This window comes from Isoptericola sp. 178, assembly GCF_030586525.1.
In the GTDB taxonomy this organism is placed as follows: domain Bacteria; phylum Actinomycetota; class Actinomycetes; order Actinomycetales; family Cellulomonadaceae; genus Isoptericola; species Isoptericola sediminis.
Map to the genome: position 1 here is coordinate 815047 of NZ_JAUQYN010000001.1, position 54858 is coordinate 869904.

57 protein-coding genes, 1 tRNA gene and 2 riboswitches (2 of these 60 cut by a window edge) are annotated in these 54858 nt (G+C 73.7%); of the genes, 30 read left to right on the forward strand and 28 right to left on the reverse strand.

The window, feature by feature from the left end; translation table 11 throughout:
- Together hrpA and Q6349_RS03785 are read left to right on the forward strand one after the other, a co-directional pair.
- On the forward strand, positions 1-811 hold the end of the coding sequence (hrpA, locus tag Q6349_RS03780; RefSeq protein ID WP_370375596.1) for an ATP-dependent RNA helicase HrpA. Its footprint begins 3806 nt before the window's first position; 811 of the gene's 4617 nt are visible here — the last part of the coding sequence; its start codon lies beyond the left edge, outside the window; its stop codon occupies positions 809-811.
- A 75-nt stretch (positions 812-886) separates the two neighbouring features.
- Positions 887-1117, forward strand: coding sequence for a PspC domain-containing protein (locus Q6349_RS03785; RefSeq protein ID WP_171246750.1), 231 nt, complete (start codon positions 887-889; stop codon positions 1115-1117).
- A 51-nt stretch (positions 1118-1168) separates the two neighbouring features.
- Here Q6349_RS03785 and Q6349_RS03790 read toward each other — a convergent pair whose 3' ends face one another.
- A complete protein-coding gene (locus tag Q6349_RS03790) occupies positions 1169-2473 on the reverse strand; it encodes a DUF2254 domain-containing protein (protein ID WP_304602926.1) in 1305 nt (434 codons plus the stop codon).
- Positions 2474-2543: 70 nt separating this feature from the next.
- Here Q6349_RS03790 and Q6349_RS03795 point away from each other — a divergent pair, with 70 nt between their 5' ends.
- Together Q6349_RS03795 and Q6349_RS03800 are read left to right on the forward strand one after the other, a co-directional pair.
- Positions 2544-3065, forward strand: coding sequence for an O-acetyl-ADP-ribose deacetylase (locus tag Q6349_RS03795; protein ID WP_304602927.1), 522 nt, complete (start codon positions 2544-2546; stop codon positions 3063-3065).
- 38 nt (positions 3066-3103) lie between these two features.
- Positions 3104-3682, forward strand: a complete 579-nt coding sequence (locus tag Q6349_RS03800; RefSeq protein WP_304602928.1) for a DNA-3-methyladenine glycosylase I — start codon at positions 3104-3106, stop codon at positions 3680-3682.
- On the opposite strand, the gene Q6349_RS03805 is transcribed toward Q6349_RS03800, so the two are convergent.
- Both Q6349_RS03805 and Q6349_RS03810 read right to left on the reverse strand, forming a co-directional pair.
- The gene (locus tag Q6349_RS03805) at positions 3658-4128 is read right to left on the reverse strand and encodes a hypothetical protein (protein ID WP_304602929.1); all 471 of its coding nucleotides are present in this window, start codon (positions 4126-4128) and stop codon (positions 3658-3660) included. The two genes, Q6349_RS03800 and Q6349_RS03805, sit on opposite strands and share 25 nt — an antisense overlap.
- A 30-nt stretch (positions 4129-4158) precedes the next feature.
- On the reverse strand, positions 4159-4617 hold the full coding sequence (locus Q6349_RS03810; protein ID WP_304602930.1) for a hypothetical protein: 459 nt from the start codon (positions 4615-4617) through the stop codon (positions 4159-4161).
- A gap of 77 nt (positions 4618-4694) precedes the next feature.
- Here Q6349_RS03810 and Q6349_RS03815 point away from each other — a divergent pair, with 77 nt between their 5' ends.
- Entirely contained in the window at positions 4695-5816 is a 1122-nt protein-coding gene (locus Q6349_RS03815; RefSeq protein WP_304602931.1) for an App1 family protein, read from the forward strand.
- Positions 5817-5891: 75 nt separating this feature from the next.
- Here Q6349_RS03815 and Q6349_RS03820 read toward each other — a convergent pair whose 3' ends face one another.
- Together Q6349_RS03820 and Q6349_RS03825 are read right to left on the reverse strand one after the other, a co-directional pair.
- Positions 5892-6539: a 1-acyl-sn-glycerol-3-phosphate acyltransferase gene (locus Q6349_RS03820; RefSeq protein ID WP_304602932.1), complete on the reverse strand. Its 648-nt coding sequence runs from the start codon at positions 6537-6539 to the stop codon at positions 5892-5894.
- Between the two features lie 47 nt (positions 6540-6586).
- A complete protein-coding gene (locus tag Q6349_RS03825; RefSeq protein WP_304602933.1) occupies positions 6587-7771 on the reverse strand; it encodes an NYN domain-containing protein in 1185 nt (394 codons plus the stop codon).
- A 104-nt stretch (positions 7772-7875) separates the two neighbouring features.
- Between Q6349_RS03825 and Q6349_RS03830 the strand changes: the two genes are divergently transcribed.
- The 4 genes from Q6349_RS03830 (at position 7876) to Q6349_RS03845 (ending at position 13279) form a co-directional block, all read left to right on the forward strand.
- Positions 7876-8778 carry an NADP-dependent oxidoreductase gene (locus Q6349_RS03830; protein ID WP_304602934.1) on the forward strand — a complete coding sequence of 301 codons (903 nt, stop codon included), beginning with the start codon at positions 7876-7878 and terminating at the stop codon, positions 8776-8778.
- Between the two features lie 63 nt (positions 8779-8841).
- Positions 8842-8949, forward strand: a riboswitch (SAM riboswitch).
- Positions 8950-9017: 68 nt separating this feature from the next.
- Positions 9018-9983, forward strand: a complete 966-nt coding sequence (locus tag Q6349_RS03835; protein ID WP_370375359.1) for a methylenetetrahydrofolate reductase — start codon at positions 9018-9020, stop codon at positions 9981-9983.
- A gap of 89 nt (positions 9984-10072) precedes the next feature.
- Positions 10073-12514 carry a 5-methyltetrahydropteroyltriglutamate--homocysteine S-methyltransferase gene (metE, locus tag Q6349_RS03840; RefSeq protein WP_304602936.1) on the forward strand — a complete coding sequence of 814 codons (2442 nt, stop codon included), beginning with the start codon at positions 10073-10075 and terminating at the stop codon, positions 12512-12514.
- Positions 12515-12778: 264 nt separating this feature from the next.
- Positions 12779-13279, forward strand: coding sequence for an FBP domain-containing protein (locus Q6349_RS03845; protein ID WP_304602937.1), 501 nt, complete (start codon positions 12779-12781; stop codon positions 13277-13279).
- 90 nt (positions 13280-13369) lie between these two features.
- Here Q6349_RS03845 and Q6349_RS03850 read toward each other — a convergent pair whose 3' ends face one another.
- Both Q6349_RS03850 and Q6349_RS03855 read right to left on the reverse strand, forming a co-directional pair.
- Entirely contained in the window at positions 13370-13588 is a 219-nt protein-coding gene (locus Q6349_RS03850; RefSeq protein WP_171246728.1) for a hypothetical protein, read from the reverse strand.
- Positions 13589-13650: 62 nt separating this feature from the next.
- Positions 13651-14214, reverse strand: a complete 564-nt coding sequence (locus Q6349_RS03855) for an MOSC domain-containing protein (protein WP_304602938.1) — start codon at positions 14212-14214, stop codon at positions 13651-13653.
- A 50-nt stretch (positions 14215-14264) separates the two neighbouring features.
- Here Q6349_RS03855 and Q6349_RS03860 point away from each other — a divergent pair, with 50 nt between their 5' ends.
- The gene (locus tag Q6349_RS03860) at positions 14265-14861 is read left to right on the forward strand and encodes an AAA family ATPase (protein WP_304602939.1); all 597 of its coding nucleotides are present in this window, start codon (positions 14265-14267) and stop codon (positions 14859-14861) included.
- A gap of 13 nt (positions 14862-14874) precedes the next feature.
- On the opposite strand, the gene Q6349_RS03865 is transcribed toward Q6349_RS03860, so the two are convergent.
- The 7 genes from Q6349_RS03865 to Q6349_RS03895 all read right to left on the reverse strand — a co-directional run bounded on the left by Q6349_RS03865 (position 14875) and on the right by Q6349_RS03895 (position 22099).
- Positions 14875-15261 (reverse strand): glyoxalase/bleomycin resistance/extradiol dioxygenase family protein, encoded by a 387-nt coding sequence (locus Q6349_RS03865; protein ID WP_304602940.1) that lies wholly within the window; start codon positions 15259-15261, stop codon positions 14875-14877.
- 106 nt (positions 15262-15367) lie between these two features.
- Positions 15368-15781, reverse strand: a complete 414-nt coding sequence (locus Q6349_RS03870; RefSeq protein WP_171246724.1) for a (deoxy)nucleoside triphosphate pyrophosphohydrolase — start codon at positions 15779-15781, stop codon at positions 15368-15370.
- A 118-nt stretch (positions 15782-15899) separates the two neighbouring features.
- Positions 15900-16133, reverse strand: coding sequence for a LuxR C-terminal-related transcriptional regulator (locus Q6349_RS03875; RefSeq protein ID WP_304602941.1), 234 nt, complete (start codon positions 16131-16133; stop codon positions 15900-15902).
- Positions 16134-16403: 270 nt separating this feature from the next.
- On the reverse strand, positions 16404-16772 hold the full coding sequence (gene gcvH / locus Q6349_RS03880) for a glycine cleavage system protein GcvH (protein ID WP_171246722.1): 369 nt from the start codon (positions 16770-16772) through the stop codon (positions 16404-16406).
- A gap of 47 nt (positions 16773-16819) precedes the next feature.
- Positions 16820-17974, reverse strand: coding sequence for a glycine cleavage system aminomethyltransferase GcvT (gene gcvT / locus Q6349_RS03885; protein WP_304602942.1), 1155 nt, complete (start codon positions 17972-17974; stop codon positions 16820-16822).
- Positions 17975-17980: 6 nt separating this feature from the next.
- A complete protein-coding gene (gene gcvP, locus Q6349_RS03890) occupies positions 17981-20881 on the reverse strand; it encodes an aminomethyl-transferring glycine dehydrogenase (RefSeq protein ID WP_304602943.1) in 2901 nt (966 codons plus the stop codon).
- A 140-nt stretch (positions 20882-21021) separates the two neighbouring features.
- A riboswitch (glycine riboswitch) is annotated at positions 21022-21117 on the reverse strand.
- A gap of 73 nt (positions 21118-21190) precedes the next feature.
- A complete protein-coding gene (locus tag Q6349_RS03895) occupies positions 21191-22099 on the reverse strand; it encodes a LysR family transcriptional regulator (protein ID WP_304602944.1) in 909 nt (302 codons plus the stop codon).
- A gap of 177 nt (positions 22100-22276) precedes the next feature.
- Between Q6349_RS03895 and Q6349_RS03900 the strand changes: the two genes are divergently transcribed.
- Complete coding sequence (locus Q6349_RS03900; RefSeq protein ID WP_216077440.1) at positions 22277-22624, forward strand: hypothetical protein; 348 nt, start codon at positions 22277-22279, stop codon at positions 22622-22624.
- Between the two features lie 64 nt (positions 22625-22688).
- Here Q6349_RS03900 and Q6349_RS03905 read toward each other — a convergent pair whose 3' ends face one another.
- On the reverse strand, positions 22689-23867 hold the full coding sequence (locus Q6349_RS03905) for a pyridoxal phosphate-dependent aminotransferase (RefSeq protein ID WP_304602945.1): 1179 nt from the start codon (positions 23865-23867) through the stop codon (positions 22689-22691).
- A 60-nt stretch (positions 23868-23927) separates the two neighbouring features.
- Here Q6349_RS03905 and Q6349_RS03910 point away from each other — a divergent pair, with 60 nt between their 5' ends.
- Both Q6349_RS03910 and Q6349_RS03915 read left to right on the forward strand, forming a co-directional pair.
- Positions 23928-24506 (forward strand): DUF1992 domain-containing protein, encoded by a 579-nt coding sequence (locus Q6349_RS03910; protein ID WP_304602946.1) that lies wholly within the window; start codon positions 23928-23930, stop codon positions 24504-24506.
- 63 nt (positions 24507-24569) lie between these two features.
- Positions 24570-25715, forward strand: coding sequence for an alpha/beta hydrolase (locus tag Q6349_RS03915; protein ID WP_304602947.1), 1146 nt, complete (start codon positions 24570-24572; stop codon positions 25713-25715).
- Positions 25716-25768: 53 nt separating this feature from the next.
- Here the strand turns inward: Q6349_RS03915 and Q6349_RS03920 are convergent, their stop codons facing one another.
- The 3 genes from Q6349_RS03920 to Q6349_RS03930 all read right to left on the reverse strand — a co-directional run bounded on the left by Q6349_RS03920 (position 25769) and on the right by Q6349_RS03930 (position 27146).
- Positions 25769-26074: a transcriptional regulator gene (locus Q6349_RS03920; protein WP_304602948.1), complete on the reverse strand. Its 306-nt coding sequence runs from the start codon at positions 26072-26074 to the stop codon at positions 25769-25771.
- Positions 26067-26534, reverse strand: a complete 468-nt coding sequence (locus Q6349_RS03925; RefSeq protein WP_304602949.1) for a hypothetical protein — start codon at positions 26532-26534, stop codon at positions 26067-26069. Before Q6349_RS03925 ends, Q6349_RS03920 begins: the two co-directional genes overlap by 8 nt.
- Positions 26535-26651: 117 nt before the next feature.
- Positions 26652-27146 carry a low molecular weight protein-tyrosine-phosphatase gene (locus Q6349_RS03930; RefSeq protein ID WP_171246794.1) on the reverse strand — a complete coding sequence of 165 codons (495 nt, stop codon included), beginning with the start codon at positions 27144-27146 and terminating at the stop codon, positions 26652-26654.
- A gap of 120 nt (positions 27147-27266) precedes the next feature.
- On the opposite strand from Q6349_RS03930, the gene Q6349_RS03935 reads away from it, so the two are divergent.
- On the forward strand, positions 27267-28196 hold the full coding sequence (locus Q6349_RS03935) for an SDR family oxidoreductase (RefSeq protein WP_171246715.1): 930 nt from the start codon (positions 27267-27269) through the stop codon (positions 28194-28196).
- A gap of 186 nt (positions 28197-28382) precedes the next feature.
- On the opposite strand, the gene Q6349_RS03940 is transcribed toward Q6349_RS03935, so the two are convergent.
- A complete protein-coding gene (locus Q6349_RS03940) occupies positions 28383-29030 on the reverse strand; it encodes a hypothetical protein (RefSeq protein WP_304602950.1) in 648 nt (215 codons plus the stop codon).
- A 114-nt stretch (positions 29031-29144) separates the two neighbouring features.
- Entirely contained in the window at positions 29145-29633 is a 489-nt protein-coding gene (locus Q6349_RS03945; protein ID WP_304602951.1) for a DUF6328 family protein, read from the reverse strand.
- Between the two features lie 234 nt (positions 29634-29867).
- On the opposite strand from Q6349_RS03945, the gene Q6349_RS03950 reads away from it, so the two are divergent.
- From Q6349_RS03950 to Q6349_RS03960, 3 genes are all read left to right on the forward strand, one after another.
- Positions 29868-30266 (forward strand): hypothetical protein, encoded by a 399-nt coding sequence (locus Q6349_RS03950; protein WP_304602952.1) that lies wholly within the window; start codon positions 29868-29870, stop codon positions 30264-30266.
- 40 nt (positions 30267-30306) lie between these two features.
- Positions 30307-30696, forward strand: coding sequence for a DUF302 domain-containing protein (locus Q6349_RS03955; protein ID WP_304602953.1), 390 nt, complete (start codon positions 30307-30309; stop codon positions 30694-30696).
- Positions 30697-30777: 81 nt separating this feature from the next.
- Positions 30778-31380, forward strand: a complete 603-nt coding sequence (locus Q6349_RS03960; RefSeq protein WP_304602954.1) for a dihydrofolate reductase family protein — start codon at positions 30778-30780, stop codon at positions 31378-31380.
- 25 nt (positions 31381-31405) lie between these two features.
- On the opposite strand, the gene Q6349_RS03965 is transcribed toward Q6349_RS03960, so the two are convergent.
- The 3 genes from Q6349_RS03965 to Q6349_RS03975 all read right to left on the reverse strand — a co-directional run bounded on the left by Q6349_RS03965 (position 31406) and on the right by Q6349_RS03975 (position 35159).
- Positions 31406-32503 carry an NAD(P)/FAD-dependent oxidoreductase gene (locus Q6349_RS03965; protein WP_304602955.1) on the reverse strand — a complete coding sequence of 366 codons (1098 nt, stop codon included), beginning with the start codon at positions 32501-32503 and terminating at the stop codon, positions 31406-31408.
- A 185-nt stretch (positions 32504-32688) separates the two neighbouring features.
- Positions 32689-34284, reverse strand: coding sequence for an HD domain-containing phosphohydrolase (locus Q6349_RS03970; protein WP_304602956.1), 1596 nt, complete (start codon positions 34282-34284; stop codon positions 32689-32691).
- Positions 34285-34322: 38 nt separating this feature from the next.
- Complete coding sequence (locus Q6349_RS03975) at positions 34323-35159, reverse strand: alpha/beta fold hydrolase (protein ID WP_304602957.1); 837 nt, start codon at positions 35157-35159, stop codon at positions 34323-34325.
- A gap of 79 nt (positions 35160-35238) precedes the next feature.
- Here Q6349_RS03975 and Q6349_RS03980 point away from each other — a divergent pair, with 79 nt between their 5' ends.
- Complete coding sequence (locus Q6349_RS03980; RefSeq protein ID WP_171246706.1) at positions 35239-36504, forward strand: threonine/serine exporter ThrE family protein; 1266 nt, start codon at positions 35239-35241, stop codon at positions 36502-36504.
- A 20-nt stretch (positions 36505-36524) separates the two neighbouring features.
- On the opposite strand, the gene Q6349_RS03985 is transcribed toward Q6349_RS03980, so the two are convergent.
- The gene (locus tag Q6349_RS03985; RefSeq protein WP_304602958.1) at positions 36525-38195 is read right to left on the reverse strand and encodes an RNA-binding domain-containing protein; all 1671 of its coding nucleotides are present in this window, start codon (positions 38193-38195) and stop codon (positions 36525-36527) included.
- Between the two features lie 278 nt (positions 38196-38473).
- Between Q6349_RS03985 and helR the strand changes: the two genes are divergently transcribed.
- On the forward strand, positions 38474-40744 hold the full coding sequence (gene helR, locus Q6349_RS03990; RefSeq protein ID WP_304602959.1) for an RNA polymerase recycling motor ATPase HelR: 2271 nt from the start codon (positions 38474-38476) through the stop codon (positions 40742-40744).
- A 114-nt stretch (positions 40745-40858) separates the two neighbouring features.
- Positions 40859-41629 carry a SurA N-terminal domain-containing protein gene (locus tag Q6349_RS03995; RefSeq protein ID WP_304602960.1) on the forward strand — a complete coding sequence of 257 codons (771 nt, stop codon included), beginning with the start codon at positions 40859-40861 and terminating at the stop codon, positions 41627-41629.
- A 54-nt stretch (positions 41630-41683) separates the two neighbouring features.
- Here Q6349_RS03995 and Q6349_RS04000 read toward each other — a convergent pair whose 3' ends face one another.
- Positions 41684-42487, reverse strand: a complete 804-nt coding sequence (locus Q6349_RS04000) for an alpha/beta fold hydrolase (RefSeq protein ID WP_304602961.1) — start codon at positions 42485-42487, stop codon at positions 41684-41686.
- Positions 42488-42598: 111 nt separating this feature from the next.
- Between Q6349_RS04000 and Q6349_RS04005 the strand changes: the two genes are divergently transcribed.
- From Q6349_RS04005 to Q6349_RS04015, 3 genes are all read left to right on the forward strand, one after another.
- Entirely contained in the window at positions 42599-43675 is a 1077-nt protein-coding gene (locus tag Q6349_RS04005) for an NAD(P)/FAD-dependent oxidoreductase (RefSeq protein ID WP_304603091.1), read from the forward strand.
- Positions 43672-44562 carry an RNA polymerase sigma-70 factor gene (locus Q6349_RS04010; protein WP_304602962.1) on the forward strand — a complete coding sequence of 297 codons (891 nt, stop codon included), beginning with the start codon at positions 43672-43674 and terminating at the stop codon, positions 44560-44562. Before Q6349_RS04005 ends, Q6349_RS04010 begins: the two co-directional genes overlap by 4 nt.
- 177 nt (positions 44563-44739) lie before the next feature.
- On the forward strand, positions 44740-45216 hold the full coding sequence (locus Q6349_RS04015) for a cupin domain-containing protein (RefSeq protein WP_171246701.1): 477 nt from the start codon (positions 44740-44742) through the stop codon (positions 45214-45216).
- 118 nt (positions 45217-45334) lie between these two features.
- On the opposite strand, the gene Q6349_RS04020 is transcribed toward Q6349_RS04015, so the two are convergent.
- Both Q6349_RS04020 and Q6349_RS04025 read right to left on the reverse strand, forming a co-directional pair.
- Entirely contained in the window at positions 45335-46342 is a 1008-nt protein-coding gene (locus Q6349_RS04020) for an NAD-dependent epimerase/dehydratase family protein (protein ID WP_304602963.1), read from the reverse strand.
- A gap of 36 nt (positions 46343-46378) precedes the next feature.
- On the reverse strand, positions 46379-46930 hold the full coding sequence (locus Q6349_RS04025) for a TetR/AcrR family transcriptional regulator (protein WP_304602964.1): 552 nt from the start codon (positions 46928-46930) through the stop codon (positions 46379-46381).
- A gap of 316 nt (positions 46931-47246) precedes the next feature.
- On the opposite strand from Q6349_RS04025, the gene Q6349_RS04030 reads away from it, so the two are divergent.
- Positions 47247-47426: a hypothetical protein gene (locus Q6349_RS04030; RefSeq protein ID WP_304602965.1), complete on the forward strand. Its 180-nt coding sequence runs from the start codon at positions 47247-47249 to the stop codon at positions 47424-47426.
- A gap of 255 nt (positions 47427-47681) precedes the next feature.
- Here the strand turns inward: Q6349_RS04030 and Q6349_RS04035 are convergent.
- A tRNA-Leu gene (locus Q6349_RS04035) sits at positions 47682-47765 on the reverse strand.
- A 239-nt stretch (positions 47766-48004) separates the two neighbouring features.
- Between Q6349_RS04035 and Q6349_RS04040 the strand changes: the two genes are divergently transcribed.
- The 6 genes in view from Q6349_RS04040 to Q6349_RS04065 are tightly spaced (at most 10 nt apart) and all read left to right on the forward strand, a layout consistent with a single transcriptional unit that may run on beyond the window.
- The gene (locus tag Q6349_RS04040) at positions 48005-48724 is read left to right on the forward strand and encodes a DUF3662 and FHA domain-containing protein (RefSeq protein WP_171246694.1); all 720 of its coding nucleotides are present in this window, start codon (positions 48005-48007) and stop codon (positions 48722-48724) included.
- A 10-nt stretch (positions 48725-48734) separates the two neighbouring features.
- Positions 48735-49214, forward strand: a complete 480-nt coding sequence (locus Q6349_RS04045) for an FHA domain-containing protein (RefSeq protein WP_304602966.1) — start codon at positions 48735-48737, stop codon at positions 49212-49214.
- 7 nt (positions 49215-49221) lie between these two features.
- A complete protein-coding gene (locus Q6349_RS04050; RefSeq protein WP_304602967.1) occupies positions 49222-50559 on the forward strand; it encodes a PP2C family serine/threonine-protein phosphatase in 1338 nt (445 codons plus the stop codon).
- Complete coding sequence (locus Q6349_RS04055) at positions 50556-52184, forward strand: FtsW/RodA/SpoVE family cell cycle protein (protein WP_304602968.1); 1629 nt, start codon at positions 50556-50558, stop codon at positions 52182-52184. Before Q6349_RS04050 ends, Q6349_RS04055 begins: the two co-directional genes overlap by 4 nt.
- Positions 52181-53641: a penicillin-binding protein 2 gene (locus Q6349_RS04060; RefSeq protein WP_304602969.1), complete on the forward strand. Its 1461-nt coding sequence runs from the start codon at positions 52181-52183 to the stop codon at positions 53639-53641. The genes Q6349_RS04055 and Q6349_RS04060 overlap by 4 nt, the downstream gene beginning before the upstream one ends.
- Positions 53638-54858, forward strand: partial view of a serine/threonine-protein kinase gene (locus Q6349_RS04065; protein WP_304602970.1) — the 5' portion only. 192 nt of this gene lie beyond the right edge of the window; 1221 of the gene's 1413 nt are visible here — the first part of the coding sequence; it begins with the start codon at positions 53638-53640; its stop codon lies beyond the right edge, outside the window. The genes Q6349_RS04060 and Q6349_RS04065 overlap by 4 nt, the downstream gene beginning before the upstream one ends.

Consider the following 54858-nt stretch of genomic DNA (forward strand, 5'->3'; position numbering starts at 1 on the left):
GCCCCCGTCGGTGGCGCTGCGGGTGCTGGCCGCCGCCGCGGAGCAGGACGAAGCGCACGCCCGCGGGGTGCGCCGGCTGCTGCTGTCCGAGACGGCGCTGCCGACCGGGCGCATCACCTCGCGGTGGTCCGCGAAGCAGTCGCTGACGCTGGCGGCCGCCCCGTACCGGAACACCGACGCCCTGGTCGACGACCTGCAGCTCGCCGCCGTCATCGCGCTGACCAGCGCGGACGAGGACAAAGCTCCCGGGACGCCGACCGGCGGACCCGTTGCTGTACAGATTCGTGATGCGGACTCGTACGCGAAGGCCCTCGCGTTCGTGCGCCGGCACCTGGAGGACGAGGTGCACCGGGTCGTGGGCCACGTCGTCGCCGCCCTCACCGCCTGGCGGACGGTCGAGAGCGAGGTCAAGGCGTCCTCGTCCCTCGCGCTGCTCAACACCCTCCAGGGCATCCGGGAGCACGTCGCGGGCCTGGTCCACGACGGTTTCGTCTCCGCGACCCCGCCGCGCCGCGTGCCGCATCTCGTGCGCTACCTGCGCGCTGCCTCGTACCGGCTGGAGAAGGCCGAGGCGAACCCCCACCGCGACGCCGAGCTGGCGTGGCGCGTCCAGGACGTCACCGGCGTGTACGAGAAGGCGCGCGAGGCCTACGCCGCCGGGGCCGCCGACCCGGCCCGCGCCGCCGAGCTGGCCGAGGTCCGGTGGCTGCTGGAGGAGCTGCGGGTCTCGCTGTTCGCCCAGCAGCTCGGCACCGACGGGTCGGTCAGCGAGAAGCGGATCCGCAAGGTGCTCACCCCCGGAGGCTGGTAGGCGGACCTCGTGATCAGGGTCGGACCAGGGCGTTCCCGGATGCCGGAGCGTCGTCGTCCCGCCTAGGGTCGGACCATGAGCAATCCGCAGAAGGACTCCGCAGCCAGTTCCCGCAAGCTCTACCGCCCGCGCCAGGGCCGAGTCATCGGCGGCGTGTGCGCCGGCATCGCGGACTACTTCGGGTGGGACCGGACCCTCGTCCGGGTCCTGACCGTCGCGTCCATCTTCATCCCCGGCCCGCAGGTGCTGGCGTACATCGTGTTCTGGATCCTCATGCCGGACGAGCGCAAGGCGTTCGCGGCCTGACCGGGGGCTGACCAGCGGGACGCGGTCACCGGCCGCCGACCGGCCCGCGGCTCATCGCTCGGAGGTCGACAGGCCCGACGCCGCGCCGAGCCGCCCCTGCACCGCGTCCATCCGCTCGAGCACGGGGGTGGCGTCCGCGTCCAGGGGTTCGCTCGCCACGTAGGCCGCGCGCAGCACCTCGACCTGCTCGCGGATCGCCTCGCGCACCGCGGACCGTTCCGCGGCCTCCTCGAGACGCTCGAGCAGCCGCAGCAGCGCATCGAGCGCGACCGGCGCGTCCACCCCGTAGGTCCGCAGCGCGGTCACGACCGACCGGACGAGCTCCTCCGCCGTCGGCCACGGGACGACGAGGCGCACCGTGCCGTCCGCGTCGGTCCGCCCGCGCGGCGCCGGCTCCCGGGACACGACCCGGACGAGCCCGTTGCCCAGCGCGTCCAGCGCCGAGGCGGCCGTGTACGGGTCGTTGGCACCCTGGGACAGCGCACGGACGGCCATCTCCGTGAGGTCCTGCACGGCGAAGCCGACGTCCTGGTGCGGGGTCCGGGCCGGTCCGAGGACGACCCCGGTGCGCACGGCGTCGGTCAGGCCGTCCAGGTCGCCCCGCACGCGGGCGAGCGGCTCGCCCTCGATCACGTGGTCCCCGGGACCGACGACGAGCTCGATCCGCCCGTCGCAGGCCTTCGCGCTCCGCACCAGCCCGGCGAGATCGACGTGCTCGACGTGACCGCTCCCGTTCGCCCGCACCTGCGGCGGTCCGTCGAGCTCGGCGTCGGCCGTGACCTGGTGGTCGGCGGGGTCGGCCGGGAACACCCGGTCCACGGCCGTCTCGAGCTCGTGCCGGACCCGCTGCTCCAACGTGGTCACCTGGACGGACTGCGCGATGTGATGGATGAAGAACACCAGCACGGCGACGTTGACGACGGCCAGGACGATCGCGAGGTGGATGGCGAGGGTCGGGACGGACTCCCCGGACCCCTGCGGCTGGATGTCGCCCAGCACGACGAGGGCGTACAGGAACGTCGCGGTGAAGGTCGCCAGCACCCACTGGTTCGCGCGGTCCGCCATGAAGTTGCGCACGAGCCGCGGCCCGTACACCGAGGACGTGGTGGCCATGACCGAGATCGTGATCGAGAAGGACGTCGCGGCCACGGTCAGCACCGACCCCGCGATGGCGGTGAGGACCGCCCGCCCCCCGTCGGCGCTGAGGGAGTCCAGCAGCGTCAGGGTGATCCCGGCATCCTGCAGGGTCCGGTCGACGACGACCATCGCCCTGGCGGTCACGAGCGCGACCGCTCCGAGCACGGCGGGCAGGAACCAGAAGGACTCCCGCGCACGGGACAACCAGGCGCTGATCATGGGCTCACCGTAGCCGGGCGACGGAGTACGGTCGAAGAAGGCGACGGCGGCCCGATCCCAGGAGGACGACATGAGGATCACGCACGAGCAGGGTGACATCACCACCGCCGCGGTGGACGCGATCGTCAACGCGGCCAACTCCTCGTTGCTGGGCGGCGGCGGCGTGGACGGCGCCATCCACGCCACGGCCGGGCCGCGGCTGCTGGAGGCCTGTCGCGAGCTGCGACGTACGACCCTGCCCGAGGGGCTCGGGGTGGGCGACGCCGTCGTGACACCGGGGTTCGACCTGCGGGCCGACTGGGTGGTCCACACCGTCGGCCCGAACCGGCACCGGGGCGAGACCGACCCCGAGCTGCTCGCCTCCTGCTTCCGCACGTCCCTCGGACTCGCGGCGGACGCCGCTTCCCGCACGGTCGCGTTCCCGGCGATCGGCGCCGGCGTCTTCGGCTGGGACGCGGAGGACGTCGCGCGGATCGCGGTCGAGACCGTGCGGGTCTGGGACGAGGAGAACCCGGCAGCGCTCCACGAGGTGCGGTTCGTGCTGTTCAGCGCGGAGGTCCGAGCGGCCTTCGCCCGCGCCCTGGACGGATGAGCCGGGCGGACGTCGGTGGCGTGCGGCAGGCTGCGGGCATGACCACGGCTGCACGATGCTTCGGCGACGGCGACCCGCTCTACGCGGAGTACCACGACACCGAGTGGGGTCTCCCCGTGCACGGGGAGAGCGCCCTGCTCGAACGCATCGCGCTGGAGGGGTTCCAGTCGGGACTGTCGTGGCTGACGATCCTGCGCAAGCGCGAGGCGTTCCGTGAGGTCTTCCTCGGCTTCGAACCGGCAGCGGTCGCGGCCATGACGCCGGACGACGTGGAGCGGCTGATGTCCGACGCCCGCATCGTGCGCAACCGGGCCAAGATCGAGGCGACGGTCGCGAACGGCAGGGCCGTCGTCGCCCTGCACGCGGCGGGCCGGAGCCTCGACGAGCTGTTCTGGTCCTTCGCCCCGCCGCCGCGGGACGAGCGCCCCGCGACGCACGCCGAGGTCCCCGCCACGACACCGGAGTCGGTCGCCCTGGCGAAGGCCCTCAAGGCCGAGGGGTTCCGGTTCTTCGGGCCGACGACGGCGTACGCGGCCATGCAGGCGTGCGGGCTGGTCGACGACCACCTGGCCACGTGCCCCGTCGTCACCGGTCAGGGGGTCGCGTCCGGGCGATAGCGCTCGGCGTCCCCCGGTGACACCTCGTGCCCCGGGTGCCCGGCGGTCCGGCGGTCCTGCTTCATCCGTGCCTCGGCGAGGTGCCGCACACCTCCGGCGAGCTCCTCGCGGGCACGCCGTTCGTGGTCGCGGAACACCTGCCAGTACCCGTCGTCGTACTCCTCGACGATCTGGAAGGTCCAGCGGCCCGGGAGCACGTTGCGGCCGACGAGGTCGTCGGCGATCCGCCGCGCCACCTCGTCGTGCCCGGCCTCGCGGAGCTGGTCGACAGCGGCGCCGAGCGCTAGGTCCGCCTCGCCGGTGAGCTGGTGGAAGGTGTACAGGTGCCCACGGGCGCGCTCGACCGTCTCCAACGCCTCGCTCAGCGCGCCGAGCGCCTCGACCGTGGCGTCGGAGACACCGGGGGGCGTCGTGTGCTCGCCGTCGGGCAGGTCGGTGTCACTCATCGCTGCATGCTAGGCACGGCTGCCCGCTGCTCACCCCTCGGAACCCCGGCCGTCGCGCAGGGCCCGTCGCGCCGCGGACCAGGCCCCGGTCGACCACAGGGCCAGCGCCACGAGCACCGGCTGGAAGAACAGCCGGCCGAAGCGCTTGGCGTCGGTGTCCAGGCCGAAGCCGTCCCGGTGCTCGAGCCACTGCGCCACGTTGCCGGGGAAGATCACGACGAAGAAGGCCGCCGCGACGAGCCCCACCGCGACCTTCCACCGGGACAGGGCGACCAGGGACCCGCCGATGACGATCTCGACGACGCCCGAGGCCAGCACCGTGACGTCCTCGTCGACCGGGAACCATCCCGGCACCTGAGCCTGGAACTCCTCCCGGGCCACGGTGAGGTGCGCGACGCCGGCGCCGAGCAGGGCCGTGCCGAGCCAGAGTCGGGCGATCGTCCGGGGCAGCGAGGTGGGGGTCGGCCTGGTGAGCTCGGCGAGGTCCATGCCGCCGATCGTCGCACCGGCGCCGCGACGGTGCAGCGTAACGCGCGCGGACGGCTCCGACCTGGTCGAATGACGCCATGGATGAGTTCTCGCAGGACGCGGTGACCGGAGCCCCCCACGACGACCTGCGCGCCACCCCGACGGCGCACCCGTCCCAGCGCCCCCACCTGGCCGCCGTCGTCGAGGACCGCCTCTACGCCGTCGCGGGCCGCGTGCTGCGCCGCTTCGGCTGGCGTCCCCGGTTCCAGGTGTACACCGGGTACGGCTCGCCCGAACGAGTCCGGGTGCTGGCCCGGATGCTCCTGGCCCCGGCCGGCGCGTCCCGGCGCGACGAGCGACGGCCGCTGCGCCGCGGGTTCCGGCACTTCCTCACGGTGCCGGCACCCGACAGCCCGGTCCGGGTCCGGATCGGTGAGCACGAGGTCGAGGACGTCACCGACCGGTCCGGGTACGTCGACCTCGAGCTGGACCTGCCCTCCCGGGAGCCGTTGCCGGCCGGGCTGCAGGAGGCCGAGCTGTCCAGCCTGGGGTCGCCGGACGGACCGGAGGTACCCGCCCCCGTGCTGGTCCTCGGCCCGGAGACCCGGTTCGGCGTCGTCAGCGACATCGACGACACGACGCTGGTCACCGGTGTCCCCCGTCCGCTCCTGGCCACCTGGAACACGTTCGTGCGCCGGGCGGGCTCCCGCCGCGCGGTGCCCGGCATGGCGGCGCTGTACCGGGAGCTCGAGGAGACCCATCCCGCGGGCGCGTTCTTCTACGTCTCCAACGGCGCCTGGAACACGGCCGGGGCGCTGCGGGCGTTCCTCGCGCGGGAGGACTACCCTGCCGGGCCGATGCTGCTGACCGACTGGGGGCCGACGCTCACCGGGTGGTTCCGCAGCGGCCGGGAGCACAAGGCCGCCAGCCTCGACCTGCTCATGTCGTGGTTCCCGCACGTGCGCTGGCTGCTCGTCGGGGACAACGGGCAGCACGACCCGGAGATCTACGCGGAAGCCGTCGACCGGTGGCCGGACCGGATCGCCGCCGTCGCGATCCGGCAGGTCGCCGGGGCGGACCGCGCCCCGGTCACCGACCCCGCGTCCGGGACGACGGACCCGCTGGACGACGCGGCGGCCCCGACACCGGTGATCCGGGGCGAGGACGGCACCGTCCTCGCGCGGGGTCTCGGCCGGGTGCCCGGGGTGCTCCGGGACTGAGTCGCGCGGTGCCGTGCTGACTCGCCGAGCCTGGTACTGACTCGCGCCGGGATGCAGCCGGCCGGCCGGCGGTGGTCAGGCGCCGAGCTCCTGACCGCTCATGGCGTGGATCGAGGCCATGACCTCGTCGGTGAGCTCGCGGCGGGCCTGCGCCGGCCGCATGCCGGCGGGGAGCTGCCGCTGCGGCGCGATCGGTGTCCCGAAGTCGACCTGGATCCCCCGGTACGGACGGGGCAGGCGCCGGCCGACCGGCTGGACCCGGTCGGTCCCGCGCAGCGCCACCGGCACGATCGGCGCGGGTCCGGCCAGCGCCAGCCAGGCCACACCCGTGTGCCCCTTGTGCAGCCGGCCGTCGCGGGACCGGGTCCCCTCGGGGTAGATCCCGAACGCGTCCCCGCGCTGCAGCACCAGCAGGGCGTCCTGCAGGGAGCGCTGTCCGGCACGGGGGTCCTCGCGGTCCACGGGGATGTGACCCATGGTGGTGAAGAACCAGCGGTAGACGCGCCCCTTGAGCCCCCGACCGGTCCAGTACTCGGCCTTCGCGATGAACGTGACGTGCCGCGGGGTCACCAGCGGGATGATGATCGAGTCGATGAACGACAGGTGGTTGCTCGCGAGGATGACCGGCCCGCGTCGCGGCACGTGGTGCAGCCCCGTGACCCGGGGCCGCAGGAACACGTACACCAGGAGCGACAGGATCAGCTTGAGGACGCGGTAGGTCACCGGCCTATTGTGCCCGAGCCGGTCCGGCGACCGTCCGCGCCGACGGCTCAGCCGAGGCTGACGAGGTAGTCCTCGGCGTCGTCGTCCCAGGCCAGCTTCACGGCACCCGCTTCCTCGGCACCGCGGCAGAACTGCAGGAAGCCCCGGTAGCCGAGGGCCTTCTCCGAGAAGTCCGGACGCTGCTTGCGCAGCAGGTTCTTCAGCCCGGACAGCGGCGTGCTGTCCCCGGCCTCGCCGACGACGACCCGCAGCAGGTCGAACGCGTGGGCGCTGTCCGGCTGCGCGGGCAGCTCGACCACCGGGTCACCCGTCGACGGTCCCTCGGACAGCACGACGAAGTCTCGGTCGGCGAGGTAGCGCAGGAACTCCGTGAACGTCCGGAACCCGTAGTCGGACTCGGTGAACGTCGGCTCCTTGCGCACCAGCGTGCGCTTGAGCTGGGACGCCGTGACGGAGCCGGACGAGGAGGCCTGCAGCCCGGCGAGCGTCTGGGCGACCTTGACCTCCATGCTCGGCGGTTCGCCGGCGGGGGTGTCGTCCTCGTCGACCTCGGGCGCCAAGGTGGCCTGCGGCGCCGGTTCGGGCGCCGGCTCGGCCTTCTTGCGTCGGCTCTTCGCGGCCGATGCCGGGGCCTCGATGGCCTCGGCGGCCGTGGTCGTGGTCCGTCGGCCGCCACGAGCCGTCGCCCCCGTGGCGGCGCCGGACTTCCTGCCCGACGACTTCTTGCGCGCTGACTGCTCGGCCTCGTCGGGCACGTCGACGCCCTCGAGGCGGTCGTAGAAGAGGAACTCGTCGCAGGCCCCCGGCAGCAGGCGGGACGTGGACTTCTCGACGCCGACGCCGATGACGTTCTTGTCGAGCTCGCGCAGCTTGGTGACCAGCGGGGAGAAGTCCGAGTCGCCGGTGCACATGACGAACGTGGTGATGTAGTCGCGCTCGAACGCCATCTCGATCGCGTCGACGACCATCTTGATGTCGGCGGCGTTCTTGCGCGACGCCCCCATGCGCTGCGGCATCTCGATGAGCTCGACCTGGTGGCGGGTCAGCATGCGGCGGTCCTCGTCGAAGTAGGACCAGTCGGCGTACGCCCGGCGGGTGACCACCCGGCCGCGCACGGCCAGGGCGTCCGCGATCGGACCGAAGTCGAACTGCATCCCACCCAGGTGCTCCCGGGCGCCGAGCGCCAGGTTCTCGTAGTCGAGGAAGACGGCCAGGCGCTCTTCACGTTCCATGGCGCCACACTATGCCCCGCGCGAGCCGGGGGTCGTCCCGGGACGGCCGGAGCCGACGTGAGACGCTCGACGGACCGGCAGGTCCACAGCCCCAGGAGGTACCCGTGCGCGCGATCGTGTTCACCGAGCTCGGCGGACCCGAGGTCCTGCACCTCGCCGACGTCCCGGCACCGGAACCGGCCGCCGGCCAGGTCCGCGTGCGGGTCGAGGCCGCGGCCGTCAACGGCTGGGACCTCAAGACCCGCGCCGCCCGGATCCCCGGTGTTCCCCTGCCGGAGTTCCCCGCCGTGCCGGGGCTGGAGGTCGCGGGTGTCGTGGACGCCGTCGGCGACGACGTGACGGGCGTGCGGCCCGGTGACCGGGTCGTCGGGTTCGCCGACACGGGCGGGTACGCCGCGCTGGCCCTGACCTCCACGTTCGCGCTCGTCCCGGACGGCCTCGACCCCGCCCGTGCCGTCACGGTGCCCGTCTCGGCGGAGACCGCGCACCGGGTCCTGCGCGTGCTCGGGGTGACCGACGGCGAGACCCTGCTCGTGCACGGCGCGTCCGGGTCGGTGGGCGAGCTCGCCGTGCAGCTCGCCCGACGCCGGGGGGCGACGGTGATCGGCACCGCCTCGCCGGCGAACCAGGACCGCGTCGCGGCGCTCGGCGCCACGCCGACCACGTACGGGCCGGGCCTCGTCGAGCGGGTGCGGGACCTGGCGCCGTCGGGCGTCGACGCGGTCCTGGACACCACCGGCGCGGGCGTCCTGCCCGACTCGATCACGCTGCGCGGCGGGACGGAGCGCATCGTCACCATCGCGGACCCGGCGGCCTCCGACCTCGGGATCACCTTCAGCTCCGGGGCCCGGCGCGACCCCGACGAGCTGGCCGAGGACGTCACCTCCCTCGCGCGGGGCGAGCTCACCACGACGCTCGGCGAGGTCCTGCGGCTCGACGACGCGGCACGCGCCCACGCGCTGGTCGAGAGCGGCCGTGGCGGGGGCAAGGTCGTCCTCACCCCCTAACACGTCTCATCATGCGACATCGCTTGTCCGCAGGCTGAACAGCGCGTAGGGTCGGACCCCGACAAGCCATCCAGAGCGGCCGAGAGTCCTGGCTCGACGACGCCGCAGCAACCCGTTCTCCGACGGAAGCCTCCCGAGGACGAAGGTGCTCAACACCAGGCCCGATGGAGTGACGCATGGTCGCCGAGGCATCCCCGCATCTCCCCGCGCCGCCGCGCCCGGAACCGTCCCGCCAGACGGTGAGCTTCGAGCTCATGCCGCCGCGGCGACCCGACGCCGCCCCGAAGTTCTGGGAGACCGCCCGTCGGCTCGTCGCCGCGCGCCCGGACTTCGTGTCGGTGACCTACGGCGCGGGCGGCGGGGACCGGGACACCGCCCGCGACGTCGTCTCCCGACTCCTCGCCGGCACGCCCGTGCTGCCGATCGCGCACCTGACCTGCGTCGGCGCCTCGCGGGAGAACGTCTCGGAGGTCGTCGACGAGTTCCTCGAGGCCGGGGTGCGATCCTTCCTCGCGCTGCGCGGCGACCCGCCGCGGGACCAGCCCGACTGGCGACCGCCCGCCGGCGGCGTCCACTCGGCCGTCGAGCTCGTGCACCTGCTGCGGGAGGTCGAGGCCCGGCGGTGCGCCACCGACCCGGCTGCCGCCGTCCGCGGCGCCGCCCGCCCGCTGACGATCGCCGTGGCCGCGTTCCCCGACGGCAACGTCCAGGCCGGCACGACCCGTGCCCAGGAGGTCCGGCGCCTGCTGGAGAAGCAGCAGGCCGGCGCGTCCTTCGCCGTCACCCAGTTCTTCTACCAGGCCGACTCCTACACCGACTTCGTCGCCGAGGCCCGCGCGGCCGGCGTGACGATCCCGATCCTCGCCGGGCTGCTGCCCACGACCGAGCCGCGCCGGCTCCGTCGCGTCGAGGAGCTCACCGGCGTCCGTGCGCCCCAGCACCTGCTGGACGCGCTGGACTCCCGGCCGGACCCGGAGGCGCAGTACGCCTACGGGACCGCGTACGGCACCGAGCTCGCCCAGCGGGTGCTCGACGCCGGCGCGCCCGGTCTGCACGTGTACACGTTCAACAAGCACCGTCCCGCTCTGGACCTGCTCGAGGGTGTCCACCTCGGCGGTCCGGCGTCCGTCCCCGTCGACGACGCCGACCTGGCCGGCAGGCCGTGGGTACCGAGCATCCCGACCCCCGCACCGGCCGCGCTCTGAGGGGACGGACCGCTGCCCGGGACGCACCCGCGTCCCGGGGAGCCCCGTCGTCCCGACCACGCGTCCCGGAGCCCGCGAAAGGACTGCTCATGACCGTTCCGACCACCACCCCGTTCCCCGGCGGCACCATCCTCGGCTACCCCCGGATCGGCCGCCGCCGTGAGCTCAAGCGCGCCGTCGAGGCGTACTGGGCCGGCCGCACGGACGCCGTCGACCTCGAGGTCGCGGCCGGCACCCTGCGCCGCGAGACCGTGCAGCGGCTCGTCGCGCTCGGTCTCGACCCCGAGGACGGCTCCGTCCCGGGTTCGTTCTCGTACTACGACCAGGTGCTCGACGTCGTCGCCCTGCTCGGCGCCGTCCCGGCCCGGTTCCGGGACCTCCTGGACGCCGACGACGGCTCCCTCGACCTCGACGGCTACTTCACCGTCGCCCGCGGACGCGGCGAGGACGCCCCGCTGGAGATGACCAAGTGGTTCGACACGAACTACCACTACCTGGTCCCCGAGATCAGCGAGACGACACCGATCTCCTTCGCCGACCACCGGGTCGTGCGCGAGTACGCCGAGGCGAAGGAGGCCGGGGTCACCACGCGGCCGGTGCTCGTGGGACCCGTGACCTTCCTGGCGCTGTCGAAGTCGGCCGACGACGCGGGCGACGGGTTCCACCCGCTCGACCGGCTCGACGACGTCGTCGCGGCGTACGCCGAGCTGCTGCGGGCCCTCGCCGCCGTCGGCGTCCCGTGGGTGCAGCTCGACGAGCCCGTGCTGGTGACGGACTCGGTGGACGCCGACCCGGAGCGGGTCGACGCCGCGATCGCCCGGGCCTACCGGGAGCTGGCGACCGGTCTGGCACCCGCGTCGGCGGACGACGCGCTGGACACCGTGCCCGAGCGACCGCGCCTCCTCGTGGCCGCGCCGTTCGGCGGGCTGGCCGCCCCGGGCGCCGACGGCCGGCCGGCCCGGGACGGGCTCGCGCTGCTGGCCGGGACGGACGTCGACGCCATCGCGATCGACCTGGTCCAGGGTGCGGTGCCGAGGGGCTCCGCTCCCGACGGCTCGGTCCCGGGCCTGGGCACGAAGACGCTGGTGGCCGGTGTCGTCGACGGGCACAACGTCTGGCGCACCGACCTCGCTGCGCGACGGGGCACGCTCGAGGCGTTGCGCGGGCTCGGCGCCCGGTCGTTGGCCGTCGGCACGTCGACGTCCCTGCTGCACGTGCCGCACGACGTCGACGACGAGACCTGGTCCGGCCCGTCCGCCGAGCGGGCCGGGCGGACCGAGGCGCTGCGCCGCTGGCTGGCGTTCGCCGACCAGAAGGTCGGCGAGGTGACGACCCTCGCCCGGGCCCTGACCGACGGGCCGGACGCGGTGCGCGCCGAGCTCGAGGAGGCGAGCGCCGCGCTGGCCGACCGGGCCGCCGCGACCGGCGTCGTCGTCCCCGCCGTCCGGGAGCGGCTCGCCGCGCTGTCCGCGACGGACTTCGCGCGGGGTGATCACGCGGGACGCGTCGCCGCCCAGCGCGAGAGCCTCGACCTGCCGCCGCTGCCGACGACGACGATCGGTTCGTTCCCGCAGACGGCCGAGATCCGCCGCACGCGGTCGGCGTGGGCGAAGGGCGAGCTGGCCGACGACGCGTACCGCGCCGCGATGCGGGACGAGATCGCCCGGGTGATCGCGCTCCAGGAGGACATCGGCCTGGACGTGCTGGTGCACGGTGAGCCGGAGCGCAACGACATGGTCCAGTACTTCGCCGAGCTGCTGGACGGGTTCGCGACGACGGACCTCGGCTGGGTGCAGTCGTACGGGTCGCGGTGCGTGCGCCCGCCGATCCTGTGGGGCGACGTCACGCGGCCCGCCCCGATGACGGTGGAGTGGACCCGCTACGCCCAGTCGCTCACCGCGCGCCCGGTCAAGGGCATGCTCACCGGACCGGTGACGATCCTGGCCTGGTCCTTCGTCCGCGACGACCAGCCGCTCGGCGACACCGCCCGCCAGGTGGCGCTCGCCCTGCGCGACGAGGTGACCGACCTCGAGGCCGCGGGCACCGCCGTCGTCCAGGTGGACGAGCCGGCGCTGCGCGAGCTGCTGCCGTTGCGGCGGACCGACCAGCCGGCCTACCTCGACTGGTCGGTGGGGGCGTTCCGTCTGGCGACGGCGGGTGCCGCGTCGTCGACCCAGGTGCACACGCACCTGTGCTACTCGGAGTTCGGCGAGATCATCGGCGCGATCGACGGGCTCGACGCCGACGTGACCTCGATCGAGGCGGCCCGGTCGCGGATGGAGGTCGTCCCCGAGCTGCACGAGGCCGGGTACGCGCGCGGGGTCGGCCCCGGCGTCTACGACATCCACTCCCCGCGGGTGCCGTCGACCACCGAGGTCACCGAGCTGCTGGGGCTGGCGACGTCGGCGATCGACCCGGGCCTGGTCTGGGTGAACCCGGACTGCGGCCTCAAGACCCGCGGGTACGCGGAGGTGGAGCCGTCGCTGCGGCACCTCGTGGAAGCCGCGCGGACGGTGCGGGCCGGCCTCTGACCGCACCGGGGTTCCGCCGGACGGTCGCACGGTCGAATGACCTGGACCCGGCCGGGATGCTGTGCGAGCATCGGTCCCGGCCCGCCGACCGGTGGGCCGGGACCGGAGTCGAGGAGCGAGTGATGCGGCGCGTCACGGGGAGCGGGGTGGCCGTGCAGGCCTGCTCGGCCGACGCCGCCCACCGGGTCCCTCGCCGCTGACCGCCCGGCCGGCGTGAGGGCCCGGCGTCAGCCTGCCCACTCCCCCGCCGACCGAAGGCACCCCATGACTCCCCTCACCGAGCAGCAGCTCCGTGCTGCCCTCGTCAACGCCACCCGCAGCGAACGCCAACGCATGCTCCCCCCGGACCTCGACGCCCAGCGGTGGGACCGCCTCGAGTTCCTCGGCTGGCGCGACCGCAAGCAGCCCCTGGCCGCCTATGTCGTGGCCGAGATCGACGGCGCGCCGACCGGCATCATCCTGCGCGCCCCCGAGACCAGCGCGCGGCGCTCGGCGATGTGCGCCTGGTGCGAGCACGCCGGCGACCCCGGCGACGTCGCTCTGTTCGTCGCCCGACGGGGCGGGGCGTCCGGACGGAAGGGCAACACCATCGGCACGCTGATCTGCACGGACTTCCGGTGCTCACGCAACGCGCGGCGTCGGCCGACCCTGGCCGAGGCGGGGTCCGACGACGACGCGGCCCGCGCCGCCGTCGTCGAGCGGCGCGTCGCGGGCCTGGGCTCGCGCGTGACCGCGTTCGTCGAGCAGGTCCGCAGCACCGCCTGACCCGCTCACGGCTGTGGGCATGAGATCCGCAGTCCCGGACCGCTCCGGTCTGCAGATCTCATGCCCACAGCCGAGGTGGTGCGCTCCTGTTCAGCGCTCGCTGCCGCCGATCATCGGCAGGCCGAACGCCAGCCCGACCGCGACGATCCCACCGGTGAAGACGAACGGGGCGAGCGAGGGGTCGGCCGTGGCGCCGACGCCGATGAGGACGAGCCCCGCGACGAACAGCACGAAGGACACGATGACGCGCCCGAGCATCGCCCCGGGGGCGTCGTTCTGCGGGGCTCGGTTGACCTGGAAGTCGCTCATGGGACCAGCCTAGCCCGCCGGGCGTCCGCGGCATCGGCGGCCGGTCCAGGTCGACGACGGCGTCACGGCAGCCGCGGGCGCCGTACCGCCTCGCCGGCGCGAGCCGGGTCGAGCTCCACCGGGCTGACCAGCACGGCGGGTCCCCGGTGCAGCACACCGTCCGTGACCGGCATGCACCGCACTCCCCCACGTCCCCGCATCGCGGCGTGCACCCCGGGGGCCAGCATGCGGTCCATCCAGGCGCAGGGGTGGGCCGGCCGGCCGCCGCGCAGCGTCACGGCCGAGCGGCGGGAGCGGATCTCGAACTCCTGCCCGATCAGCGGTGCCAGCTCGGCGCCGCGCAGCACCACGTTGCGCCGGGTCAGCAACGGGTCGAGCGGGCCCGTGCCGAGCTCGCGAGCGATCTCCTCGAGGGCCTCGGCCGCGAACACCGTCACCGCGGCGTCCATGTGGGCGGCCTTGCCGAAGAACCGGTCGCCCACGATCCCCCGACCCGCCACGACCTCGGCCTCGTCGCGGTCCGTCGTCGGGACGTCCGCCGCACCCTCGCGGGGACGCCCGAAGTAGGCGTGCTGGGAAGACACGAGCAGGTGCTCGATCACGACCGGGTAGTCGTACGCCGTCATGCCCCGAGTCTGGCAGCATCCGGGCGACGGGACCCCGCTAACCTGGCGGGATGCCCGCCGACACGCCGCCCGCCCTCCCCCGCCGCGTCCTCGTGGCCGGGACCTCGGGCGCCGGGAAGTCGACCCTGGCGGGTCGGATCTCGACGCTGCTCGGCATCACGCACACCGAGCTCGACGGGCTCTACCACGGCCCGGGATGGACGCCGCGAACCGCGTTCGTCACCGACGTCGAGCGCCTGGTCGCCGGGGAGTCCTGGGTGACGGAGTGGCAGTACCGCGCGGTGCGACCGCTGCTCCTCGAACGGGCGGAGCTGCTGGTGTGGCTCGACATGCCGGTCCGCGTCCGGATGCGGCGCGTGGTCACCCGGACCGTGCGGCGTCGGGTCCGCGGGACCGCGCTGTGGAACGGCAACCACGAACCACCGCTGCGCACGTTCGTCGGCGACCCGGACCACATCGTGCGCTGGGCCTGGCGCACCCGTCACGGGTTCCGGGGACTCGCGTCGCACGTGGCGGAGGTCGCGCCGCACCTGACGGTGGTCCGGCTGCGGAGCCAGGACGACGTCGAGCGCTGGCTGGCCGAGCTCGCGGGACGGGTCGGCCGTCCGGTCCCGCCGCCGCGTCGCGACGCCGACCGCCGGTCCTGAGAGCCGCGCGGCCTCACGCCTCGGCGCCGGGCGCGTACGTCCCGAACGACCACTCGTGCCCCTCCGGGTCGAGCACCCGGGCACGACGACTGCCCCACCCGGTGTCCTCCGGTGCGACGAGGAGCGTGCCACCCGCCTCGACGGCACGCGCGGCGAGCGCGTCGACGTCGTCGCTCACCAGGTACAGGCCCTGCCCGACGGAGATGCCCCGCACCGGGAGGCGACCGTAGTCGGCGTCCGCCGTCGCGACCATGAGCACGACACCGTCACGCACGAGCTCGCTGTGCACGACGCCGCCGTCCGCGTCGTCCTGCCGCGCGACGGTGCGGAACCCCAGGTGCTCCAGCCAGGCGATCCCGGCGGGCGCGTCGGTGTAGCTGAGGTAGAGGGCTGAAGACACCGGCGTCGTCCTCGGCACCACGGTGACCTCCTCGGGCCGACTCCGTCGTCGGCACCAGTGTCGTCGATGCGCCCGGGGACGCAACGCGGCGCACACCGTGAGGGGGCTAGGCGATCCGCCCGGCGAGCTCCTCGACGATCCGGACGTCGCCGTCGAGCCAGTCGACCTCCCACAGCGAGCCGGCGTCCAACCAGCGCAGCTCGTCGTGCTCGATCAGGGGCCGCGGGAAGCCGGTGGCCACCGAGGCGAGCCAGAGCCGCAGGACGTGCCGGTCCGTGATGATCCAACCGCCGTCGTCGGGCCCCACGACCTCGTCGCCGAGCTCCACCCGCACCCCGAGCTCCTCGTGCAGCTCGCGGTGCAGGGCGTCGACCGGGTGCTCCCCCGGCTCGGCCTTGCCCCCGGGGAACTCCCAGCGTCCCGCGATGGCCGCGGGACGGGTCCGGCGTGCCGCGAGCAGCCGGGTGGGCCGGTCGAAGGCATCGACGATCGCAGCGGCCACGACGAGTCGACGAGTCATGGCGCGAGTGTGTCACCCGCGGCGACGACGACGCCGTCGCGGAGGTCACATTCCGTCGACGTGCCCGCCCTGCCCACGACATCCCCCGATAGGGGGCAGGGCGTCCGGTGCCGACGCCTCAGCTGGACCGGATGCCCGCCCGGCGGGCCCAGGCCACCGCGTCGGCCCGCGTCGAGACGCCGAGCTTGCGGTAGACGCTGCGCACCTGAGACTTCACGGTGTTGCGCGTGACGAACAGCTTGCTGGCGATCTGCTCCAGCGTGACGTCCTCGGACAGGTTCGACAGCACGACCTGCTCACGACGCGTCAGGGTCGGCTTGAGCGTCGGCCGCTCGAGTTGAATGGCACTCATCGTTCCGCTCCTCCACGACGGCCGCCGATCGCTGACGATCGACCTGGGGATCTGCCGTCATGGATGTGAGAGGGGAACGGAAGACGATCATGACGCGGATCACGGCGAAGAAGTCTGCGCGGACGCCGTCATCGGGCACCGTCACGGCGTCACGGGCGGGAGCGCGGTCACGTCGTCGCAGGTCACCACGTCCTCGAGGCCGGGTGCCGCGGGCAGGTGTCCGATCATCACGATTTGGTCACAGCGCCCGCGGCCCCGGTCCGGAGCACCTCAGCCTGCGTGCTGCGCGTACTCCTCGGCGCTGAGCAGCTGGCCCTCGCCCGACACCTCGATCTTGAACAGCCAGCCCGCGCCGAACGGCTCGGTGTTGACCAGTGCCGGGTCGTCGACGGCGGTCTCGTTGACCTCGACGACCTTCCCGGACACGGGCGTGTAGAGCTCGGAGACGGACTTGGTGGACTCGATCTCGCCGACGACGCTGCCGGCCTCGATCTCGGCGCCCACCTCGGGCAGCTCGAGGTACACGACGTCTCCGAGCGCCTCGACGGCGTAGGAGGTCACGCCCACGGTCGCCGGGGTGCCGTCGTCGATCCACTCGTGCTCGACGGAGTAGCGCAGGTTGCTGGGGTAGTCGGCCATGCTGGGTCTCCTCGGTGGGTGGCTGGTTCTCGGACCGCGCGGCGGGGTCAGCCGCGACGGTAGAACGGCATCGCGGTGACGACGAACGGTTCGGCGCGTCCGCGCACGTCCACGGCGAGCTCGGTCCCCTCGGCGGCGACCTCCGGGCGCACGTACGCCATCGCGATCGGGTGGCCGAGCGTGGGCGACGGCACGCCGGAGGTCACGGTCCCCACCTGCTCGCCGACCTCGCCGTCGTCGGTGGTGCGCACGACGGCGTACCCGGACCGGGCCGGGCGGCGTCCGGTGCCGCGCAGGCCGACCAGGACGCGCTCCGGGTCGGCCTCGCTGCGGGCGGCGAGCGCGTCGCGCCCGACGAACTCCAGCGGCGTGCCGTCCTCGGACGTCTTGTCGAGCTTGACGATGCGGCCCGCGCCGGCGTCGTACGGCGTCGTGGTCGTGTCCAGCTCGTTCCCGTACAGCGGCATGCCGGCCTCGAGGCGCAGCGAGTCGCGGGCCGCGAGCCCGGCCGGCACCAGGCCGTAGGGCTCGCCGGCGGCGAGCAGGGCACGCCACAGCGCCACCGCGTGCGGGGCGTCGACCCAGATCTCGAACCCGTCCTCGCCCGTGTACCCGGTGCGGGCGACGAGCACGCTCTCCTCGCCGAACCGCATGCCGAGGCAGGCGTAGTAGCGCAGGTCGTCCAGCGACGTCCCGCCGGAGATCTCGGCGTCCTCGGTAAGGACCTCTCGGAGGATCTCCTCGGCGCGCGGACCCTGCACGGCGATCAGGGCGAGACCCGCGGAGATGTCCCGCACGGCGACGTCGAAGCCGGCAGCGCGCTCCAGCAGGGCCACGAGCACGGTGTCCGCGTTCGCCGCGTTGGGCACGGCGAAGTACTCGTCGGTGCCGTTGTGGTAGACGATCAGGTCGTCCAGCACTCCCCCGTCGTCGGCACAGATCATGGTGTAGCGCGCCCGCATCGGCCGCAGGGCGGAGAAGTTGCCGACCAGTGCGTGGTCGAGGAAGGCGGCGGCCTCCGGGCCGGTGACGCTGATCCCGCCCATGTGCGACAGGTCGAACAGACCGGCCGCCTCGCGGACCGCCCGGTGCTCGGCGAGGTCGGAGGTGTAGCGCAGCGGCATGTCCCAGCCGCCGAACTCGGTCAGGTGGGCGCCCAGCGCGACGTGCTCGTCGTGGAGCGGCGACTTGATCGTGGTCATGATCCCTCAGTTCTCGGCGTAGGCGTCGACGGGCGGGCAGGAGCACTGCAGGTTCCGGTCACCGTGCGCCTGGTCGATGCGCCGGACCGGCGGCCAGTACTTCGCCGACCGCAGGCTCGGCACCGGGAACGCCGCCTCCTCGCGGGTGTACGGGTGGTCCCAGGTGTCCACCATGACGGACGTGGCGGTGTGCGGCGCGTTACGCAGCGGCGAGTCCTCCAGCGGCCAGCGGCCGGCGGCGACGGCGTCGATCTCGCCGCGGATCGCCACCATGGCGTCGACGAACCGGTCCAGCTCGCCCAGGTCCTCGGACTCGGTGGGCTCGACCATCAGCGTCCCGGCCACGGGGAACGCCATGGTCGGGGCGTGGATCCCGAAGTCGACGAGCCGCTTGGCGACGTCGTCGACGGTGACGCCGGTCTGCGCGGTGATCTCCCGCAGGTCGAGGATGCACTCGTGGGCGACGAGGCCGTGGTCGCCCGTGTAGAGCACCGGGTAGTGGGGGGCGAGCCGCGAGGCCACGTAGTTGGCGGTGAGCACGGCGTGCTCGGTGGCCGAGGTGAGCCCGTCGGGGCCCATGAGCGCGAGGTAGGCGTACGAGATCGGCAGGATGCCGGCCGACCCGTGCCTCGTCGCCGACACGGGCGGCACGGGCCCGGCCGGCTGCGCCGCACCCGTGCCGGACGGTGTGGGGTCGCCCGGCAGGAACGGCACGAGGTGCTCGGCGACGCCGACGGGACCGACGCCCGGACCTCCCCCGCCGTGCGGGATGCAGAACGTCTTGTGCAGGTTCAGGTGCGACACGTCGCCGCCGAACCGGCCCGGCCGGGCCAGGCCCACGAGCGCGTTGAGGTTGGCGCCGTCGATGTACACCTGACCACCCGCATCGTGTACGGCGGCGCAGACGTCCTGGACGTGCGGCTCGTAGACACCGTGCGTCGACGGGTAGGTGATCATGATCCCGGCCACGCGGCCGGCGTGCTTCTCCAGCGCGGCCTGCAGGTCGTCGAGGTCGATCTCGCCGTCCGAGGCGGTCTTGACGACCACCGCCCGGAGCCCGGCCAGCGTCGCCGAGGCGGCGTTGGTGCCGTGCGCCGAGGCGGGGATGAGCACGACGTCGCGCTCCCCCTCGCCCCGCGAGGCGTGGTACGCGCGGATCGCCAGCAGACCGGCCAGCTCCCCCTGCGACCCCGCGTTGGGCTGCACCGAGACGGCGGCGTACCCGGTGATCTCGGCCAGCCACGACTCGAGGGTCCCGACCAGCTCGGCGTAGCCCAGCGCCTGGTCGGCGGGGACGTACGGGTGCAGGTCGGCGAACTGGGGCCAGCTGATCGGCTCCATCTCGGCCGTCGCGTTGAGCTTCATGGTGCACGAGCCCAGCGGGATCATCGTGCGGTCGAGGGCGAGGTCCTTGTCGCTGAGCGCCCGCAGGTAGCGCAGCATCGCGGTCTCGGAGCGGTGGCGGTGGAAGACGGGGTGCTGCAGGTAGTCCGTGGTGCGCAGCAGCGCGTCCCCGAGAGCGGGCTCGTCGGACGCGTCCGCGGCGGACGCGCCGAACAGGCCGAGCAGCGTCTCCACGTCCTCGCCGGTGGTGGTCTCGTCGCACGCGATCTGTACGTGATCCGCACCGTCGATGTACAGGTTGTACCCGGCCTCCACGGCGGCGGCGCCGATCGCGGCGGCCCGCCCGGGGACGGCCACGCGCACGGTGTCGAAGAACTCGGCGTGCACGACCTCGACGCCGGCCGCTCGCAGACCGGCCGCCAGGGACAGCGCCCGGCCGTGCACCCGCTCGCCGATCGCCCGCAGGCCCTCGGGGCCGTGGTAGACGGCGTACATCGCGGCCACGACCGCAAGCAGCGCCTGGGCGGTGCAGATGTTCGACGTCGCCCGCTCGCGCCGGATGTGCTGCTCGCGGGTGGCCAGCGCCAGGCGGTAGCCGATCTGGCCGTCGGCGTCGATCGAGACCCCGACGAGCCGGCCCGGGAGCTGGCGCTCCAGGCCCTTGCGCACGGCGATGAAGGCGGCGTGCGGCCCGCCGTGGAACAGGGGGACGCCGAACCGCTGGGCCGAGCCCACGGCGACGTCCGCACCGAGCTCGCCGGGGGAGCGGAGCAGGGTCAGCGCGAGGGGGTCGGTCGCCACCGTCACCTGGGCGCCGCGTTCCTTGGCCTCGTCCACCACGGTGCGCAGGTCGAGGACCCGCCCGGAGGCACCGGACTGCTGGACCACCACGCCGACCAGCGACCCCTCGGGCAGCTCGACGCCGGCGGCCGTCAGCTCCGCGAGGCCGGCCTCCAGCCCGTCGGTGAGGTCGGCGACGACGACGGGCAGCCCGACCGCCTCGGCCCGGCCCCGGGTGACGGCGAGCGACTGGCCGAACAGGTCCGCGTCCAGCACGACGTACCCCTGCTTGGCCCGCGAGGCCCGCCACATCAGCGCGACGGCCTCCGCGACGGCGGTCGCCTCGTCGAGCAGGGAGGCGCCGGCGATCTCCAGGCCTGTGAGGTCCTCGATCACCTGCTGGAAGTTGAGGTGCGCCTCGAGGCGGCCCTGGGAGATCTCCGGCTGGTACGGCGTGTAGGCCGTGTACCAGGCGGGGGACTCGAGGACGTTGCGCCGGATGACGGCGGGCGTCACGGCGGGGTAGTAGCCCTGCCCGATCATCTGCCGCTTGACCTGGTTCTTCGCGGCGATCCCGCGGAGGTGGTCCAGCACCTCGGACTCGGTCCGCGCCGCCGGCAGGTCGAGCTCGTCGGGCTGGCGGATCGACGCGGGGACGGCGGCGTCGACGAGCGCGTCGAGGCTCGGGTAGCCGAGCTGGTCCAGCATCGCCGCGGTCTCGTCGCCGCGCGGGCCGATGTGCCGGTCGGCGAAGACGTCCGGGTCGAAGGGGGAGTGGGTCACGAGGAGCGCTCCGAAGGTCGGTGGGCCGGGACCCTCCCCGCTCTGTCATGGGCCTGAGAGTTTGGCCGCCCCGCGCTCGGCGGGACGGGATGCACCGTCGGCGGGCCCGTCCCGTCGGGCGGACCGCTTTTCAGAGTTGCCTCACCGTGGCGGTACTGGGGCCTGAGAGATTCCCGGGGAGGGGTCTTGCTCCTTCGGCGCTGCCGGCGCGCGGCAGACTCTCCCGGCACGGTTCGAGCGGCGTGTTCGGTTGTGGTCGAGCGGTCGAGCGCGGTCAGTCTACCCGGCCCGCCACGACGGCCGAAGGGCTCAGGTCAGCTCGAGGTCGCGGGCGATCTCGACCATCGTGTCGACCACGGCACGGACCGCCGGCCCCGGCTCGTGGCGCGTCGAGCGGTGCCGCACGACGATCCGCCGGGACCCGAGCCCGGGCATCGCGACCACCTCGGTACCCTCCGGCGGCTCGCTGCGGCGCACGGCCAGCGCCGGCAGCATCGCGACGCCCTGCCCGGCGTCCACGAGGGCGAGCGCCGTGTCGAAGTCGAAGTAGCCGTGCCGCACGTTCAGGGTGGTGCCGAGCGTGCGGCCGAGGCGGCGCAGGGCGCGGTCGGCGGCGGTGTTCTGGACGGCGCCGATCCACGGCATGTCCCGCAGGTCGTCGAGCCGCTCGGGCGTGGGCAGGGTGGACGGCACCACGAGCAGCCACGGCTCGTCGATCAGGGGGATGTCGTGCGCGCCGCGAGGGGCGGGGGAGTCGACCTCGACGTCGCGCTCCAGCAGGACGACGTCGAGGTCGCCGGCGCGCAGCATCCGGATCGCGTCCGCCGGCTCGTGCTCACGCACGTCCAGCGTGACCCCGGGGTGGTCCTCGATGAACGGCTGGAGCATCGGGGCGACCACGGACCGGATGGCGGACTGGAACGCACCGATCGTCACGGTGCCGCTCACCCCCTCGCCGAGGTTGGCGATCTCCTGGTGCGCCTCCAGCAGCTCGGCCTCGATGCGTTCGGCGGCGTCGGCGAGCACGCGACCGGCCGGCGTCAGGCTGACGCCCCGGGGGCCGCGGTCGAGGACCGGGAAGCCCTCCTCGGCCTCTAAACGGGCGATCTGCTGAGAGACCGCCGAGGGGGTGACATGCAGAAGATCTGCTGCCGCGAGCACGCCCCCGGAGCGGTGCACGGCAAGGAGAAAGGCAAGTCTTCGTGGGTCGGCAGCCATGTAGCAATGCTAACCGGCTTCTGCAGGAGCGTTCGATTGTCCTGAAGCAACTTCATGCTCCAGAATGGTGCCTGCGCCCGCAGGTAGCACATCGCTCCCGGCTCGGCCGGCTTCGTGGCGCCCACCCCTCAACGTTCGTCGTCGACGACCGTCCCCACTTGTGTTAGGAGGCTAAGCATGTCGCAGACCCTGTCCCTCGTCATCACCGGGCTCGGGTGGTTCGGAGCTCTGATCGGGCTGGTCGCGTATGCGATGGTCTCGAAGGGGCGCTGGGCACCGAACTCGCTCCCGTTCCAGACCGCCAACCTGACCGCCACGTCGACGCTGTTCCTCGTCGCCGCGGTGGAGGGCGTCTGGCCCTCGGTCTTCGCCAACGTCGCCTGGATGGTCATCGGCGCCCAGGCCCTGATGGTCATGGCCAAGGCCCGTCGCACCGGCCGCGAGCACGTGACGCGCGTGCAGGTCGCCCCGCGCGAGCCCGCCGCCGAACCGGTCGTCGCGGCCGCCCCGGCGGTGCTGCGCTAGACCACGGCGCGCGGCGCGACGACCGCCCCCGCTCCCGGGACGACCCCGGGTGACGGGGGCGTTCTCATGCCCGGGACAGACCGCCCTGCCAGGCCACGATCCGGTCCACGGCCCGCGCGACCGTCACCGGGTCCGCGGCGAACGACAGCCGGACCCAGTCACCACCGGTCCGGCCGTCGAAGTCGGTGCCGGGGGTGATCGCCACGTCGGCCTCGGCCAGCAGCCGCGAGCAGTAGGTCACCGCGTCCAGGCCGAAGCGGGAGACGTTCCCGTACAGGTAGAACGCGCCGTCGGCCGGCGCCACGGGTCGCCAGCCGAGCTCCTCCAGCCGGTCCAGCAGCGCGGCGCGCGACGCCCGGTACCGGACCACGTTGTCGGCCGCCGCCTGGTAGCCCGCGGGGGAGAAGGCCGCGATCGCCGCGTGCTGCGCCAGCGCCGGCGGCGACAGCGCCACGTTCCCGGCGAGCGCCCCCACCGGGCCGACGAGCTCCTCCGGCAGGACGAGCCAGCCCAGCCGCCAGCCGGTCATGGCCCAGTACTTGGAGAACGAGTTCACGACGACGGCGCCACCGTCGCCGTGCACCGCCGCGGTCGCCTGCCCGAGGTCGTCCCCGTAGGCGATGCCGTGGTAGATCTCGTCGCTGATCAGGCGCACCCCGTGGTCGGCGCACCAGCGCGCCACCGCGTCCAGCTCGGCGGGCGCGATCATCGTCCCGGTGGGGTTCGCGGGCGAGGCCACGATCAGACCCGCCAGCGGCCCGTCGGCGACGAGCTGCTCGAGCTGGGCGACCGTCGGCTGGTAGCGCGTCTCCGGTCCGCAGTCGATCTCGACGACCTCGCAGCCCAGGGCCGCCAGGATGTTCTTGTAGGCGGGGTAGCCGGGGCGGGCCAGCGCGACCCGGTCACCGACGTCGAACGCCGCCAGGAACGTCAGGACGAACCCGCCGCTGGATCCCGTCGTCACCGCGACGCGGCCGGGGTCGACGTCGACCCCGTACCACCGCCGGTAGTGCCCCGCGATCTCCTCGCGCAGCGCCGGGACGCCGAGCGACTCGGTGTAGCCGAGGTCGCCCTGCCGCAGCAGGTCGGCGGCACGGTCACGGACGACGTCCGAGGCACCGGCCGACGGTTCGCCGGCGCAGAGGTTGAGGACGTCGTGCCCGGCGCTGCGCCGGACGTTGGCGGCCGCCAGGACCTCCATGACGGCGAACGGGGGGACCTGGCTGCGGCGGGAGACCTTCATGCCCCCATGATGCCCGTCCGCCGAGGTCCGGGGCCCGGCCACGGTGCGTACCGTGGCGTCATGGGCAGCGACGACCGCACCGACGGACCGGACCCCGGTTCGCCCCGGGCGTCGGCCGCGTCCGGGGACGACCCGGTGCGCCGTGCCGCGCAGTACCGGGTGGACCGCGAGATCGAGCGCGAGCGCGCCGAGGCCGGGCTCCCGCCCCGCACGGCGGAGGAGGCCGCGGCGGACCGCGCCGACGGGCGCCGCGTGCCCATGTCCGAACGAGCCCGGTTCGCGGACACGGCGATCGACCAGGCGATCCGCCGGGGCGAGTTCGACGACCTGCCGCTGCAGGGCAAGCCGCTGCCCGGCATCGGCGGCTCGCACGACCCGGACTGGTGGCTGAAGAACCTCGTGCAGCGCGACCACATCACCGGCGTCCTGCCCGCCGCCCAGCTGCGCCAGGAGGACGCCGTGCTGGAGGAGACGCTCGACCGCGAGGGCGACGAGAACCGGGTCCGCCAGGTGCTCGAGGACTTCAACGCCCGGGTGGTGGACGCCCGTCGTCAGCTCCGGGGCGGACCCCCCGTCGTCACGCCGACGCGCGACGTCGAGCAGGAGGTCGCACGGTGGCGAGCGCGCCGACGGCGCTGACACGACCACGGGGCGGCACCGCACCGTTCGCGTCCCGCCGCGGCCGTGCCTAGGTTGAGCGCCATGCAGGACGGGGGACCCGAGAGCGCGACCCGGACGCCGGGCACGGACCCGGCGGCCGGTGCCGCCGAGCCCGTGACCACCCCGGGGTGGGAGCCTGACGTGCTGCCCGGGTTCGAGCAGCGGACCCTGCGCCTGGCGCCCGACTTCGAGGGCGAGGTCGACACCACCCTCGTCCGGCCCGTCCCGCCCGCACCGGACGAGGCAGCCCGGCCCGACGTCGGCGTGGACCTGCTCTACGTGCACGGCTGGACCGACTACTTCTTCCAGACGCACCTCGCCGACTTCTGGGAGCGGCTCGGCGTCCGTTTCCACGCCCTGGACCTGCGCAAGTACGGCCGGAGCCTGCGCCCGCACCACACCCCGGGGTTCGTCACCCGGCTGGAGACCTACGACGAGGACCTCGAGGCGGCACTGGCGACGATCGGGCACGGCCGGGACGACCGGGCGGACCGGCGTCTGGTGCTCATGGGGCACTCGACCGGCGGGCTGATCCTGAGCCTGTGGGCCGCCCACCACCCCGGGCGCGCCGCGGCGCTGGTCCTGAACAGCCCCTGGCTGGAGTTCCAGACGCGCAAGGTGGGCCGCCGCGTCCTGGAGCCCGGTGTCCGCGCGCACGCGGCGCTCGCGCCGCGCAGCCATCTGGTGAACGTCGACCAGGGGTTCTACGTCCGGTCCATCTCCCGGCGGTACGAGGGCGCCTGGGACGTCGACCCGGCGTGGCGGCCCGACGACGGATGGCGTGCCACACCCGCCTGGCTGTCGGCGATCTTCGACGGCCACGAGGAGGTCGCCCTGGGTCTCGACCTCGACGTCCCGGTGCTCGTCATGCTCTCGACACGGACGGTCCGCCCGGTGCGGTGGTCGCCGGAGATGCTGCGGGCGGACACCGTGCTCGACGTCGAGGGGATCGCCGAACGCGCCGCCCGGCTGGGCCGCCTGGTCACGATCGCCCGGATCGAGGGAGCCCTGCACGACGTCACGCTCTCCGCGCCGGACGTGCGCGCCGTCGTGCGGCAGGAGACCGAACGCTGGTTCCGCGCCTACGTGCCGACCCGTCCACCCGCACCCGAGCCCGCTCCGGAGGCGCCGTGGTGGCGCCGGTTGTTCGGGCCGGCGCGGGAGCGCTCCGTCGGCTCGGACGCGTGACCCCGGAGCACTCGCGGCCCAGCGCAGGCACGGTTCTGCCGGCAACTGCGGGGTCAGTGCCCCGGACCAGCGATCTCCCGCAACGTGCGCATGTGGGCGTCGAACGCGGACCGGCCGTCCTGGGTCAGGGACAGCCACATGATCCGCCGGGCGTCGCCGCGCTGGGTCGATGCGGCCTTGCGCGAGCAGACGTAGCCGGCAGCGGCGAGGGTCTTGACGTGCTTGGACAGCGTGGCGTCGGAGACCTCGAGAGAATCGCGCAGCAGTGCGAAGTCCACGCTGTCGACGTGGCGCAGGAGCCCGCAGATGCGCAGACGCAGTGGTGCGTGGATGATCTCGTCGAAGCGCGCCTCAGCCACGGCCCAGCTGCTCCACGGCGGAGCGGCAGGCGACACCGGCCAGCCAGGTGGTGATCCCGAACGCCGCGAGGCTCGTCACGGCGACCGCCCAGCGCAGGTCGAGCGACACCAGGCCCAGCGACACGCTGAACAGTCCGAGGCACGCCACCACGACCCCGGCGATCGCCCAGCTCGCGCGCGCACCCAGGGCGCGGAAGCGGATTCCGGTCTCACGTTGCAGCAGATGCACGACGACGAGAACACCGAGGAGTGCTGTCCACGCGGTCGCCGGCGGCTGGTAGTCCGCTCCGGTGTCGGTGGTCGCGGCCGAGGCGACCCACCACGCGCCCAGCGCGCCGAACGCTGCCATCAAAGCCCCCGGCACCCGCACCCGCTGCGTGAGGCGCTGCCGATCGGCAGACATCGCCTCCAGCACCTCGGTGCCCTCGGTGCGTTCCTCATCATCAGGCTTGTCGTCCACGCCGGAACGCTATGGGAGAGTTTCCATCATGGCAAGTGAAGTGCTCGGCGGCCGACGACGACCACCCAGGTCGCGCCCGTCCGCCACGCACGCGTTGCCGTGCGGCGGCCCGCGGGGTCAGGCGAGGCCGAGCTCGACCCGCACGTGCGCCACGATCCCGTCGGCGGCGGCCTCGATCTCGTCGAGGCACACCTCGAAACCGTCCGCGTCGCCGTACCAGGGGTCGTCGACGTCGAGCCGTGACTCCTCGCCCCGGCCCCCGACCTGCGGAGCGTCCGGGTCGAAGGACCTGTACATCCGGATCTGTGGATCTGTACCGTTCGCGAGCCGTCGCAGGACGTCTGCGTGCCGCGACGTCATCGCCAGCACGAGGTCGCGCTCGCCGAGCTCGTCGGCCGAGACCTGCCGCGCCCGGTGGCCGTCACCGACCGCGTAGCCCCGGGCGGCCAGGGCGCGCCGGGCCCGCGGGTCGACGGGGTTCCCGTGCTCCTCGTCGCTGACACCGGTCGAGTCGACCGTCACGCGGTCGGCGAGACCCGCCCCGTGCAGCCGGTCGCGCAGCACCACCTCGGCCATGGGGGAGCGGCAGATGTTGCCGGTGCACACGGTCATCACGCGGTAGATCGTCTCGCTCACGACCCCATGCTGCCACGGCCTCGCGGACCCGTGCCGGGCGTCCGCGGTCGGCGTGGTCGCGCGGCGTGAGGACCCACGACCCCGTACCGTGACCGCATGAGGTGGTCCGCCGAGGGTCTCATCGCCGTCACCGGGGCGTCCGGGCGCGTCGGGTCCCGGCTCGCGTTCCGGCTCGCCGCGGAGGGTGCGCACCAGCGCCTCGTGGTGCGGGACCCCTCCCGCGTCCCACGCCTCGACGACGGCCGCCCCCTGCCGGAGTGCGAGACCGCGGTCGCCGACGGGTACCACGACGACGAGGGCATGCGGGCCGCGTTCGACGGCGTCCAGACGGTGTTCCTCGTCAGCGCCCGCGAGTCGGAGGACCGCGTGGCCGAGCACGTGGCCGCCATCGACGCCGCCGTGCGGGCCGGCGTCGAGCGCATCGTCTACGTCTCGTTCGTCGGCGCCGCCCCCGACGCCACCTTCACGTTCGCCCGGGACCACTTCCACACCGAGCAGCACCTGCGCACCACCGGGCTGCGCTGGACCGTCCTGCGGGACAACCTGTACCACCAGGCGCTGGCGTCGTTCGTCGGGCCGGACGACGTCATCCGCGGCCCGGCCGCGAACGGACGGGTCGCGTCGGTGGCCCACGACGACGTCGCCGACGTCGCCACCGCCGTGCTGCTGGACGAGGATCCCCGCCGCCACGACGGCGTCGTCTACGACGTGACCGGCCCGGAGGCGATGAGCCTGCTCGAGGTGGCGGCCGCGCTGACCGTCGCGACCGGCCGCGAGATCCGGTACCACGCGGAGTCCGTGCCCGAGGCGTACTCCTCCCGGGCGCGGTTCAACGCCTCCGCCGTCGAGCTCGCGGGGTGGGTCTCGTCCTACGAGGCCATCGCGGCCGGCGAGATGGCCACCGTCTCGCACGACGTGGAACGCCTGGTGGGCCGTCCCGCACGGTCGTTCGCGCAGTGGCTCGACGACTACCCGGACGAGTGGGAGTCGCTCCGCCGCAGCGGCCCCGTGGGTCCGGTCGCATAAATCGCTGGGCACCTCCGGCCGCCGGGCGTAGCGTGCTCGGCGTACGCGAAAGGAGGTGATCCGCACGGTGAAGAACCGACGGACGCACGAGGTGGTCGCGGTCTGAGCACCGCGACCACCCGGGACCCGCGGGGGCCACGCCGTCGTCCAGCGTGGCAGGAGGACACCTCCGACCCGCGGGTCCTGCTATCCCTTGACGCAGAACCCCGTGATGGCGTCGGCCGCGATGATGTCGGCCACCGGGTCCGGGCTCGCCGCGCAGTTCGCGACCCCGGACTCGACGATCTCGAAGCCGGTCCAGGCGACCTCGACCGACGTGCTGCCGTCCGCGCACGACACGAGCGCGGTCTGCGTACGGTGCTTGGCGTAGTCGTACAGGACGTACTTGCCCTTCTCGGCACCGGCCAGCGCCTCGGCGGGGTCGGCCGGCCGCGGGACCTGGTCGGCCTCCAGCAGCCCGCCCGCCACGGCGTCTGACACGACGGCCCGCTGCGCGCCGTCGGCGTCGGACAGGTGCCGGGCCCCGGCCTCCTCGCCTCGCTGCCAGTCGTCACGCACCGTCAGCCCGTCGTCGCCGACCTTGATCACCTGCGCCGAGGTGTACATCTCCTGGGTGTCCGGCTCCCCCTGCCACTCCACGACGACGCCGTCCGTGCAGCTGCTCTCGACGGCCGGTGCGGCCGCCTCCTCGGACGCGGCGGCCGACGACGAGGGCTCGCCGCCCGGTTCGTCAGCCCCTCCGCAGCCGGCCAGCACCAGCGCACCGGCGCTCACGAGCGCCACACCCACGGTCCCTCGACGCACCCTCGTCCACATCGCCTCATCGCGTGTCATGCGCCGCAAGGTAGCGGAGCGGAGCCGCTCCCCGGCACCCCTCAGGACAACGATTCGGCAACGGTTGACACGTGTCACCCCTCGAGCCCGTTCTTCCCGCACGGCGGAGGGGCCTCAGTCCCGTCGACGCACGACGACCGGCAGCACCCCCCAGAGCCCGAGCAGCAGGGCCGCGACCGCTCCACCCACCACCAGGCCGACGGCGCGGCTCACCACCACGTCGAAGACGAGCAGGGCCGTGGCCGACAGCGCGACGGCGAGCAGCACCAGCCCGAACCGCGTCATCCGGTCCCCGAGGCTGACCACGGCGAGCTTGAGGCGTCGGCGGAACAACCCCCGGTGGATCGCCACCGGGGCGATGAACAGGCCGGACGTCACCAGGCACACCAGGACGTCGACCAGGTACACCGTGTGCTGGAAGGGGTCGAGGTCGGAGAACCGCGCCTGGAACGGCAGGATGAGCAGGAACCCCGTGAGGATCTGCACGCCCGTCTGCAGCACGCGCAGCTCCTGCAGCAGCTCGTTCCAGTTCCGGTCCGACCGCTGCTCCGCGGTCTCCGGCCGTCCGCCGCGCAGGCGGATCCGGCCCGTCTGGTCGCTCATCTCCCCATCGTGGCTCCTCCGCCGCTCCCGCACACTCGACGGCATACCCCTAGGGGTATTACAGTGGATCGTGTCCGGAGGCGCCCCTTCGCCCCGGAACTCCCGCCGGAAGGAGCACGCCATGTGCAGTCCCGCTCGTTGTCCCCGCTGCGGCAAGGTCACCTGGTCCGGCTGCGGCATGCACGTCGACCAGGTCATGGCCGACGTCCCGCCCGCCGAGCGCTGCACCTGCCGATGACGTCGGCGCCGGACACCCGGGCGCGCCCGGCGGCACCGGCGCGTCGACCGGTCAGCGCACGCCGGGTCGTCGTCGGCGTGCTGGCCGCCGCCGCCCTGGCCGTCTGGTACGTCACCGCCGCCGGCGTCCCGGGCGCCGCGGCCACCGGACTGCTGGTCGTCAGCGCCGCGATCGGCGGCTCCACGCTCGCCACGTACGTCCCGCCGACGGGGACCCGGTGGCGTGCGGTGCTGGGCTGCGGACCCTGCGACGTCGCGGCGGCGGCGACCGTGCTGGTCCCGCCCGTCCTGCTGGCCGGCTCCCCGACTGCCACCATGGCAGTCGTCGCCGTGCTCGCGACCGCCTTCGGGCGCTACCAGCGCCGGGCCGCCGCGGCGACGGCCTGCCCCGTCTGAGCACCCGCGATCCGGGGGAACGCCCCGGGAAGGAGTTCGTATGAGCTACACCCTCACCGCCACCGTCACCGCGCCCTTCGACGAGGCCGTCTCGGCGGTCCGCGCGGCGCTGTCCGACCAGGGCTTCGGCGTGCTGACCGAGATCGACATGGCCACGACGCTGCGGACCAAGATCGGGGCCGAGATCGAGCCCTACCTGGTGCTCGGCGCCTGCAACCCGCCGCTCGCGCACCGCGCGCTGCAGGCAGACCGCTCCGTCGGAGCGCTGCTGCCGTGCAACGTGGTCGTGCGTGACGCCGGGGACGGGACCACGACGGTCGAGGCGATGGACCCCCACGCGATGATGTCCGTCGCCGACAGCGCCGAGCTGGAGGCCGTCGCCGACGACGCCGCCCAGCGGCTGCGCACCGCGCTCGGGTCGCTGTCCTGATCCGTCCGCCGCCCGGGCGATGAGTCCGGGCGGTGCCGGCGGTCCACCCGGGTGACACCGACTCGAGGAGCGAGGACACCCGTGCACACGATCGTCGCCGTGGAGAACGTCTCGCTGGACGGCGTCATGCAGGCGCCGGCCGGCCCGGACGAGGACCCGCGAGGGGGTTTCACCCGGGGTGGCTGGGCCACCCCGTACCTGCAGGCCGACCCCGAGGCCGCGACGGCGGCCTTCACGGGACGCGCCGCCCACGGCGCCGCGCCGGGCGGGATGCTGTTCGGGCACCGCACCTACGACGACGTCGTCGGGTACTGGTTGACCACCACCGAGCCGAACCCGTTCAGCGAGGTGCTGCGCGAGTCCCCCAAGTACGTCGCGACGCGCGACCCGGACGTCCAGCTCGCCCGCCCGGCGTCGTTCCCGCTGGTCGGCGAGGCCACCCAGACCGTCGCCCGGCTCAGGGAGCAGGGTGACGGCGACCTGGTCGTCCTCGGCTCCGGCGCGCTCGTGCGCGATCTCGCCGCCGCAGGGCTGGTCGACCGGTACGTGCTGACGACCCTGCCCGTCGTGCTGGGTCAGGGCACCCGCCTGTTCGGCGGGACACCCCTGGACCTCGAGGTCCGGTGGTCGACCACGTCCCCGAGCGGGATCGTCACCACCGAGTACGCGGTGCGGCGGCCGTAGCGCCCGCCGCACCGCGCCCGGCCGCTCACCCCGCGGCGACCGGTGCGCCGCGGCGCTGCCGGGCGAGGTGCTCCGCGACGTACCGCGCGTCCCGGCTCACGCCGGGGATCTGCTCGGACGCCTTGGCGTACTGGAAGTCCTGGCCGACGGAGTACAGCCCCGGCACCTCGGTGACCCCGCGGACCTGACGCACGCGTCCTCGCTCGTCCAGGACCGGCAGGTCGATCCACTCCTCCAGCCCGGTCCGGTACCCGGTGCACCAGACGACCGTGCCGACGTCGAGCACCGTGCCGTCCGCCGCCACGGGCAGGCCGTCACGGGCCGCCTCGATGCGCGGGACCCGGTGCACCCCGGCCCGCCGCAGGTCCCGGGGTCGCTCCCGCACCAGCAGGTCCGCCCGGGACTGCAGCACAGGTTGCGCGCGGCGCCCGACGGGGGTGTCGATCGTCAGCACGTGGCGGAACACGAGCCCCACGACGCGGGTGCCGAGGTTGCGCCCGAACCAGCCGTCCACGCGGAACGGCAGGTGCCCGGTCTCGGTGCCGGCCAACCAGGTCTCGTGGTCCCGGGCGGCCTCGACCGCGATCTCCGCCCCGCTGTTGCCCACGCCGACCACGAGGACCGACCCGTCGGCGAGCTGGGAGGGGTTGCGGTAGTCCGCGGAGTGCAGGGTCCGGATGCCGGGCCGCAGGTCGCCCGCGACCGCCGGCACCCGGGGGACCTGGAGCCCACCCATCGCCACGACGACGGCCTCCGCCCGGTGCTCGCCGTCCGAGGCCTCCAGCCGGAACCCCGCACCGTCGGACGCGAGCCGTCGCACCCGGACACCGTGGCGGACGGGCAGGTCGAACTCGTGCTCGTAGCGCTCCAGGTAGTCCGCGAACTCGTCCTTGGTCGGCACCGGGCCGCGGCGCCCGAGGTCCAGGCCGTCCAGGTGGTCGACCCGCGCCGGGGTGAAGAGGCGCAGGGAGTCCCAGCGCCGACGCCAGGAGTCCCCCGCCCGGGCGGCGGCGTCGAGCACCACGTGCTCGACACCCTGTCGCGAGAGGTGGTACGAGGTGGCCAACCCGGCCTGGCCCCCGCCGACCACCACGACGGGTACCTCGTGCTGCTGCGTGCTCATGACTCCTCCTCGGGTCGGACGGAACGCAGGAAGCTCAGCGCCTGGACGGAGCCGGAGACGACCACCACGGCGGCGCTGCCGGAAGCCCCGAGCGCGCACCGCGCCGGGTACGCAGCCGCTCCGCGAGATCCCCGGGGGAGACCGGGGCCGCGGACCGGGTCGGCACGGTGTCCATGCCGTCGACGCTACGGAGCCGTGCGCCGCCGCGGTATCAGGAGTTCTCCCCAGGCGAGCAGGCCGTGCTCGGCCGCGAAGAGCGCGACGGCCGCCCGGCTCGACACCCCGATCTTGCGGTACGCGTGCTGCAGGTGCTGGTCCGCCGTCTTCGGGCTGATGCCGAGGGTTCGCGCGACCTGCTTGGTCGCCAGCCCGCGGGCGACGAGCCCCACCACCCGGCTCTCCTGCTCCGTCAGCCCGGCCGGCCGGTGCAGCGGCGGGGGCTCGAGCCCGGCGGCCTCGACGACGGCGGCGACCGCCTCGGCGTCGAGGCGCCCCTCGCGCACGTCACGGCCCAGCGCGTACACCGCCGCGGCGCGGCTCAGCCCTCGGCCGTGCGGCGGTGTCTCGCAGGCAGACCGCATCGCGTCGGCGGCGGCGAGGAGCCGCGCCGGGACCCCGAGCGCCGCGGCCGGCAGCCCCCGGTGGTATCCCGAGCCGTCCAGCCGCTCGTGGTGGCAGACGGCGTCCCGGGCCAGGTCGCGCAGGAACGGGGAGGCGGCGCACACCCGCTCGGTGAAGTACGGGTGCAGGCGGACGTGCTCCCGGTCCTCGGCGGACAGCGTCCGGTGGGCGTGCCAGATCCGCGCCGGGACGCTGATCCGCCCGACGTCCTGCAGCAGCGCGGCCCGACGGACGTGCCGGACCTCCGCGGGGTCCAGTCCGGCCAGCTCCGCCGCGTCGCCCGCGAGCGCCGCCACCGCCCGGGACCGGCCGGCCCACGCCGGCCCGACCACGTCCGCCAGCTCGCCGAGCGTCGCCACGGCGTCGTCGACCTGCTCGGCGGGGATCTCCCGCGGGGTGCCCGGTTCGGCGGCGAGCACCTCGTCCCAGGTCGCCCCCTGCTCGTGCGGCTCGCCGAGGATCTCGTGGTGGTGCCGCACGAGCATCCCCGCCACCCACGGGTCGTGCGCACGTCCCGCCCGGTCGGCGATGACGTCGGCCGCGTACCCGCTGCCGCCGACGGACGCCTGGTGCGCGGCGTCCCGGGCGACCAGGACGATCCGCAGCGCGGTCGGGATCTCCTCGCCCCGACCCCGCCCCAGCACCCCGGACCCGTCCCACCGGTCGGTCAGGTGGTGCAGGTCGTCGGCGACGCCGTCGAGACCCAGGTGGCGGGACAGGTGCTGGGCGACCTCGCACAGGGCGAGCTGCTCGCGCGGCTCGTGGGCGACGGCACGCGGCAGCCGGGCGACCGTCTGCCCGACGGCGGCGGGCACCGGCGCACCGGGGTCGGGCAGCGACCGCAGCACCACACCCATCTGCTCGCGCCGGGTGCCCCAGATGACGTCGACGATCGACTCGGTGATGGGCCCCCCGAAGAACTCCGCCTTGACCGTCGCGTCGGCGGCGCAGCCGGCGTACGCCAGGAGGCTGAGGAAGTACGCCTGCCGGCGCACCGCCTCGTCGGCTCCCGCGACGTCGCACAGCCGCATCGTCGCGGCGGTCGCCTCGAGACCGTGCGCCCAGGGGAAACCCATGCCGAGGTCGGTGGCCAGGCAGAGGGCCGCGGCGACCTCGGCGGCGCGCACCGGCCGTGCGGTGGCCGACGCCGTCTCAGCCATGCTTCGACGATAGTCCTCGGCGGGCGGCTCGCCGCCGGTCACCCGTCGTGGGCGCGGAGCCAGCCGACGGCCGCGGGCAGAGCGGCCAGCACGCCGATGTGCCCGTCGTGCGGCCGGAGCCACAGGTCGGCCTGCGGCAGCGCGTCGCGCAGCGACGTCCCGTGCCTGCGCGGGACCACCCGGTCGGCGCCACCCTGGACCACCAGCGTCGGGACGGTGACCTCGGCCGGGTCGACGCCCCAGGGCCGGACGAACGCGACGTCGTCGTCCACCAGACCCTCCGGCCACTGCTCGCCGGCCCGGCCGGCGTCGGCCCCGAGCGCGCCCCAGGGCCCGGACAGCATGGCGACGTCGGCGTCGGTGAAGCTCGCCGGGTCGAACTCGGCCGTCTCCTCGTAGGTCTCGCGCGCCGTGGTGCCGTCGAGCGCGGACCGCAGCCCGCCGTCGTCGGCCATCGCCGCGAACCAGGCCTCGGTCCCGTCGTACGGCGCGATGCCGGCGAGCGTCACCGCCCCGCGGACCAGGTCCGGGCGCAGGGCCGCGAGCGCCAGCGCGTGCGGACCGCCGCCCGAGGCACCGACCACGTGACAGGCGGTGACCCCGAGCTCGTCCAGCAGGTGGCCGACGTCGCCGGCGGCGTCGGCCACGCTGCGTCCGGGACGCCGGGTCGACCCGCCGTACCCCGCACGGGCCACGGAGACCACCCGCATCCCGCCGACCGCGGCCGCCCGGACGACCGGCGCGAGCAGCTCGCCGGACTGCGGCGACCCGTGGTGCCACACCAGGACGGGAGCACCGCCCGGTCCGCCGCTGTCGTGCCCCACGAGCACGCGCCCGTCGGGCAGGTCGATCTCGTGCCGCACCGTCTCGGTCATGCCACGCTCCTCGTCGCCGCCCCCATCGTCGCACCTGGTCCTGTGGCGCGGGCCCCCGCCCGCCCCCGAGGATGGACCCGTGCCCACCGCACCTGACGACGCCGAGATCGAGCTCATCCGACGGTCCGGCGTGGCGTTGCGCGTCGGCCGGTTGTCCCTGTCCGCCGGGACGGGGTCGTACCGGGTCAAGGCCTCCATGGCCCGTGCCGCCCGCGCGCTGGGGATCGAACGGCACCAGGCCCACGTCACGCTCACCGAGATCACCACGACCTCGCACCGCGGCCCGAGCTTCCGCACGGAGGTGACCGAGGTCCGCAGCGTCGGCATCAACGCCGACCGGCTGTGCGCCCTGGAACGGTTCGCGCAGGACGTCGAGCGGGACCAGCCCGTCAGCGTCGAGGACGCCACCGCGCGGCTCGACCGGATCCAGGACAAGCCCCCGCTGTACCCCGCCGCCCTCAACGCCCTGTGGGCGGCGATGGCGTGCGCGGCGTTCGCCTTCCTCAACCACGGCGGCGTCGTCGAGATCGCCGGGGTGTTCCTCGGCGCAGGTCTCGGGCAGGCGCTGCGCCGCGCCCTCATCCACCGGGGATGGAACCAGTTCGGCGTGACGATGCTCGCCGCGGCGCTGGCCACCACCACCTACGTGGGGTTCCTCGCCGCGTTCGGCGCGCTCGGGGGAGCGGCCACCAACCACGAGGCCGGGTACGTCTCCGCCGTGCTGTTCCTCGTGCCCGGGTTCCCGCTGGTCACCGGCGCGCTGGACCTCGCGAAGCTGGACTTCTCCGCGGGCCTGGCCCGGCTGACCTACGCCCTGATGATCCTCACCTCGGCGGCGCTGTCGGTGTGGGGCGTCTCGATGGTGGTCGGCCTGGACCCGGTCCCGGCCGAACCCATGGGGCTGGACCCGGCGCTGCTGGTGTCGCTGCGGGCGCTGGCGAGCTTCCTCGGCGTCCTCGGGTTCGCGCTGATGTTCAACAGTCCCTGGTCCATGGCGCTGGCGGCCGCCTCCATCGGGATGGTCGCCAACACCGGGCGGCTGTGGCTCGTCGACGCCGACGTCCCCGTCCAGGCGGCGGCCGCCGCCGCGGCCCTGCTCGTCGGGCTGCTGGCCGCCGTCGTCGCCCCGCGCATGAACGTGCCGCGGGTGACCGTCTCGGTGCCCGCCGTCGTCATCATGGTCCCGGGCGCGTCCGCCTACCGGGCGATCTACCACGTGTCGAACGGCGCGACGTCCGAGGCCCTCACCTACGCGGTGGAGGCGACGCTGGTGGTGGCGGCGCTGGCGATCGGTCTGGCGATCGCGCGGATGCTCACCGACCCCGAGTGGGGGTTCGAGCGGTGACGGGGGCCGGTCGAGGCAGCTCAGGCACCGCCGTCCACCGCCTCGTACCGCGCGGTCCGACGCTCGCCGACGACCCGCAGTCTTCCGCCGTCGACGAGCCGCTTCAAGATCGTTCGGGCCTGCGGCGGGGAGGTCTGGCAGAGCTCGGCAGCGCGACCTCGGGTGATCGAACCGAAAGCATCGACGTAGTCGAGGATCATGCGCTCCTGCTGCAGCGGGTCGACCCCCTTCACACGGACGTAGGCGTTCCGGTCCTGCGCCCTGTCGTAGAAGCGGGCCGTGAGGTGGTACCGACGGCTCCGGCCGTCGCCCCTGGCCTCGAGAATGCCCATCTCGACAAGGTGCGTGGCCACCGCACGCGCTCGACCGACGGGCAGCCCCGTCATGCTCGCGATCTCGTGGCTGCCGGCGGACCCTGCTGCCTTGACCTCGTGCACGACCTGCAGCTCCGGGAGGCCGAGCGCTTGCTGGCGCTCGTCTTCCCAGGCCAGAAGAAATCGCACCAGGTCCAGATCGGCAGTGCCGAGCGGAACAGTGACCGTGACGGAGTCGGGGGTGCTCCTCGTGTAGTCGGGGGAGTCCCGGCCTGCCCGCAGCTGCTGCTCGAACATGTCGTTGACACCCTTGCCCCGTCGCTCCACCAGGCCTGCTCGCTTGAACGCGTCCGCGAGCAGTGGGCTCCGCGGTCGGGACTGTTCCAGGATGTTGTCCACGGTGACACCCGGGGGGAATCCTCCCGGGCTCGACACGGCGAACTCGGCATCGGTCAGCTGGACCGTCGTCGGGCCCAGCGCCGAGTAGTCGCGGTGCACCAGTGCGTTCGCGACCGCTTCTCGACGCGTGACCGACGGGATCAGCGGGATATCGACACGGTGCAGGCCGATGACGAACTCGTGGGACGTGTTGCGCTCGTCGAGCAGTCGCGCGAGCTCCTCGGCCACCTGGAGCAGCGGACCGACGAGCCGCCGATTCGTCCGTGAGGTTCCACGGAGATCCTGGAACAACAGCTCGGCGTTCGGAGTCCATCGCTGAACGGCTGCTCGCCGCCCGAAGAGCAGGACCGCCCCCAGGCTCACCGGGGCCTGCAACGGCTCCAGTCCGAGAGCCTTGAGGACGTCGCGGTCAGACAACTGTTCAACATGATCTCCGCTGGTGGCGCAGAGCCGCCGGAACCGCTTGAACTCGTCCGGGTCGAGATCGTCCTCCACCGTCGCCCCGGCCGCGGCGGCGGCCGCGAAGTCCTGTCCCCGTGTCACCATGCCGAGACTCACGATCTCGTGCGCCGACATGGGGAGACACTGCGGTCGCCCGTTGGTGTCGATCGAGCGCCTCGTGAAGACGCCGGACTTCGTGCCCACTGGCCCGGGATCACCCCGCGGCACCTCGATGCGTACCACGTCCTCGCCGTCGATCTGCTCGAGCTCGGCCGTGACCGGAAGCGGGGGGTCGGTGGTGTTCTGGATGTACGCGGCCATGAGTTCCGGGTCCGGACGGGAACCACCTGGTCCCCTGGCACCGACCACCGTGCCGTCGTCGTCCACGCCGATGAGGAGCACACCGCCGTCGCCGTTGGCCAGGCACGCGGCAGCCTTCGTCAACTCGTGGTTGAGGGCCTCGGACTTGAACTCGGTCGTCAGGGTCTCACCCGCCTCGATGAGGCTGCGCGTCTCCACGATCTCAAGCCTATGCATAATTTTGAGGCTCGCGAGCCGTGACTGTCCATCGTCCATAGTTTTGAATGGACTTTGGTGGGCCGGCTGTCGCGCACAGCGGACGTGGGGTCCAGCAGCGCGCGTCCTGACGGCGTTCGACGCGTCCGTCGTCGTCGCTCACCGAGTGGGGGTTCGAGCGGTGAGCACACCTCCCGCCACTTTCAATCTATAGCGCGGAGGGGGTCTTGCGGCAAGACCCCCTGGCAGGCGCAGAATCACAGGCCTCACCGGCCCCCCGGGCCGACCGACCGGAGCTGATGCCCGTGCTGCCTCGCCGACCGTTCCGCCTGTCCGAGCACCTCGCCGCCAAGGACGACCCCGCGCTGATCGCCGCCGACGAGGCGCACCTCGCCGCGATCGCCACCGCGATCGACCGGCAGGTCGTCGACCTGACCACCCGGCTGGACGCCGCCCGCCGGGCACCGGGCCGGTCCGGGCAGGCCGCCTTCGACCGTGACCAGGAGATCCACCGCCTGTCCGCCCGGCTGCGGATGCTGCGGCGCTTCGGCATCGACCTGTGCCTGGGCCGCATGGTGCGGGCCGACGGCGTCGTCACCTACCTCGGCCGGGTCGGGCTGACGGACGCCGCGGGGGAGCGGTTGCTGCTCGACTGGCGCTCACCCGCCGCCGAGCCCTTCTTCGGCGCCACCCACGGAGACCCGAGAGGGCTGGTCAGCCGCCGGCGCTACCGGTGGACCGCAGGGCAGGTCACCGACTACTGGGACGAGGTCTTCACGTCCGACGCGCTCGCGGGGCACGCCGCGCTCGACGACCAGTCCTCGTTCGTCGCGAGCCTGGGAGCCAGCCGTTCGCCCCGCATGCGCGACGTGCTCGCGACGATCGCCGCCGACCAGGACGCGATCGTCCGGGCCGGCTCGGCCGGCACCCTCGTGGTCGACGGCGGGCCGGGCACCGGCAAGACCGTCGTCGCCCTGCACCGCGCCGCCTACCTGCTGTACTCCGACCCGCACGTCGGCGAGCACCACGGGGGCGTGCTGTTCGTCGGCCCGCACCGGCCCTACCTCGGCTACGTGGCCGACGTGCTGCCCGGCCTGGGCGAGGAGGGGGTCCGCACGTGCACGCTGGCGGACCTGCTGCCCGAGGGGGACGGCGCCCGGCCGGAGCCCGACCCTGAGGTCGCCCGGCTCAAGGCGGACGCGCGGATGGTGGCCGCCGTCGACCCGGCCGTCGCGCTCTCGGAGGAGCCGCCGACGGAGGGCATGCTCCTCGAGACCGCGTCGGGCGACGTGTGGCTCGACCCGCGCGACTGGGCCGAGGCGTTCGCCGCCCCTGATCCGGGGACACCGCACAACGAGGCGGCCGACGTGGTCCTCGCCGAGCTGCTGACGATCCTGGCCGACAAGCTCGCCGACGCGGCCGGGGAGCCCGCGGAGGAGGGGTTCGGGTCCGACGAGAACCCCGGCTGGGACGCCGTGCCCGGGGTGCACCTCGGTGACGACGAGTTCGACGCCTACGGGATCGCGGGCCCCGAGCCCGGGACCGACCTGCGGGAGGAGCTGGCCGCCGACGACACGCTGCGGCGCGCCGTGGCCCGGGCCTGGCCGCTGCTGGAAGCCACCGACGTCGTCGGGGACCTGTGGACCGTGCCCGCCTACCTGCGCCGGTGCGCGCCGTGGCTCACGCCGGACGAGGTCGCCGCCCTGCAGCGTCCGGACGCCCGCGCGTGGACCGAGGCCGACCTGCCGCTCCTGGACGCGGCGCGGCGCCGGCTCGGGGACCCGGACGACGCCCGACGCCGTCGCCGGGCCACGGCCGCGCGCGCCGCCGAGCGCGCCCGGATCGCCGACGTCGTCGACCACCTGATCGCCACCGACGACTCCGACCTCGGCGTGATGTCCATGCTGCGCGGGCAGGACCTGCAGGCTGCGCTGGTGGGCGACGCGGGCCTCCCGGTCGTCACCCCGGACGCCCTCGCCGGGCCGTTCGCGCACGTCGTCGTCGACGAGGCCCAGGAGCTCACGGACGCGCAGTGGCAGATGCTGCTCGCCCGCTGCCCGTCGCGCAGCCTCACCGTGGTGGGGGACCGGGCCCAGGCCCGGCACGGCTTCGCCGAGTCCTGGACCGAGCGGCTGGCGCGGGTCGGGCTGGACCGCGTCGAGCAGGCGTCGCTGACGATCAACTACCGCACGCCCGAGGAGGTCATGGCGGCGGCCGCCCCGGTGATCCGCGCGGCCGTCCCCGACGCCAACGTCCCGACGTCGGTGCGCCCCGGCGGGACTCCGGTCCGGTACGCCACGACGGCGGAGCTCACGGACGTGCTGGACACCTGGCTGGCGCAGCACCCCGAGGGCACCGCGTGCGTGATCGGTGCCGGTCCGCCGGCCGCCGCCGTCGAGGACCGCGACCGGGTGCGGTCCCTGACCCCCGCGACCGCCAAGGGCCTCGAGTTCGACCTCGTGGTGCTCGTGGAGCCGGAGGGGTTCGGCGACGGGATCGAAGGGGCCGTGGACCGGTACGTCAGCATGACCCGGGCGACCCGCGAGCTGGTGGTGCTGGGCCGGCCGTGAGCGGCCGGGAGTGTACCCACGCGCACCTGAACAGGACCTGATCACCACCTGCTCCCGTTCCCAGACTCGTGTGTTTACGCTCGATGCTCCGCACCCCCTTGTCTGGAGTCACCCATGTCGATCAAGCGTCCCCTCGCCGCCGTCACCCTGGCGGCGGTCGTCGCCCTCGCCGGCTGCAGCGCCGGGTCCGACGGCGACGACACCTCGTCCGCCCCGGCCTCCCCCAGCGCCGAGGCCGCGCCGGACGCCGGCGCCGCGCCCGAGGCCGACCTCGAGGACGTGCCCGACGTCGTCGCCGAGGTCAACGGGGAGGAGATCGGCCGCGAGGAGTTCGTCACGAGCTTCGAGGGACAGCTGCAGCAGGCGGCCCTGTCCCAGCAGCAGAGCGGTGCCGGTGAGGTCGACCAGGACGCGCTGAAGAAGCAGGTCGTCGAGCAGCTGGTGAACAACCGGCTCCTGACCCAGGCGGCGGCGGACGCCGGGATCGAGCCCACCGCGAAGGACGTCCGGTCCACGCTCGAGGACGTCGCCGCGCAGAACGGGCTCGAGTCCGCCGACGCGGTCATCAGCGCGTTGAAGGAGCAGGGCCTGACGGAGGAGCAGGTGCGCGCGGACGCCGCGACCCAGTTCCAGGTCTCGACCTACATCGAGCAGGAGGCCGACGTGCAGGAGCCGTCCGAGAAGGAGCTGCGCGCGCAGTACGACGAGCTCGTCGCGCAGATGGAGTCCCAGGGCGGCGACGGCGCGTCGGCACCGGAGGTTCCCCCGTTCGAGGACGTGCGCGACCAGCTCGCCCAGCAGGCCACCAGCCAGCAGCAGAGCGCGGCGATCGACACGATCGTCACCGACCTGCGCGAGGACGCGGACGTCACGATCAACCTGTGAGCTCCGCCGGGCGGAACGCCCGGCCGGGACGTCCGGCCGCCGTCGGCCGCCGCCTCAGCCCCGGAGGAACTCCCGGACCACGGCCGCGAAGGTCTCCGGGTCGGTCTGGTCCGCGACGTGCTGCTGGCCCTCGAGCGTCACGACCCGGCAGTCCGGGACCGACCCGGCCACGGTGCGGATGGCGTCCTGCAGGAACTCCGGGCTGTCCCCGCCGCGGATGAGCAGGGTCGGGGCCGTGACGCCGGCCGCCTCGGCGGGGTCCAGCAGCAGCGGGACGCTCTCCTCGCGGGGCAGGGTCGGCGCGGTGGCCACGCGGGCCGGCCAGCTCGGCTGCTCCCGGAGCATCGCGAGCTCCGCCTCGGGCATGTGCAGGACGTCGCGCATCATGATCTCGACGGCCTCCTCGTACCGTCCGGCGTCGACCGCCGCCTGCACGCGGGCGACCAGCTCGGGCGGCTGAGGGTGCTGGACGACGGCCGGTTCGTAGAGCACCAGCCGCCGCACGTGCGGGGTGCGCCCCGCGGCCCGGACGCAGAGGTAGCCGCCGAACGAGTGGCCCAGCACGTCGGTCGGCCGCCCCGCGTCCGCGGCCACCGCCTCGATGACGGCGACGACGTCCTCGACCTCCCGCTCCGGCGTCCAGTCGAGAGCGTCCGTGCTGCCGCCCCGACCGCGCCGGTCCATCGCGTGCACCGTCCGGTCCTGCGCGAGCAGGTCGACGATGCGCCAGCGCCGGTGGTCGGACATCGACCCGTGCACGAGCAGCAGCGGGGGACCGGTGCCCGTGCTCCACACCGCCAGACGGGTGCCGTCCGTCGACGTGACGTGCCAGGGACCTGAGGACTGGTGCTGGACCATCGCGACCTCCCGGGGACGCCCTTCCAGGATCCCACCGGGTGTGCCGCCCGGCCATGTCACATCCCGGCCTCCGCCGGTGTCGTATGGGTGACACGAGAGGACGTGAGGGACATGCAGCACATCGTCGTGGTGGGCGCCGGGTACGCCGGGGTCGCCGCCGCCAACCACCTGTCCGCCGAGGCGCCGACGCCGGTCCGGGTGACCGTCGTCAACCCGCGGGACGAGTTCGTCGAGAGGATCCGGCTGCACCAGCTCGTGGCGGGCACCGGGTCGGCCGTGCGCCCGCTGCGGCCGCTGCTCCGCCCCGGGGTCGACCTGCGGCTCGACACGGTCACGCGGATCGGTGCGGACGGGGTGGCGCTCGCCGGCGGGGGAGACCTGGCCGCCGACCGGATCGTCTACGCGGTGGGCAGCGGTACCGGCCCCGCGATGCCGGGGGCGCTGGCCGTACGCCACCTGGACGGGGCCGTCGCGCTGCGCCACCGGGTCGACGGGGCAGCCGCCGGGACGCGGCTCACCGTCGTCGGCGGCGGGCTGACCGGGATCGAGGCCGCGTCCGAGCTCGCCGAGGCCCACCCGCACCTGCGGGTGCGGCTCGTCGCGGGGACCCTCGCCGCCGGGCTGTCCCCGGCCGCCCGGGACGCCGTCCGGCGCGGCCTCGAGGTGCTCGGCGTCGAGGTGCGCGAGGGTGAGCACGTGGACGCACCCGGCGACGGCATCACGGTGGACGCGACGTCGTTCGCCGTGCCCGGCCTCGCCCGGGACAGCGGCCTCGCGGTGGACGACGCCGGACGCCTGCTCGTCGACGACGCCCTGCGCGGCGTCGACGTGCCGACCGTCGTGGCCGCCGGGGACGCGGCGTCGACCCCGCTGCGGATGAGCTGCCAGACGGCGATCCCGCTGGGGATCGCGGCAGCCGAGACGGTCCTCGCGGAGCTGCGCGGCGAGCAGCCGCAGCCGGTCTCGGTCGGCCTCACGATGACCTGCGTGAGCCTGGGTCGCCGGCGCGGCGTCGTGCAGCCGACGGACCGTCTGGACGTACCGCGGGGCCCGGTGCTGCGCGGGCGGGCCGCCGCCCTGGTCAAGGAGCAGGTCTGCCGCGCCACCGTGCGGTTCGTCCGGCATCCTGCCCGGGCCGTGACCCGTGCCGGGGACGGTCCGCTGCTGCCCGCGACGGTGCCGGCATGAGCACCGACCCGTTCGTCGAGCACCGCCCGCTGCTGTTCACCATCGCCTACGAGCTGCTGGGCAGCGCCGCCGACGCCGAGGACGTGCTGCAGGAGACGTGGGTGCGCTGGTCCGCCGCCGTCGAGGCCGCCGAGGAGCCGGGGCGGGAGATCCGCGACCCTCGCGCCTACCTGGTCGCCACCGTGACCCGGCAGGGGCTGAACCACCTGCGCACGCTCCGCCGGCGACGCGAGGACTACGTCGGGCCGTGGCTGCCCGAGCCGGTCCGCACCGCTGCCGACCCGGCCGCCGATGCCGAGCTGACCGAGTCGGTGAGCATGGCGATGCTGCTCGTGCTGGAGACGCTGAGCCCGATCGAACGTGCCGTGTTCGTGCTGGGCGAGGTCTTCGGCTTCTCGGGGGCGGAGATCGCCGCCGCGACCGGTCGCACGCCGGCCGCGGTACGGCAGACGGCGCACCGTGCGCGCGAGCACGTGCGCGCGCGGCGCCCCCGGTTCGAGGCCTCACCGGAGCAACGTGCCCAGGTGGCGCGCCGCTTCGTCGTGGCGGCGCAGGCGGGCGACCTCGCGGGGCTGATGGACGTGCTCGCCCCGGACGTGGTCTCGCTGTCCGACGGCGGCGGGCTCGCCTCGGCCGCACGGCACCCGATCCGCGGGGCGGAGAAGGTGGCCGCGTTCGTCTCCGGGCTCGTGCGGACCGCTGGCACCGGCACCCGGTGGGAGGAGGCGACGTACAACGGGCTGCCCGCCGTCGTGGTCCGACGGGACGGCGCTGTCGAGGTGGTCGCCCTGGTCGAGACCTCCGGCGACGCGGTCACGGCGCTGTACTTCGTGCGCAACCCCGAGAAGCTCGGCGGCGTCGACGAGGTGCGGCCACTGGTGCGATGACCCGAGGACCAGCGGCGCCGTGCGCGGTCACCGTCCCGACGGGGTCTCCCTGTGGCGACGGTCCTTCCCGTCGGGCATGCGTCACCGCGCCGGCGGCAGCATGCTGACAGGAGCCGGCATCGGACGGCCCTGTGGCACCGTCGCGCCCCGCGCGAGCTGAACGAAAGGACACCGCACATGACTGTCACCGACGAGGGCCCCCGTCCTCAGGCCTTCGACATCGAGGCTGCCACCCGGCACAACGACGCCTACCGAGCGGTCGTCTGGACGGGGGTGCATCTCCAGGTCACGCTGATGTCGATCCCGGTCGGAGAATCCGTCGGGCTCGAGGTCCACCCGGACACCGACCAGTTCCTCCGGCTGGACGCCGGCCGGGGTCGGTGCGTCATGGGTCCGGCGCGCGACGACCTGGACTTCGTGCAGGACGTCGCCGACGGCTGGGCGATCCAGGTGCCGGCCGGCACCTGGCACGACGTGATCAACACCGGGGACGAGCCGATGCGGCTGTACGCCGTGTACGCCCCCACCCATCACGCGGCAGGAATCGTGCAGGAGACCGCTGACGAGGCCGAGCGCGACGAGTCGAGCGGGCGCGACGAACCGCCGTCGTGGACCGAGCAGCCGGAGGAGGGCGAACCCGACCGGCACGCCTGAGTCGCGCCGATCGCCGGGCCCCCGGGAACGACGAAGGCCCCGGTTCGAGGAACCGGGGCCTTCGTGCCACGCACCGTGGGGAGGTGGGAAAGCCGGTGCGGGTGACGGCGAGCTGGGGTCAGCCCGCGGATCGGACGGGCTGGCCGGCCCCCACGGAGGCCGCCGACGCCAGCAGCGCCTCGCGGGAGGGGATGTACTCGAAGCCGAACTGGCGCGGCGCGTCCGAGCCGTCCACGTCGGCGTTGAGCCCCAGGCCCGAGGAGGCGGTCTTCATCGTCGGCATGACGACCGACATCGCCCGGATCAGCCAGTTCGGCGCGACCCGGTCCGTGATGCCGGCGTCCGGGTAGGCCGAGCGGAGCACGCCGGCCATCTCGGGGATGGACATCGGCCCCGCGTTCGCCGGGAACCGCTGCCCGACGGCGCCCTCGTCCGACATCGCCCGCACGTGGATCCGCGCGACGTCGCGGACGTCGACGACGGGCATGTTCATCTGCGGCAGCATCGGCAGCTGCCCGGTCACGAGCTGCTCGACGGTGCCGAGCGAGGACCCGTAGTGCTCGTCCATCGCCGGGCCGAACACCATGCCGGGGTTGACGACGGTCAGCCGCATCTCGGGGTGCTCGGCGACGAACCGCCACGCCGCCTGCTCGGCCAGCGTCTTGGACGCCTCGTACGGGGTGGTCCTGGGGCCGTCGGTCTCGGTCCAGTCCTCGCGGGTCTTCCGGCGGGACCACTCGTGGTCGGCGGGCTTGTAGATCGCACCGCAGGTCGAGGTGAGCACGACGCGGTGCACCCCCGCGGCCCGGGCGGCGCGCAGGGCGCGCAGGGTCCCGTCCACGGCGGGACGGATGAGGTCCTGCGGGTCCCTGGGCGGGTCGGTCGGGAAGGGGGACGCCGTGTGCATGAGCACGTCGACACCGACGAGGGCGTCGTCCCAGCCCTCGTCGGAGGTCAGGTCGAGCGAGACGAACTCGAGGTCGGCGTCCGGGAAGAGCGCCTCGACCTGGGCGCGCCGCCGGTCGGACCGGACGGTGGCCCGGACGGTGTGCCCGTCGGCGAGCAGCTCGCGCAGGATGTGCTTGGCGATGAATCCGGAGGCTCCGGTGACCAGGACGGTGGACATGATGCTCCTTCGGGGGTGGTTCCGAGCGAGGTGCCGCTAGCGGGCGGCGTTCCGTGCGGTGATCGACGCCCACGCCATCTCGAACGCGACTGCGCGCTCGGCCTCGGCGAGGTCGCGGGAGACCGCGAGGTCGATCTGGGTCTCGACGACCTCGGCGAGGTACGGCAGCGGCATGTCGACGAGCTGCCCGTCGGCCGCCGCCTCGGCCAGCACGTCGGGCACGGCGGCGAAGTAGGTCTGGGCCTCCTCGACGGCGGCCCGCCGGATCAGACCTGCGCCCTTGAGCAGCAGGACCACCCGGTGGCGCGCCGGGTGCGCGGTGCCCCAGGCGACCCACCGGTCCCAGATCGTGCGGGACCGGTCCTTCGTCGAGCCGGTGGCGTCGACGTCGCCGATCGCCGTCGCGAGGTCGCGCTTGAGGTGCAGGTACAGCTCGTCGAGCAGGTCCTGCTTGGTGCGGAAGTAGTGGAAGAGCGTCCCGTTGGACACCCCCGCGGCCGCCGCGACCTTGGCCGTGGACACGCCGATCCCGTCCGCGTCGATCAGGGTCACCGCGGCGTCGAGGATGTCGGCCGGCACGAACTTCATGAGTCTAGAGTAGACACTCTAGAGTGATCGGTCAACGGAACGGTCGGCGAGCACACGCGCCGTCGGCCGTATCAGGCACATCGGTGGCTTTCTCCCTGGAGAGTGGGCATCGGCCCGACGACGGCGTCGTCGTCCGGCGTCGCCTCCGCGTGGGGCGTGAGACCTACTGGCCACCTCTGGGGCCTTTCCGCAGGAGCCGCACGACGATTTCCACAGGTGAGGACCATGGCGAACAAGGGCAAGAAGGTCGGGCACGGCGAGCTCGACAAGAAGGTCACCCCGAGCCGCGGCGGGTTTCGTCACGACGGGTCTGTCGATGGTCGCCCTCGGCTCACTCGTGATGATGCTGGGCGGCATCTTCGCCTGGCTCGGTGGGCTCGTCGCTCTCGTCGGCCTCGTCGTCACACTGAACGGCGTCTTCTACGCCGTCCAAGCACTCGACTCGATCGCTGCCGTGACGTACAACCAGCACCTCCGCGACACCTCCCGGTCATGAGCGGGCAGGCCGGTCCCGCGGACCGGTCGGGAGGCCCCGGGTGAGGGGTGAGGCTCGCTACCTGAAGTCGGAATCTGCCGCCGCAAAGAGTCGGACCCTGCCGCCCATCAAGCTCGGAATCTGCCGCAGAGTCGCGACGGCCTTCGTGCCGCCGACCAGGACCACGCCGGCCCACGCCACGTGCGGCCCGGAACGAACCACCCGGAAACGACAAAAGTCCCGGCCGGGTCACCCCGGCCGGGACTCAGTCTGCGGTGCGCGAGGGGGGAGTTGAACCCCCACGCCCTCTCGGGCACACGGACCTGAACCGTGCGCGTCTGCCTATTCCGCCACTCGCGCTTGCCGGAGCAGATTAGCACGCACCCGCCCCCGCATCCCAACCCGATCCGGGGCCTCGTGCGGGGACGTACGTCACACCTGCACCGCGCGCTCCGCGTCGTGATCCGGCCGTGATCCGGAGCGCCACCTCTTCCCGAGGGATTCGCACGAAATCCACAGGTTCACGGGCGCGGATGGTGCAGCGATGCCTACGATCTGGATAGTCTGCCCGCACACGCGGGCTGACGGAAGGAGGTGGCATGGGAGCGCTGGACCGCTTCGAGAAGAGCGTCGAGCGGGTCATGAACAACGCGTTCGCGAAGGTCGGGCGAGGCAGCGAGGTCAAGGCGGTCGAGCTGGCGAGCAGGCTGCGGCGCGAGATCGACGACCGTGCCGCCGTCGTCGGCTACGACAGGACCGTGGCGCCGAACGAGTTCACGATCGAGCTCGGGCCGGAGGACTTCGACCACGTGCAGTCGTGGGGAGCGGAGACCATGGCCGACGAGCTCGCCGCGAACCTCACCGAGTACGCCTCCTCCCAGCACTACGCGTTCGTCGGTCCCGTCAGCGTGACCTTCGAGCGCAACAGCCAGCTGACCCGGGGCCGGTTCGAGCTCCGTTCGGCGACGGTGCGGGGCAACGTCGCGCCGGCGACCAACCCGGCACCCAGCACGCGCCACCCGCTCATCGACATCGACGGTCAGCGCTACCTGCTCACCGGCCCCGTCACGGTCATCGGCCGTGACGCCGAGGCGGACATCGTCGTCGACGACCCGGGCGTCTCGCGCCGACACCTGGAGATCCGGGTGACGCAGGAGGGAGCGGTGGCCACCGACCTCGGCTCCACCAACGGACTCTTCGTCGAGGGCCACCAGGTCCCGGCGGCGACGCTGCTGGACGGCAACACCTTGACCATCGGACGGACCCGGATCATGTTCTGGACCGGCACGTCCGCCGGACGATCGAACGAGGAGTGGTGATCCGCCCCGGATGAGCGAGCTGACGTTCACCCTGCTGCGGCTGGGATACCTGGTGCTGCTCTGGGTGTTCGTGCTCTCCGCCGTGGCCGTGCTGCGCCGCGACCTGGCGCTGCGCGGCACCCCCCGGGCGCCCAAGAAGTCGGACGACGTCGCCGCGGCGGCGGCGCCGGTCGCCGCTCCCCGGCCCTCCGGCCGTTCCGGCCCGACCCGCCTGGTCGTCACGCAGGGGCCGTTGACCGGTACGACCCTGCCGCTGTCCGGTTCGTCGATCCTCATCGGCCGCGCTCCGAGCTGCACCCTCGTGCTGGACGACGACTACTCCTCCTCCCGGCACGCTCGCATCTTCCCGCAGGGCGACCAGTGGTACGTCGAGGACCTCGGGTCCACGAACGGCACCTACCTCGGCGACCAGCGCGTCTCGTCGCCCGCCCAGCTCGCCCCCGGTGTCGGCGTGCAGATCGGCCGCTCCGTCGTCGAGCTGCAGGGATGACCGCCCCGTGACACTCGCCCTGCGCTACGCCGCGCGCTCCGACGTCGGTCTGGTGCGCCACGACAACCAGGACTCCGCCTACGCCGGACCCAACCTGCTGGTGGTCGCCGACGGCATGGGCGGGCACGCCGGCGGCGACATCGCCTCCAGCCTCGCGATCTCCGCCCTGGCGCCGCTCGACACCCCGGAGCACGGCCCCGACCAGGCGCTGCAGGACCTCGAGGAGACGGTCGAGCGAGCCCGCCAGGACCTCGTGCACGCCTCGGAGATCTCGCCCGAGCTCGCCGGGATGGGCACCACCGTCACGGCGCTGCTGCGCTCCGGCAACACGCTGGCCATGGCGCACCTGGGTGACTCCCGCGCCTACCTGCTGCGCGACGACAAGCTCACCCAGGTCACCGTCGACCACACCTTCGTCCAGCACCTCGTGGACACCGGCCGGATCTCACCGGACGAGGCCGAGACGCACCCGCAGCGCAACGTCGTCATGCGCGTCCTGGGCGACTTCGACGTCGACCTCACCCCGGACATGTCGATCCGCGAGGCACGGGCCGGCGACCGCTGGCTCCTCTGCTCGGACGGCCTGTCCGGGTTCGTCCCCGTGGACCAGATCACCGAGGTCCTGGCCCGGTGCGAGTCGCCGGACGAGGCGGCGGACATGCTGATCACGCTGGCCATGACCGCGGGCAGCACCGACAACATCACCGTCGTCGTCGCCGACCTGGTCGACGACGAGACCACTCCGGCGGCGGCCCCGACCGAGACGACCCAGGTCGTCGGGGCGGCGGCCACCGACGTGGCCGCCCCGGTCTCTCGCGACACGGGCACCGAGCCGGCGACCACGGAGTCGGCACCGACCGACCCGACCGACGACGCGGACGACGAGGACGACGGCACCGACGACGTCCGCCCGAAGCGTCGCCCCTGGGTCGGGGTGCTCGTGCTGCTCCTCGTGCTCGCCGGGGTGGGCCTCGGGGGCTGGTGGGCCTACGGCTGGACGCAGGACCAGTACTACCTCGGGGTCGCGGATGGCCAGGTCGCCGTCTACCAGGGCATCCCGCAGGACGCCGGCCCCTTGACGCTCTCCCGCGCCGTCGAGGTGACGGACACCTCGGTCGACGACCTGCCCGCCTACTGGGTGGAGCGCCTCGACGGCTCGATCCGCACGGGCTCGCTGGACGAGGCGCTGGAACGCGCCGACCGTCTCGCCGAGGAAGCCGCACCGACGCCGGTCCCGAGCCCCTCTCCCAGCCCGTCGTCCTCACCGAGTTCGTCGGGCAGCCCGCGCCCCGACTCCTCGCCGAGCGAGGAGCCCGCGCAGGCGGCGGAGGAGGGTGACGCGTGACCGTTGACGAACCCGCCGTGACGCCACGGCAGCGTCGTCCGCTGCGCCTGGCCGAGGTATTCCTGCTCCTGCTGGCCCTCGCCGGCGGCATCGGCGGCTACGCGATGGTCGGGACGTCCATCCGCGGGGAGCTGCCGGACAGCTTCTGGGGGAGCAGCGCCCTGCTGGCCGCCACCGCCCTCGTCGCACACATCGTCCTGCGCCTGCGCGCCCCGTGGTCCGACCAGGTCATCCTGCCCGCGGTCGTGCTTCTCAACGGCATCGGGCTGTCGATGATCTGGCGGCTGGAGATCTCCGGCTCGCCCGGCATGGCCCCGGCGGACGCCGTCGGCAACATGACCGCGTCCCTGCTGGGCGCGAGCGTGGCCTTCACCCTCCTGTGGCTGCTGCGCGACCATCGCTGGCTGCGCCGCTACACGTACATCTTCATGCTGGTGGGTCTGCTGCTGGTGTCGCTGCCGCTGATCCCGGGCCTGGGCCAGCAGATCAACGGCGCCCGGATCTGGATCACGATCGGCGGCTTCTCGCTGCAGCCCGCCGAGTTCGCGAAGATCGCGCTGGCCGTGTTCTTCGCGGGCTACCTGGTCGTCAACCGGGACACCCTCGCCCTGGCCGGCCCCAAGGTCCTCGGTCTGCACCTGCCGCGCCTGCGGGACCTGGGGCCGATCATGCTCGTCTGGGGCGTGTCCCTGGTCATCCTCGTGTTCCAGCGCGACCTGGGGACGTCGCTGCTCTTCTTCGGCCTGTTCGTCGCGATGCTGTACCAGGCGACGGCCCGCTCGAGCTGGATCCTGCTCGGCATGACGCTCTTCGCCCTGGGGGCGTTCTCCGCGGCCCAGCTGTTCCCGCACGTCGGCGCGCGCATCGACGTCTGGCTGCACCCCCTGGACGCCGAGCAGTACGACCGCGAGGTCGGTGGCTCCTTCCAGCTCGTCCAGGGCATGTTCTCCATGGCGAACGGCGGGTTGTTCGGCACCGGCTGGGGCGAGGGCCGGCCGTTCCAGATCCCGTACGCCTACTCGGACTTCATCTACGCGGCCCTCGGCGAGGAGCTGGGTCTGACCGGCCTGGCCGCCGTCCTGCTGTCCTACCTGCTCATCGTGCAGCGCGGGTTCAAGGCTGCGTTGACCGTGCGGGACGGCTTCGGCAAGCTGCTGGCCGCCGGGCTGGCGTTCGTCATGGCCCTGCAGATCTTCGTCGTCGTCGGCGGGATCACGCGGATCATCCCGCTGACGGGTCTGACGTTGCCGTTCATGGCCCAGGGCGGGTCGTCCCTGCTCGCCAACTGGATCGTCATCGCACTCCTGCTGCGCATCTCCGACAGCGCACGGCGCCCCTCCGACCTGCCCGTGCGGGGCCAGGTCGGCGCGGCCGAGCGTGAGCCCGTCCTCGTCGGCGGCACGTCCGCGGACGACGGCACCCCTGTGGCCGGCACCCCGTCCGTGGGCGGGACGCCCCCGCCCCCGCCCGACGGCGGCACCCCGGTGGCCGGCAACCGGCTGCCACGCCGCAGCCTCGCCGAGCGCGACAGCTCGGGCACCACCGGCGCGAGCGGTTCGTCGGACCCCACCGAGTACATCGACCCGACCACGCCCGAGGCCCCGCGAGGAGGTGACCGCCCGTGAACAAGACCGCTCGTCGTCTGGCCTCGATCGTGATGGTCATGTTCCTCGCGCTGCTGGTCTCCACCACGTGGATCCAGTTCTTCGCCGCGGAGTCGCTCAACAACGACCCGCGCAACGCCCGCACGCTCTACGAGCAGTTCGGCACCGACCGCGGCCCCATCGTGGTCGGCGGCGAGGCCGTGGCCGACTCCGTCCCCGTCGACGACGAGTGGAACTATCAGCGCGAGTACGCCCAGGGACGCCTCTACGCGCCGCTGACCGGGTACTACTCGCTGGTCAGCGGCACCTCCGGCATCGAACGAGCGGAGAACGACTTCCTCGCCGGTTCGGCCGACGCCCTGTGGGCGGACCGGCTGCAGAACCTGCTGACCGGGTCCGACCCGCAGGGGTCCGCCGTCGAGCTCACCGTGAACCCGGCCGCCCAGCAGGCCGCCTGGGACGCGCTCGGTGACCAGCGCGGCGCCGTCGTCGCCCTCGAGCCGTCCACGGGCCGCATCCTGGCGATGGTCTCCAAGCCGACCTTCGACCCGAACGAGCTGGCGACGCACGACACCAAGCAGGCCAACGACGCCTACCTCGCACTGTCGAACAGCGACGACAAGCCGCTGAACAACCGCGCGACCTCTGAGATCTACCCTCCGGGGTCGACGTTCAAGCTCGTCACCGCCGCCGCGGCGCTGGAGAGCGGGGACTACACGGCCGAGTCGGTCGTGGACGCGCCCGAGACCTACACCCCGCCGGGCACGAACAGCGCCATCCGCAACTACGGTGGCACCGCCTGCTCGCCGTCCGGGGAGCAGACCCTCGCCGACGCGCTGCGGATCTCCTGCAACACGGCGTTCGCCCAGCTCGGCGTCTCCCTCGGCGACGAGGCGCTGCAGGAGCAGGCCGAGGCGTTCGGGTTCAACGAGAGCTTCGCCGTCCCGTTCGGCACGGCGGCCAGCGTCTTCCCGGACCCGCCGATCGACCCGGCCTTCGTGGCGACCTCCGCCATCGGCCAGTGGGACGTCAGGGCGACACCCCTGCAGATCGCCATGGTCTCGGCCGGCATCGCCAACGACGGCGAGGTCATGGAGCCCCACTCGGTCGCCCGGGTGCGTGACCAGAACCTCGACGTCGTCTCCGAGACGCGGCCCAGCGGACTCGGCCGTGCCGTCTCCGCCGACACGGCCCAGCAGCTCACCGAGATGATGATCGGCGTCGTCGAGGGCGGGTCCGGCACGGGAGCGCAGATCTCCGGCGTGACGGTGGCCGGCAAGACGGGCACCGCCCAGCACGGCACGGGCTCCGAGCCGCCGCACGTGTGGTTCACCGGGTTCGCCCCGGCCGACGACCCGCAGGTGGCCGTCGCCGTCATGGTGGAGGACGGCGGGTCCATCGGGACGTCCGAGGCGACCGGCGGCAGGGTGGCCGCGCCGATCGCGCGGGCCGTCATGGAGGCGGTGCTCAACGGATGAGGCCGACGACCGGACTGTCCCTGGGGGACCGTTACCGCCTGACCCGACGGATCGCCGTCGGGGGCATGGGCGAGGTGTGGGTCGCCGACGACAGCTACCTGGGCCGGGACGTCGCGGTGAAGGTGCTCCGTGAGGAGTACACGGGCAACGAGGACTTCCTGCGTCGGCTGCGCATCGAGGCGCGCAACAGCGCCTCGCTGTCCCACCGCAACATCGCCCAGATGTACGACTACGGCGAGCAGGACGGCGCCGGGTTCCTCGTCATGGAGCTGGTGCTGGGCGAGCCGCTGGCGGACCTGCTCGAGCGCGAGCCCGTGGTGGCGCCCCGCAAGCTGCTGCCGATGCTCGCCGCCACGGCCCGCGGCCTGCACCACGCCCACAAGGCCAAGGTCGTCCACCGCGACGTCAAGCCCGGCAACATCCTGCTGGAGCACGACGGCGGGGTGAAGATCACCGACTTCGGCGTCTCGCTGGCGGCCAACCAGGTGACGATGACCGCGACGGGCATGGTCATGGGGACCGCGCAGTACCTGTCGCCCGAGCAGGCCGTCGGGCAGGCCGCCACCCCCGCCTCCGACCTCTACGCCCTCGGCGTGGTGGCCTACGAGGCCACCGCCGGCAAGCGGCCGTTCACCGGGTCGACCCCGGTGGACATCGCCGTCGCGCACGTCAACAACGCCGTCCCGCCGCTGCCGCAGGCGGTGCACCCGGGCCTGGTCGACGTCATCATGCGGATGCTCGCCAAGGACCCGGGCAAGCGACCGGCGTCCGGAGCCGATCTCGCCGACGAGCTCGACGCGCTCGCCGCCGAGATCGCCGAGGACCCGCTCGGCGCCCGGTCCCGGTCCGCGCGACGCGCGGCCCGCACCGGCCGGCCGGCACCGGTCCGGCACGCGCGCACCGAGGAACCGTCACCCCCGGCCGAGCGCCGGACGGCTCCGGCCCGTCCGGACTGGTCGGCGGGCGTCGCGACGCCGGACGCGCCGGAGGTGCCGGCACGTCCGCCGCGGGACCCGGCCCGTCCGCCCGTCCCGCGCGCCTACCCGGCGCGGCGCGACGTGCACGGCGCCACTCGCGCGACCCCGGCACAGGTGGAGGAGCGGACCCGCCGGAGCGGCTCCTCCCGCAGCAGGAACCGGTCGGGGCCGGAGCGGACCTCCACGACGACCGGGCACCGGCTCGGGCCGCTCGGCCGGCTCTCCTGGCCGCTGCTCGCG

Bases quoted from the DNA above. Each gene is read 5' to 3' on its own strand.
- Q6349_RS03895 (WP_304602944.1), bottom strand. From the start codon at position 22,099: ATGGCTGCCGACCCACGAAGACTTGCCTTTCTCCTTGCCGTGCACCGC.
- gcvT (WP_304602942.1), bottom strand. From the start codon at position 17,974: ATGACCACGATCAAGTCGCCGCTCCACGACGAGCACGTCGCGCTGGGC.
- Q6349_RS03795 (WP_304602927.1), top strand. From the start codon at position 2,544: ATGAGGATCACGCACGAGCAGGGTGACATCACCACCGCCGCGGTGGAC.
- Q6349_RS03900 (WP_216077440.1), top strand. From the start codon at position 22,277: ATGTCGCAGACCCTGTCCCTCGTCATCACCGGGCTCGGGTGGTTCGGA.
- Q6349_RS04040 (WP_171246694.1), top strand. From the start codon at position 48,005: ATGGGAGCGCTGGACCGCTTCGAGAAGAGCGTCGAGCGGGTCATGAAC.
- Q6349_RS03985 (WP_304602958.1), bottom strand. From the start codon at position 38,195: ATGCATAGGCTTGAGATCGTGGAGACGCGCAGCCTCATCGAGGCGGGT.
- Q6349_RS03825 (WP_304602933.1), bottom strand. From the start codon at position 7,771: ATGGAACGTGAAGAGCGCCTGGCCGTCTTCCTCGACTACGAGAACCTG.
- Q6349_RS03950 (WP_304602952.1), top strand. From the start codon at position 29,868: ATGACGTCGGCGCCGGACACCCGGGCGCGCCCGGCGGCACCGGCGCGT.
- Q6349_RS04020 (WP_304602963.1), bottom strand. From the start codon at position 46,342: ATGTCCACCGTCCTGGTCACCGGAGCCTCCGGATTCATCGCCAAGCAC.
- Q6349_RS03945 (WP_304602951.1), bottom strand. From the start codon at position 29,633: ATGAGCGACCAGACGGGCCGGATCCGCCTGCGCGGCGGACGGCCGGAG.
- Q6349_RS03875 (WP_304602941.1), bottom strand. From the start codon at position 16,133: ATGAGTGCCATTCAACTCGAGCGGCCGACGCTCAAGCCGACCCTGACG.
- helR (WP_304602959.1), top strand. From the start codon at position 38,474: ATGCCCGTGCTGCCTCGCCGACCGTTCCGCCTGTCCGAGCACCTCGCC.
- Q6349_RS03810 (WP_304602930.1), bottom strand. From the start codon at position 4,617: ATGGACCTCGCCGAGCTCACCAGGCCGACCCCCACCTCGCTGCCCCGG.
- Q6349_RS04025 (WP_304602964.1), bottom strand. From the start codon at position 46,930: ATGAAGTTCGTGCCGGCCGACATCCTCGACGCCGCGGTGACCCTGATC.
- Q6349_RS03955 (WP_304602953.1), top strand. From the start codon at position 30,307: ATGAGCTACACCCTCACCGCCACCGTCACCGCGCCCTTCGACGAGGCC.
- Q6349_RS03915 (WP_304602947.1), top strand. From the start codon at position 24,570: ATGCAGGACGGGGGACCCGAGAGCGCGACCCGGACGCCGGGCACGGAC.
- Q6349_RS03785 (WP_171246750.1), top strand. From the start codon at position 887: ATGAGCAATCCGCAGAAGGACTCCGCAGCCAGTTCCCGCAAGCTCTAC.
- Q6349_RS03815 (WP_304602931.1), top strand. From the start codon at position 4,695: ATGGATGAGTTCTCGCAGGACGCGGTGACCGGAGCCCCCCACGACGAC.
- Q6349_RS04015 (WP_171246701.1), top strand. From the start codon at position 44,740: ATGACTGTCACCGACGAGGGCCCCCGTCCTCAGGCCTTCGACATCGAG.
- Q6349_RS03850 (WP_171246728.1), bottom strand. From the start codon at position 13,588: ATGAGCGACTTCCAGGTCAACCGAGCCCCGCAGAACGACGCCCCCGGG.
- Q6349_RS03855 (WP_304602938.1), bottom strand. From the start codon at position 14,214: ATGACGGCGTACGACTACCCGGTCGTGATCGAGCACCTGCTCGTGTCT.
- Q6349_RS04010 (WP_304602962.1), top strand. From the start codon at position 43,672: ATGAGCACCGACCCGTTCGTCGAGCACCGCCCGCTGCTGTTCACCATC.
- Q6349_RS03905 (WP_304602945.1), bottom strand. From the start codon at position 23,867: ATGAAGGTCTCCCGCCGCAGCCAGGTCCCCCCGTTCGCCGTCATGGAG.
- Q6349_RS03860 (WP_304602939.1), top strand. From the start codon at position 14,265: ATGCCCGCCGACACGCCGCCCGCCCTCCCCCGCCGCGTCCTCGTGGCC.
- Q6349_RS04000 (WP_304602961.1), bottom strand. From the start codon at position 42,487: ATGGTCCAGCACCAGTCCTCAGGTCCCTGGCACGTCACGTCGACGGAC.
- Q6349_RS04030 (WP_304602965.1), top strand. From the start codon at position 47,247: ATGGTCGCCCTCGGCTCACTCGTGATGATGCTGGGCGGCATCTTCGCC.
- Q6349_RS03845 (WP_304602937.1), top strand. From the start codon at position 12,779: ATGACTCCCCTCACCGAGCAGCAGCTCCGTGCTGCCCTCGTCAACGCC.
- Q6349_RS03935 (WP_171246715.1), top strand. From the start codon at position 27,267: ATGAGGTGGTCCGCCGAGGGTCTCATCGCCGTCACCGGGGCGTCCGGG.
- Q6349_RS03870 (WP_171246724.1), bottom strand. From the start codon at position 15,781: ATGACTCGTCGACTCGTCGTGGCCGCTGCGATCGTCGATGCCTTCGAC.
- Q6349_RS03970 (WP_304602956.1), bottom strand. From the start codon at position 34,284: ATGGCTGAGACGGCGTCGGCCACCGCACGGCCGGTGCGCGCCGCCGAG.
- gcvH (WP_171246722.1), bottom strand. From the start codon at position 16,772: ATGGCCGACTACCCCAGCAACCTGCGCTACTCCGTCGAGCACGAGTGG.
- Q6349_RS04005 (WP_304603091.1), top strand. From the start codon at position 42,599: ATGCAGCACATCGTCGTGGTGGGCGCCGGGTACGCCGGGGTCGCCGCC.
- Q6349_RS03940 (WP_304602950.1), bottom strand. From the start codon at position 29,030: ATGACACGCGATGAGGCGATGTGGACGAGGGTGCGTCGAGGGACCGTG.
- metE (WP_304602936.1), top strand. From the start codon at position 10,073: ATGACCGTTCCGACCACCACCCCGTTCCCCGGCGGCACCATCCTCGGC.
- Q6349_RS04045 (WP_304602966.1), top strand. From the start codon at position 48,735: ATGAGCGAGCTGACGTTCACCCTGCTGCGGCTGGGATACCTGGTGCTG.
- Q6349_RS03910 (WP_304602946.1), top strand. From the start codon at position 23,928: ATGGGCAGCGACGACCGCACCGACGGACCGGACCCCGGTTCGCCCCGG.
- Q6349_RS03975 (WP_304602957.1), bottom strand. From the start codon at position 35,159: ATGACCGAGACGGTGCGGCACGAGATCGACCTGCCCGACGGGCGCGTG.
- Q6349_RS03930 (WP_171246794.1), bottom strand. From the start codon at position 27,146: ATGACCGTGTGCACCGGCAACATCTGCCGCTCCCCCATGGCCGAGGTG.
- Q6349_RS03995 (WP_304602960.1), top strand. From the start codon at position 40,859: ATGTCGATCAAGCGTCCCCTCGCCGCCGTCACCCTGGCGGCGGTCGTC.
- Q6349_RS03805 (WP_304602929.1), bottom strand. From the start codon at position 4,128: ATGAGTGACACCGACCTGCCCGACGGCGAGCACACGACGCCCCCCGGT.
- Q6349_RS03790 (WP_304602926.1), bottom strand. From the start codon at position 2,473: ATGATCAGCGCCTGGTTGTCCCGTGCGCGGGAGTCCTTCTGGTTCCTG.
- Q6349_RS03800 (WP_304602928.1), top strand. From the start codon at position 3,104: ATGACCACGGCTGCACGATGCTTCGGCGACGGCGACCCGCTCTACGCG.
- Q6349_RS03965 (WP_304602955.1), bottom strand. From the start codon at position 32,503: ATGAGCACGCAGCAGCACGAGGTACCCGTCGTGGTGGTCGGCGGGGGC.